Origin of the sequence: Geodermatophilus aquaeductus (genome assembly GCF_900182545.1) — a bacterium.
GTDB classification, from domain to species: Bacteria; Actinomycetota; Actinomycetes; order Mycobacteriales; family Geodermatophilaceae; genus Geodermatophilus; species Geodermatophilus aquaeductus.
Genome location: NZ_FXTJ01000009.1, coordinates 57,209 through 114,879 on the forward strand (window position 1 = coordinate 57,209; position 57,671 = coordinate 114,879).

Annotated in this window: 48 protein-coding genes (2 of these 48 running past the window's edge); 17 read left to right on the forward strand and 31 right to left on the reverse strand. The window is 74.9% G+C overall.

What is annotated here, in order from left to right; genetic code table 11:
• The 4 genes from FN207_RS19605 to FN207_RS19620 all read left to right on the forward strand — a co-directional run.
• Positions 1 to 674: the 3' portion of an IclR family transcriptional regulator domain-containing protein gene (locus tag FN207_RS19605; RefSeq protein WP_142460138.1), read on the forward strand. The gene continues 145 nt to the left of window position 1, outside the view; the window shows 674 of its 819 coding nt (coding positions 146-819); its start codon lies off the left edge, out of view; it ends in the stop codon at positions 672 to 674.
• Between the two features lie 31 nt (positions 675 to 705).
• Positions 706 to 1,275 (forward strand): hypothetical protein, encoded by a 570-nt coding sequence (locus FN207_RS19610; RefSeq protein WP_142460139.1) that lies wholly within the window; start codon positions 706 to 708, stop codon positions 1,273 to 1,275.
• 101 nt (positions 1,276 to 1,376) lie between these two features.
• Complete coding sequence (locus FN207_RS19615; RefSeq protein WP_221888294.1) at positions 1,377 to 1,979, forward strand: acyl-CoA-like ligand-binding transcription factor; 603 nt, start codon at positions 1,377 to 1,379, stop codon at positions 1,977 to 1,979.
• 82 nt (positions 1,980 to 2,061) lie between these two features.
• Positions 2,062 to 3,732, forward strand: coding sequence for an MDR family MFS transporter (locus tag FN207_RS19620; RefSeq protein ID WP_142460141.1), 1,671 nt, complete (start codon positions 2,062 to 2,064; stop codon positions 3,730 to 3,732).
• A gap of 54 nt (positions 3,733 to 3,786) precedes the next feature.
• Here the strand turns inward: FN207_RS19620 and FN207_RS19625 are convergent, their stop codons facing one another.
• On the reverse strand, positions 3,787 to 4,419 hold the full coding sequence (locus FN207_RS19625; protein WP_142460142.1) for a DUF1707 SHOCT-like domain-containing protein: 633 nt from the start codon (positions 4,417 to 4,419) through the stop codon (positions 3,787 to 3,789).
• 109 nt (positions 4,420 to 4,528) lie between these two features.
• On the opposite strand from FN207_RS19625, the gene FN207_RS19630 reads away from it, so the two are divergent.
• Together FN207_RS19630 and FN207_RS19635 are read left to right on the forward strand one after the other, a co-directional pair.
• Positions 4,529 to 4,759, forward strand: a complete 231-nt coding sequence (locus FN207_RS19630; protein ID WP_142460143.1) for a ribbon-helix-helix domain-containing protein — start codon at positions 4,529 to 4,531, stop codon at positions 4,757 to 4,759.
• Positions 4,746 to 5,093, forward strand: a complete 348-nt coding sequence (locus FN207_RS19635; protein ID WP_142460144.1) for a type II toxin-antitoxin system PemK/MazF family toxin — start codon at positions 4,746 to 4,748, stop codon at positions 5,091 to 5,093. The genes FN207_RS19630 and FN207_RS19635 overlap by 14 nt, the downstream gene beginning before the upstream one ends.
• A gap of 40 nt (positions 5,094 to 5,133) precedes the next feature.
• Here the strand turns inward: FN207_RS19635 and FN207_RS19640 are convergent, their stop codons facing one another.
• The 10 genes from FN207_RS19640 to FN207_RS19685 form a co-directional block, all read right to left on the reverse strand.
• Positions 5,134 to 7,371: a glycoside hydrolase family 3 C-terminal domain-containing protein gene (locus FN207_RS19640; RefSeq protein ID WP_246066193.1), complete on the reverse strand. Its 2,238-nt coding sequence runs from the start codon at positions 7,369 to 7,371 to the stop codon at positions 5,134 to 5,136.
• A gap of 79 nt (positions 7,372 to 7,450) precedes the next feature.
• The gene (locus FN207_RS19645; protein ID WP_142460146.1) at positions 7,451 to 8,044 is read right to left on the reverse strand and encodes a DUF1349 domain-containing protein; all 594 of its coding nucleotides are present in this window, start codon (positions 8,042 to 8,044) and stop codon (positions 7,451 to 7,453) included.
• 32 nt (positions 8,045 to 8,076) lie between these two features.
• Positions 8,077 to 9,537 (reverse strand): glycoside hydrolase family 43 protein, encoded by a 1,461-nt coding sequence (locus tag FN207_RS19650; RefSeq protein ID WP_142460147.1) that lies wholly within the window; start codon positions 9,535 to 9,537, stop codon positions 8,077 to 8,079.
• Complete coding sequence (locus tag FN207_RS19655) at positions 9,534 to 12,164, reverse strand: glycoside hydrolase family 78 protein (protein WP_142460148.1); 2,631 nt, start codon at positions 12,162 to 12,164, stop codon at positions 9,534 to 9,536. Before FN207_RS19655 ends, FN207_RS19650 begins: the two co-directional genes overlap by 4 nt.
• The gene (locus FN207_RS19660) at positions 12,161 to 13,093 is read right to left on the reverse strand and encodes an alpha/beta hydrolase (protein ID WP_142460149.1); all 933 of its coding nucleotides are present in this window, start codon (positions 13,091 to 13,093) and stop codon (positions 12,161 to 12,163) included. The genes FN207_RS19655 and FN207_RS19660 overlap by 4 nt, the downstream gene beginning before the upstream one ends.
• A complete protein-coding gene (locus tag FN207_RS19665; protein WP_142460150.1) occupies positions 13,090 to 15,735 on the reverse strand; it encodes a family 78 glycoside hydrolase catalytic domain in 2,646 nt (881 codons plus the stop codon). The genes FN207_RS19660 and FN207_RS19665 overlap by 4 nt, the downstream gene beginning before the upstream one ends.
• Before the next feature lie 90 nt (positions 15,736 to 15,825).
• A complete protein-coding gene (locus tag FN207_RS19670) occupies positions 15,826 to 16,842 on the reverse strand; it encodes an oligopeptide/dipeptide ABC transporter ATP-binding protein (RefSeq protein WP_142460151.1) in 1,017 nt (338 codons plus the stop codon).
• On the reverse strand, positions 16,839 to 18,860 hold the full coding sequence (locus FN207_RS19675) for a dipeptide/oligopeptide/nickel ABC transporter permease/ATP-binding protein (RefSeq protein WP_142460152.1): 2,022 nt from the start codon (positions 18,858 to 18,860) through the stop codon (positions 16,839 to 16,841). The genes FN207_RS19670 and FN207_RS19675 overlap by 4 nt, the downstream gene beginning before the upstream one ends.
• A complete protein-coding gene (locus tag FN207_RS19680) occupies positions 18,857 to 19,798 on the reverse strand; it encodes an ABC transporter permease (RefSeq protein ID WP_142460153.1) in 942 nt (313 codons plus the stop codon). Before FN207_RS19680 ends, FN207_RS19675 begins: the two co-directional genes overlap by 4 nt.
• Positions 19,799 to 19,881: 83 nt before the next feature.
• A complete protein-coding gene (locus FN207_RS19685; protein WP_142460154.1) occupies positions 19,882 to 21,480 on the reverse strand; it encodes an ABC transporter substrate-binding protein in 1,599 nt (532 codons plus the stop codon).
• 185 nt (positions 21,481 to 21,665) lie between these two features.
• Between FN207_RS19685 and FN207_RS19690 the strand changes: the two genes are divergently transcribed.
• A complete protein-coding gene (locus FN207_RS19690) occupies positions 21,666 to 22,469 on the forward strand; it encodes an IclR family transcriptional regulator (protein WP_142460155.1) in 804 nt (267 codons plus the stop codon).
• Between the two features lie 82 nt (positions 22,470 to 22,551).
• The gene (locus FN207_RS19695; protein WP_142460156.1) at positions 22,552 to 23,529 is read left to right on the forward strand and encodes an alpha/beta hydrolase; all 978 of its coding nucleotides are present in this window, start codon (positions 22,552 to 22,554) and stop codon (positions 23,527 to 23,529) included.
• Between the two features lie 10 nt (positions 23,530 to 23,539).
• Here FN207_RS19695 and FN207_RS19700 read toward each other — a convergent pair whose 3' ends face one another.
• Positions 23,540 to 24,568, reverse strand: a complete 1,029-nt coding sequence (locus FN207_RS19700; protein WP_142460157.1) for a zinc-dependent alcohol dehydrogenase — start codon at positions 24,566 to 24,568, stop codon at positions 23,540 to 23,542.
• A gap of 9 nt (positions 24,569 to 24,577) precedes the next feature.
• On the opposite strand from FN207_RS19700, the gene FN207_RS19705 reads away from it, so the two are divergent.
• Entirely contained in the window at positions 24,578 to 26,296 is a 1,719-nt protein-coding gene (locus tag FN207_RS19705) for a dihydroxy-acid dehydratase (RefSeq protein WP_221888295.1), read from the forward strand.
• Between the two features lie 6 nt (positions 26,297 to 26,302).
• On the opposite strand, the gene FN207_RS19710 is transcribed toward FN207_RS19705, so the two are convergent.
• Positions 26,303 to 27,064: a dihydrodipicolinate synthase family protein gene (locus tag FN207_RS19710; protein ID WP_185938441.1), complete on the reverse strand. Its 762-nt coding sequence runs from the start codon at positions 27,062 to 27,064 to the stop codon at positions 26,303 to 26,305.
• 125 nt (positions 27,065 to 27,189) lie between these two features.
• On the opposite strand from FN207_RS19710, the gene FN207_RS19715 reads away from it, so the two are divergent.
• From FN207_RS19715 to FN207_RS19740, 6 genes are all read left to right on the forward strand, one after another.
• Positions 27,190 to 27,747, forward strand: coding sequence for a quercetin 2,3-dioxygenase (locus FN207_RS19715; RefSeq protein ID WP_142460160.1), 558 nt, complete (start codon positions 27,190 to 27,192; stop codon positions 27,745 to 27,747).
• A gap of 71 nt (positions 27,748 to 27,818) precedes the next feature.
• The gene (locus FN207_RS19720) at positions 27,819 to 28,724 is read left to right on the forward strand and encodes an alpha/beta hydrolase (RefSeq protein ID WP_142460161.1); all 906 of its coding nucleotides are present in this window, start codon (positions 27,819 to 27,821) and stop codon (positions 28,722 to 28,724) included.
• A gap of 169 nt (positions 28,725 to 28,893) precedes the next feature.
• The gene (locus FN207_RS19725) at positions 28,894 to 30,528 is read left to right on the forward strand and encodes an FAD-dependent monooxygenase (protein ID WP_246066195.1); all 1,635 of its coding nucleotides are present in this window, start codon (positions 28,894 to 28,896) and stop codon (positions 30,526 to 30,528) included.
• A 23-nt stretch (positions 30,529 to 30,551) separates the two neighbouring features.
• Entirely contained in the window at positions 30,552 to 31,724 is a 1,173-nt protein-coding gene (locus FN207_RS19730; protein WP_142460163.1) for a glycoside hydrolase family 1 protein, read from the forward strand.
• Complete coding sequence (locus FN207_RS19735; RefSeq protein ID WP_142460164.1) at positions 31,724 to 32,587, forward strand: fumarylacetoacetate hydrolase family protein; 864 nt, start codon at positions 31,724 to 31,726, stop codon at positions 32,585 to 32,587. Before FN207_RS19730 ends, FN207_RS19735 begins: the two co-directional genes overlap by 1 nt.
• Entirely contained in the window at positions 32,577 to 33,833 is a 1,257-nt protein-coding gene (locus tag FN207_RS19740; RefSeq protein WP_142460165.1) for a DUF3500 domain-containing protein, read from the forward strand. Before FN207_RS19735 ends, FN207_RS19740 begins: the two co-directional genes overlap by 11 nt.
• 66 nt (positions 33,834 to 33,899) lie before the next feature.
• Here FN207_RS19740 and araA read toward each other — a convergent pair whose 3' ends face one another.
• From araA to FN207_RS19825, 18 genes are all read right to left on the reverse strand, one after another.
• A complete protein-coding gene (gene araA / locus FN207_RS19745; RefSeq protein ID WP_142460166.1) occupies positions 33,900 to 35,408 on the reverse strand; it encodes an L-arabinose isomerase in 1,509 nt (502 codons plus the stop codon).
• A 14-nt stretch (positions 35,409 to 35,422) separates the two neighbouring features.
• A complete protein-coding gene (locus tag FN207_RS19750) occupies positions 35,423 to 36,097 on the reverse strand; it encodes an L-ribulose-5-phosphate 4-epimerase (protein WP_142460167.1) in 675 nt (224 codons plus the stop codon).
• The gene (locus FN207_RS19755; RefSeq protein ID WP_142460168.1) at positions 36,094 to 37,731 is read right to left on the reverse strand and encodes a xylulokinase; all 1,638 of its coding nucleotides are present in this window, start codon (positions 37,729 to 37,731) and stop codon (positions 36,094 to 36,096) included. The genes FN207_RS19750 and FN207_RS19755 overlap by 4 nt, the downstream gene beginning before the upstream one ends.
• A 134-nt stretch (positions 37,732 to 37,865) precedes the next feature.
• On the reverse strand, positions 37,866 to 38,909 hold the full coding sequence (locus FN207_RS19760; RefSeq protein WP_221888296.1) for a LacI family DNA-binding transcriptional regulator: 1,044 nt from the start codon (positions 38,907 to 38,909) through the stop codon (positions 37,866 to 37,868).
• Between the two features lie 86 nt (positions 38,910 to 38,995).
• Positions 38,996 to 40,066, reverse strand: coding sequence for a galactofuranose ABC transporter, permease protein YjfF (gene yjfF / locus FN207_RS19765; RefSeq protein WP_110908000.1), 1,071 nt, complete (start codon positions 40,064 to 40,066; stop codon positions 38,996 to 38,998).
• Positions 40,063 to 41,277, reverse strand: coding sequence for an ABC transporter permease (locus FN207_RS19770; RefSeq protein ID WP_142460169.1), 1,215 nt, complete (start codon positions 41,275 to 41,277; stop codon positions 40,063 to 40,065). Before FN207_RS19770 ends, yjfF begins: the two co-directional genes overlap by 4 nt.
• Positions 41,270 to 42,838 (reverse strand): sugar ABC transporter ATP-binding protein, encoded by a 1,569-nt coding sequence (locus FN207_RS19775; RefSeq protein WP_221888297.1) that lies wholly within the window; start codon positions 42,836 to 42,838, stop codon positions 41,270 to 41,272. The genes FN207_RS19770 and FN207_RS19775 overlap by 8 nt, the downstream gene beginning before the upstream one ends.
• 99 nt (positions 42,839 to 42,937) lie before the next feature.
• The gene (locus FN207_RS19780) at positions 42,938 to 43,936 is read right to left on the reverse strand and encodes an ABC transporter substrate-binding protein (protein ID WP_221888298.1); all 999 of its coding nucleotides are present in this window, start codon (positions 43,934 to 43,936) and stop codon (positions 42,938 to 42,940) included.
• Positions 43,937 to 44,461: 525 nt separating this feature from the next.
• Entirely contained in the window at positions 44,462 to 45,781 is a 1,320-nt protein-coding gene (locus FN207_RS19785; protein WP_142460171.1) for a hypothetical protein, read from the reverse strand.
• Between the two features lie 56 nt (positions 45,782 to 45,837).
• Positions 45,838 to 46,008 (reverse strand): hypothetical protein, encoded by a 171-nt coding sequence (locus tag FN207_RS26440; protein WP_185938442.1) that lies wholly within the window; start codon positions 46,006 to 46,008, stop codon positions 45,838 to 45,840.
• A gap of 73 nt (positions 46,009 to 46,081) precedes the next feature.
• Positions 46,082 to 47,557, reverse strand: a complete 1,476-nt coding sequence (locus FN207_RS19790) for a rhamnulokinase (RefSeq protein ID WP_142460172.1) — start codon at positions 47,555 to 47,557, stop codon at positions 46,082 to 46,084.
• 13 nt (positions 47,558 to 47,570) lie between these two features.
• Entirely contained in the window at positions 47,571 to 49,607 is a 2,037-nt protein-coding gene (locus FN207_RS19795; protein WP_142460173.1) for a bifunctional aldolase/short-chain dehydrogenase, read from the reverse strand.
• A gap of 94 nt (positions 49,608 to 49,701) precedes the next feature.
• The gene (rhaI, locus tag FN207_RS19800; protein ID WP_142460174.1) at positions 49,702 to 50,871 is read right to left on the reverse strand and encodes an L-rhamnose isomerase; all 1,170 of its coding nucleotides are present in this window, start codon (positions 50,869 to 50,871) and stop codon (positions 49,702 to 49,704) included.
• Positions 50,868 to 51,242, reverse strand: coding sequence for an L-rhamnose mutarotase (locus FN207_RS19805; RefSeq protein ID WP_142460175.1), 375 nt, complete (start codon positions 51,240 to 51,242; stop codon positions 50,868 to 50,870). Before FN207_RS19805 ends, rhaI begins: the two co-directional genes overlap by 4 nt.
• 67 nt (positions 51,243 to 51,309) lie before the next feature.
• Positions 51,310 to 52,401 (reverse strand): rhamnose ABC transporter substrate-binding protein, encoded by a 1,092-nt coding sequence (gene rhaS / locus FN207_RS19810; RefSeq protein ID WP_142460176.1) that lies wholly within the window; start codon positions 52,399 to 52,401, stop codon positions 51,310 to 51,312.
• 65 nt (positions 52,402 to 52,466) lie between these two features.
• Complete coding sequence (locus tag FN207_RS19815; protein ID WP_221888299.1) at positions 52,467 to 53,489, reverse strand: ABC transporter permease; 1,023 nt, start codon at positions 53,487 to 53,489, stop codon at positions 52,467 to 52,469.
• Positions 53,479 to 54,558, reverse strand: coding sequence for an ABC transporter permease (locus FN207_RS19820; protein WP_221888300.1), 1,080 nt, complete (start codon positions 54,556 to 54,558; stop codon positions 53,479 to 53,481). The genes FN207_RS19815 and FN207_RS19820 overlap by 11 nt, the downstream gene beginning before the upstream one ends.
• Positions 54,555 to 56,099 carry a sugar ABC transporter ATP-binding protein gene (locus tag FN207_RS19825; protein ID WP_221888301.1) on the reverse strand — a complete coding sequence of 515 codons (1,545 nt, stop codon included), beginning with the start codon at positions 56,097 to 56,099 and terminating at the stop codon, positions 54,555 to 54,557. The genes FN207_RS19820 and FN207_RS19825 overlap by 4 nt, the downstream gene beginning before the upstream one ends.
• 187 nt (positions 56,100 to 56,286) lie before the next feature.
• Here FN207_RS19825 and FN207_RS19830 point away from each other — a divergent pair, with 187 nt between their 5' ends.
• Positions 56,287 to 57,318 (forward strand): LacI family DNA-binding transcriptional regulator, encoded by a 1,032-nt coding sequence (locus FN207_RS19830; protein ID WP_199505211.1) that lies wholly within the window; start codon positions 56,287 to 56,289, stop codon positions 57,316 to 57,318.
• Positions 57,315 to 57,671, forward strand: the start of a protein-coding gene (locus FN207_RS19835) for a (Fe-S)-binding protein (protein WP_142460178.1). 417 nt of this gene lie beyond the right edge of the window; 357 of the gene's 774 nt are visible here — the first part of the coding sequence; its start codon is at positions 57,315 to 57,317; the stop codon falls past the right edge of the window. The genes FN207_RS19830 and FN207_RS19835 overlap by 4 nt, the downstream gene beginning before the upstream one ends.

Genomic DNA, 57,671 nt, shown 5'->3' on the forward strand with positions numbered 1-57,671 from the left:
GGCTGCTGCTCACGCTCGAGGAGCTGGGCTACGTGCGCTCGGCCGGCGGGGCGTTCTCGCTGACGCCGCGCGTGCTCTCCCTCGGCATGGCCTACGTCGGCGCGCTCGGGCTCTGGGACGTCGCCCGGCCGCACCTGGAGGCGCTGGTGGCGCGGACGGGTGAGTCGTCGTCGATGGCCCAGCTGGACGGGTCGGACATCGTCTACGTCGCGCGCGTCTCGGTGCCCAAGCTGATCACCCTGCGGGTGGAGATCGGCACCCGCTTCCCCGCCGTGCAGACCTCGCAGGGCAAGGTGCTGCTCGCCGCGCTGTCCGCCGACGAGCTGGCGCGGACGCTCGCCGAGCCGAGCCGCTCGGGCCTGCCGCCCTACATCGGCCGCACCCCGGAGCAGTTGCGCGAGGAGCTGACGCAGGTGCGTGCCCGCGGCTGGGCGCTGGCCGACGAGGAGCTGGCGCCCGGCGTCCGCTCGGTCGCCGTCCCGGTGCGGGACGGGACCGGCGCCGTGCGCGCGGCCATGAACGTGACCGTGCACGCCGCCGAGACCTCGACCGAGCGGCTGCTGGGCGAGCACCTGCCGGCCCTGCTGCGCACCGCCGGCGAGGTGAGCGCGGACTGGACGCGCTGGCAGGCCCGGCCGCACGTGGAGGTGGACCGGTCGCGCTCTGCCGGATGAGGCGCGACCGGACGGGGTACCGGCGGCTGCCATGAGCGGGAAGTCGGCGGAGGACTACGCGGCGGACTACACGGACCCGGAGCTGCGGGCGCGGCTGAAGGAGGAGATCAAGGCCGGCGACAAGGGCGGGCGGCCCGGCCAGTGGAGCGCCCGCAAGAGCCAGCTGCTCACCCACGAGTACGAGGCGCAGGGCGGCGGCTACCGGCACGCGGGCGAGCGCACCGCGTCGCAGCGGCACCTGCAGGAGTGGACCGAGCAGGACTGGCACACCGCCGACGGCGGCGACCGGGCCCGCGGCTCCGACGGGACGCGGCGCTACCTGCCCGACGCCGCGTGGGAGCTGCTCTCCGACGAGGAGAAGGCGGTCACCGACACGCGCAAGCGCGGCTCCGACGAGCAGCACGTGGCCAACACCGACGCCGCGAAGGAGGCCCGCAAGGCCGCCGAGCTGGTGGACGTGAAGGCGACCGAGGCACGCGAGCGGGTGCGCGCGATGCACGGGGACTCCCAGCTCGACCGCGCCGATCAGGCCGAGCGGGACCTGGGGAAGGCCCGCAAGACGGTGCTCGAGGAGATCGAGAGGCAGCGCGCCCGCGACTGACCCGGCCCTCTGCGGCAGAAATGGCCATTTCTGCCGCCCCGACACGCCGTGCAGCGCACGCAACATTGCACGGACTGCACCTTTCGCGCGACCATGTCCGGGTGACCTCCGGCCTGCGCGAGCGCAAGAAGCTCGCCACCCGCCTGGCGCTGCACCAGGCGGCGCTGCAGCTGGTGGCCGAGCACGGGCTCGACGGTGTCTCGGTCGACGACATCGCCGCGCGCGCCGACGTCTCGCCGCGCACGTTCTTCAACTACTTCCCGACCAAGGACGACGCCGTCGTCGGGATCGACGCCTCCGCGGTCGGGCAGGCCGCCGAGCGGTTCGCTGCGCGGCCGGCGTCCGAGTCGCCGGTCGAGGCGCTGCGCGCGGTCCACGCCCTGCAGGCCGCCGAGATGGCGGACGAGCCCGAGACGCTGTGGCCGCTGCGGCTGCGGGTCATCGACGAGCACCCGGTGCTCCTCGCCCGGCTGCACGCGGTCTTCGCCTCCGCCGAGCGGGCCCTCGCCGAGGCGATCGCCGCCCGCACCGGCACCACGGTCGGCCCCGACGTCTACCCCACGCTGCTCGCCGCGGTGTCCGGGGCCGCGCTGCGCTGCGGCCTGCACGCCTGGCTGGCCAGTGACTTCACCGCGTCCCTGCCCGCCCTCGTCGACGAGGCGTGGGACGTCCTGGCCGCCGGGCTCCCCGCGCCGCGCCGCTGACCTCCCCGAGCGGCCGGCGTCGTCCGCTCCCCCTCGGTGCCGCGCGCCCGCGGCACCGTCGAACGACCGAAAGAGGACCTCCGTGCAGGCCCCGCCCGACCCCTCCGCGCCGCCGATCGTCCTGACCCGGCGGCGCATCAACGTCATCTTCGGCGCGCTCCTGGCCGGCATGCTCATGGCCGCCCTCGACCAGACGATCGTGTCGACGTCGATGCCCACGATCGTCGGCGAGCTCGGCGGCGTCTCGCACATGGCGTGGGTGACCACCGCCTACCTGCTGGCGACGACGCTGGTCATGCCGGTCTACGGCAAGTTCGGCGACCTCTGGGGCCGCCGCACGCTCTTCCTCGTCGCCATCGGCCTGTTCACCGTGGCGAGCATCGGTGCCGCGCTGGCGCCGGACTTCACCTGGTTCGTCGTCTGGCGCGGGGTGCAGGGCCTCGGCGGCGGCGGGCTGATGATCCTGTCGCAGGCGATCATCGCCGACATCGTCCCGGCGCGTGAGCGGGCCAGGTACATGGGCCCGATCGGCGCGCTGTTCGGCCTGTCCGCCGTCGCGGGTCCGCTGGTCGGCGGCTTCTTCACCGACTCGGCGGCGCTGGGCTGGGAGTGGTGCTTCTGGGTCAACGTGCCGGTGGGCCTGGGCGCCTTCCTCATCGGCTGGTTCGCGCTGTCCCTGCCGCGCAAGCGCAGCACGACGCCGCTCGACGTCGCGGGCATCGTCGCGCTGTCGGCCACGACGACGTCGCTGGTGCTGTTCACCGACCTCGGCGGCAGCGACGGGTGGACCGACCCGCTGACCCTCGCGCTGGCTGCGGCGTTCGTGATCTCGGCGGTCGCCTTCGTGCTCGTCGAGCGGCGCGCGGTCGAGCCGATCGTGCCGCTGAGCCTGTTCCGCAACCGCACGTTCGTCGTCGCCACCGGGATGGGGATGGCCGTGGGGCTGGGCATGTTCTCGGCCATCGCGTTCATGCCGACGTTCCTGCAGATGAGCTCCGGGCTGTCGGCCGCGAACTCCGGGCTGCTCATGCTGCCGATGACCGCCGGGATCATCGTCACGATCCAGAGCTCGGCGGCGTTCATCCTCAGGACCGGGCGGTACAAGCGGTTCACCATCGCCGGGATCGCGGTGATCCTCGGGGCCGTCGTCTGGATGACGACGCTGACCGGGACGACGTCGCTGTGGACGATCGGCGTGATGTTCTTCGCGCTCGGCTGCGGGCTCGGCCTGATCATGCAGAACGTCGTCCTGGCCGCGCAGAACGCCGTCCCGGCCACCCAGATCGGCACCGCCACCTCCACGAACAACTACTTCCGCGAGGTGGGCGCCACCCTCGGCGTCGCCGTCTTCGGGACGCTGTTCACCAGCCGGCTCGCCGAGAACCTGACCGGCGCGCTGACCGGCAACGCCGATCAGGCGGCCGCCGCGGGCATCACCTCGCCGGACACGCTCGTGCCGGCCGCGGTCGAGGCCGCCGGCGACCCGCTGCGGACGGCGATCGTGGACGCCTACGCCGACTCGCTGGCGCCGGTGTTCTGGTACCTCGTGCCGCTGCTGGTGCTCGCGCTGCTGCTGTCGTTCGCGCTCAAGGAGATCCCGCTGGCCGAGCACGCCGGCATGGTCGCCCGCGGCGAGGCGGTGGAGTCCGAGGAGGAGCTGCAGGCACTGCTGCGCTCCGGTGCGCACGCCGCCGTCCCGGCGCCCGAGCCCACCCTGCGCGAGGACCGCGACGACGACCAGCTCCGCGTCTGACCGCGCACGTCCGCGGATGTGCACGGCGCACATCCGCGGACGTGCACGCAGGGGTCAGGAGCCGGGCGGTCGGGGGCGCTGCGCGAGCCGGTCGAGCAGCGCCCGCCAGCCGCTGGCCGACTCGCCGGGGCCGAGGCTGCGCAGCCGCAGGTCGCCGATGAACGCGTGGGCCCGGACGACGACGCGCGGGGTGCCCGCCAGCCGCGGCACCGGCGCCAGGTCGACCCGGCGGTCGCCGATGACCGTCCAGCCGACCAGCTCGGCGTCCACGCCCTCGGCGACGACCACGTCGACGTCGCCGATGACCGTGCTGAGGTCCAGCTCGACGACGGCGGCGTCCGTCCGGAGGGCCCGCAGGTCGACCCGGATGTCGCCGATGCCGGCGCGGACCCGCTGCGGCAGCGGGGACCGGCCGTCGAGCCGGACGTCGCCCAGGACGGAGGACCGGGCCGAGGGCGGGCGGGTGCCCACGATCTCCACCTGCGCGTCGGCCCGGGTCGGCAGGTCGGCGAGGAGGGGGCCGAGCTGGTCGGTGGTCGTCGCCGCGTAGGCCGCCTGCGCCCGCTCCCCGAACTCGTCGACGGTGATCCGGCCCTCCGCCATGGCGGTCTGCAGCCGGGTCACCGTCGCCTCGCGTTCGGCGTCGGACGCCCGGACGGCGGGCCGCGGTGTCAGGTCCTCGCTCATCGGCCGGCCTCCCTCGTCCGCGCTGCCGCCCCCGTGGGGGCACCCCACCCTGGCACGCCCCCCGCTCCGGACGACAGCACCCGGAGTGCCACCGGAGTAGCATTCGGGTGTGAAGCTCAGCGTCAGCCTGACCGAGGAGGACGTCGCGGTCCTGGACGAGTACGCCAGGTCGGCCGGCCTGCGGTCGCGGTCGGCAGCTGTGCAGCACGCGATCCGCCTGCTCCGGCATCCGGGCCTCGAGGACGACTACGCAGCCGCCTGGGAGGAGTGGCGGGCCTCGGGTGAGGAGGCCGGCTGGCAGGCCACCGAGGCCGACGGGCTCGACGATGCTGCGCGGTGAGATCCGCCTCGTCGACCTCTTACCGATGCGCGGCAACGAGACCGGCAAGCGCCGACCCGCAGTCGTCGTCAGCAACGACCGCGCCAACGCGACGGCGGCCCGTCTGGGACGCGGCGTGGTGACCGTCGTCCCGATCACCAGCAACACCACCCGCGTCTTCCCCTTCCAGTCCCTGCTCCCGTCCGAGGCCACCGGTCTCCGGGTCGACAGCAAGGCGCAGGCCGAACAGGTGCGGGCCGTCGCGGTGGAGCGGATCGGTCCGGTGCTCGGGCGCCTCCCGGCCGCCACGATGGCCGCTCTCGACGACGCCCTCCGCCTCCACCTCCAGCTCTGACCGGCGGCAGAAATGGCCATTTCTGCCGCCTTCTCGAGCGTCAGCCGGCGCGGGCGTCCCGGGCGAGGGCGACGAGGCGGTCGAGCTCGGCAGGCGGGATGGCGGCACCGAAGTCGGCGGCGAACCGGCGCATCGGCATCGACCCGATCATCAGCAGCATCCCGGCGTGCATCTCCGCGGCGCCGTCGGGCATGGACGCGAGGAAGCCCTCGAGCAGCTGCGCCCCGACCACCGGGTGCTCGAACCACTCGGCCACCGACGAGCCCAGCGTGAGCTCCGGGACGATCCTGTCCCCGACCAGGGTCAGCGTCTCCTCCGCCAGCACCTCTGCGGCGCTGGCGCCGACCTGCACGGTGTACTCCCCCGGCGCCACGACCCAGCCGGCCTCGCGGACGTCCCAGTGGGCGAACGCGCGCCGGTCGAGCGCCAGCTCCACCGTCCGCGACTCCCCCGGCTCCAGCGGCACCGGGGTGAAGGCGCGCAGCTCCCGGGCGGGGCGGCGGACCGGGCCGGCCGTCGTCGCCACGTACACCTGCACCACGTGCCGGCCCGGCCGGTCGCCGGTGTTGGTGACGGTCACCGAGACCGTCGCCGCGTCGTCGCCGGTCGCCGTCACCTGCAGGCCGGAGGTGGCCACGGTCGTGTAGCCCAGCCCGTGGCCGAAGGGATAGCGCACCGGGCGGCCGACGGTCGTGTAGTGGCGGTAGCCGACCATCACGCCCTCGCCGTAGCGCACGTGCCCCTGCTCCCCGGGGAAGTTCAGGTGACTGGGGGTGTCCTCCAGCCGCAGCGGGATCGACTCGGCCAGCCGCCCGGACGGGCTCGCGGCACCGGTGAGCAGGTCGGCCAGCGCGCTGCCGCCGGCCTGGCCGAGCAGGAAGCCGGCCAGGACCGCGTCGACGTCGTCGTGCCAGCCCTCCAGCGACACGATGCCGCCCGACGACAGCACGACGACGGTGCGCCGGCCGGCCGCGGCCACCGCCCGGATCAGCTGCACCTGGACGGCGGGCAGGTCGATGGTGGTGCGGTCGAAGCCCTCGGACTCGTCGTCCTCGGCCAGCCCGGCGAACACCACGGTGACGTCGGCGTCGCGGGCCGCGGCGACCGCCTCCTCGCGCAGTGCGGCGTCGTCGCCGGAGCCGTCGAGGGAGAAGCCGGGCGCGAACGACACGGTCGGCAGCGCCTCCCGCAGAGCGGTGAGCGCGTCGTCGACCCGGGTGGCGTTGACGTGCGAGCTCCCGCCGCCCTGGTAGCGCGGCGTGCGGGCGAACTCGCCGACGACGGCGACCCGCGCGTCCGGCGCCAGCGGCAGGACGGCGCCGTCGTTCTTGAGCAGCACCGCGCACCGGGCCGCGAGCTCCCGGGCCAGCGCGTGGTGGGCCTCGGCGTCGAAGGGCCCGGCCGGCTCGTGCACCAGGTCGGCGAGCGCGGCCACCCGGCGGGCGCTGCGGTCCACCAGGGCCTCGTCGAGCTCCCCCGCGAGCACCGCCTCGACGACGCGCCGGTTGCCGGCGCCGCGGTCGCCGGGCATCTGCAGGTCCAGGCCGGCCTCCAGCGCGGCGATCCGGTCGTCGACGGCGCCCCAGTCGGAGACGACGACGCCCTCGAAGCCCCACTCCTCGCGCAGCACCTCGGTGAGCAGCCAGCGGTTCTGCGAGGCGTAGACGCCGTTGACCCGGTTGTAGGCGCACATGACGGTGGCCGGCGCCGCCTCGGTGACGATCCGCTCGAAAGCCGGCAGGTAGATCTCCCGCAGCGTGCGCTCGTCGACGTCGGCGCTGACCTGCATGCGCTGCGTCTCCTGGTTGTTCGCCGCGAAGTGCTTCACCGACGCGCCGACGCCCTCGCCCTGCTGGCCGCGCACGTGCGCGGCGCCGAGCACGCCGGCGAGCAGCGGGTCCTCGGAGTAGTACTCGAAGTTGCGCCCGCACAGCGGGGACCGCTTGATGTTGACGCCCGGGCCGAGGACGACGGGCACGCCGAGGGTGCGGGCCTCCCGGCCGACCGCGGCGCCGATGCGCTCGGCGACCTCGGGGTCCCAGCTCGACCCGACCGCCACCGCCGGCGGGAAGCAGGTGGCCGGGACGCTCTGCAGCAGCCCGATCCGGTCGAAGTCGCCCTCCTGGCGGCGCACGCCGTGCGGGCCGTCGGTGAGCACCACCGAGGGCAGCCCGGCCTCCTCGACCGGCGGGGTGGACCAGAAGTCCTGCCCGGACAGCAGCGCCGCCTTCGTCTCGAGCGGCAGCGCAGCGAGGTCAGGAGATGTGTTGGGGGTCACCGCCCGATCCTGCTGTGCCCGCGGACGGCACGTCCTCGCGGCTGCCATCCAGTGGCAGCGCCGCTCAGTGCAGCCCGGTTCAGTGCAGCGCGGCGTCCGCCGGGCCGACCGCCCACTGCCGGAAGCGGACGACGAGGCCGCTGCGGGTGGGCGCGCAGCAGTAGGGCCCGGCCCGCACCGCGGCCTCCGGCGGGAAGGCCGCGACCCGGACCAGCCGGAAGGGCTCCTCGTCGACCCGCGCACGGACGGTGACCGCGTCCCCGGCGCGGCTGGCCCGGACGGTGACCCGGCGGCCGGCCCACTCCGGCACCGGTGCCAGCGACCAGTCCGAGCGGCCGAGCGTGACGACGGCGCCGACGTGCGCGGCACCGTCGGTCATCTCCACCCCGGCCTTGAGCCAGGTCTGCTCGTCCGCCCGCAGCACCAGCCCGGCCTGGTCGAATCGGCCGTCCCAGTCGACGTCGAACGTCACCTCGACCGCGCCCGGGGACGCCATCGGGGCGAGGAGCGCGTGCGCGTCGTCGTGCACGAACCCGTAGGCGGTGTGCCGCCACGCGTCGCTGCCCTCGACGGCGGTCACCACCAGGTCCGGCCCGTCCTCGGTGGCGGCGGCGGGGGCGGTCGTCCACGTGCCGGCGCGCCACGGCTGCACCCGCACCTCACCGTCGGTCATGCCGGGACCGTAGAGGAGCCCGCCGCCCGTCCTCAGCCGGTGCCGGTGTAGGTCACCGACCGGGCGAGCAGGGTGCCGCGCGAGCACCACAGGCCGCCCAGCCGCCCGGTCATGCCGCCGGCGACCTCGGTGGAGACGTAGCGCCCGTCGAGCCGGCCCAGCTCGGCGAACCCGCCCGCGCCGACGAGCCCCGCCACGAGGACGTCGGGCGCCAGCGCGGTCGAGGAGAAGTGCCCCTCGCCGGGCAGGGTGCGCATCTCCAGGACGACGTCCTCGCCGGGCACGACCTCCGCCTCGCCGAGCACCGAGCGCAGCGCGCCGACCTGGGCGACGGCACGGACCCGGTCGCCGTCGACCTCGAGGTCGAGGTGGTGGCGGGCGTCGATGCGCAGGGTCAGACCCCCGACCCCGGAGGAGGCCCGCACCACGGCGCGGAAGCCTGCCTGGAGGTGCTCCTGGCGGCGGCCCACGAACGCGAGGTCCTCCGACGCCGGGTCGGGATCGGCCGCGGACAGCAGCCAGCCGCCCTCGGCCCGCGTCAGCAGCTCGGCCGGGAAGCGCCGGGGCGCCACCCACGCGGGCCCGGAGAGGTCGTCGGCGACCACGACGGCGCCCTCCGGCGGGGTCAGCCACTCCCCCAGCCGCGGCCAGCCGTCCTCCCAGACCACCTCGGCGGCGAAGGTCTCCCGGCCCAGCACGTGGAACTGCGGGCTGGTGCCGCGGGGGCGCACGCCGTGGAAGACGACCGCCCAGCTGCCGTCGGGCCGCTGCACCAGGTCGGCGTGCCCGGTGTTCTGCACCGGGGACTCGACGCCGCGGTGGGTGAGCAGCGGGTTGGACGGGCAGGGCTCCCACGGCCCGGCCGGCGAGGGTCCGCGCGCCATGGTCACCGCGTGACCGCGCTCGGTGCCGCCCTCGGCGATGAGCAGGTACCAGAGGTCGCCCACCCGGTAGAGGTGCGGACCCTCGGGGAAGCGGCCGCCGGTGCCCTGCCAGAGCGGCCGCCGCTCGGTGAGCGCCGCGCCGGTGACCGGGTCGACGGCCTGCTGCACCAGCCCCGCGGGCCCGCCCGCGCCGAAGCCGGCGTAGCTCACCAGCAGCGTGCCGTCGTCATTCCAGGCGAGGTCGGGGTCGATGCCTCGGACGCCGGTCATGCGGACCGGGTCCGACCACTCGCCCAGCGGGTCCTCCGCGGAGGTGAACACCTGCCAGCCGCCGTCGGCGAGGTTGGTGGTGACCATCCAGAACCGGCCGTCGTGGTGGCGGAGCGTCGGCGCGGTGATCCCGCCCGAGCCGGGCGCGGCCGAGACGTCGAGCTGTGAGGGGCGGGCCAGCACGTGCCCGGCCTGCTCCCACGTCACCAGGTCGGCCGAGCGGTACAGCGGGACGCCGGGGGCGTACTCGAAGCTCGAGTGCACCATCCAGTAGGTGTCGCCGACCCGGACCACGCTCGGGTCGGGGTGGAAGCCGGGGACGACCGGTCGCGGCGTCACGCGTGCGCGTCCGGGTCGAAGAACAGCGCCGGCCTCTCGACCGGCCGCGGCTCCTCGATCCCGCAGGTGAACGCGTGGCGGCCGGAGCCGACCTCCACCGGCGCGCCGCCGTCGGGCAGCGCGACCTCCGCCGTCGTGTTGGGCGGGACGACGACATCGAGGGCGAACGCCGTCCCTCCGGTCAGCGCCCACGACACCGACGCCGTCCCGTACGGCGTCTCGTGGGTGGCCGCCGCCGAGGTGAGCCCCGGCCCGGGGCGCGGGGCGAACCGGATCCGCCGGTAGCCCGGCGCGGCCGGCGCGAGCCCGGCGACCGTGCGGTGCAGCCAGTCGGCCACGGCGCCGAACGCGTAGTGGTTGAACGACGTCATGTCGCCGGGGTTCACGGTCCCGTCGGGGAGCAGCGAGTCCCACCGCTCCCAGATGGTCGTGGCGCCCATCGTCACCGGGTACAGCCACGACGGGTTCTCCCGCTGCAGCAGCAGCTCGTATGCCGTGGCCAGCTCCCCGGCGTCGGTCAGCGCGTCACACACCAGCGGCGTGCCGAGGAAGCCGCTGGCGATGTGGAAGCCGTCCTGCAGCACCTGCTGTGCCAGCAGGCGGCCGGCGTGCGCGCGCTGCGACGGCTCGAGCAGGTCGAACTCCAGCGCCAGCGCGTACGCCGTCTGCGAGGGGAAGGCGACCCGGCCGTTCGGGCTGACGTACTCCGCGCGGAACCGCGCGGCGGCCCGCTCCCCCAGCTCGGCGAACCGGGCGCCGTCGCGGCCGAGCACCTCCGCCGCCTGCGCGACCGTGCGCGCCGAGCGGGAGAGGTAGGCGGTGGCCACGCACTGCCACGGGGTCCGCGCGGCGGCCGGGTTGTCCGGCGGGGCGGCGGTGTCCAGCCAGTCGCCGAAGGAGAAGCCGCCGCCGGGGAAGTCGAGGTCCTCGCCCGCCCGCGCGGCGAACGCGTCGATCCAGGCGGTCATCGAGGCCCACTGGTCGGCGAGCAGCCCGGCGTCGCCGGTGCGCTGGTACAGCACCCACGGGACGACGACGGCGGCGTCGCCCCAGCCCACCTCCGGCTGCTGCGGGAAGGGCAGCAGCGGCAGGAACGGCACGTACATCGGCACGGTGCCGTCGAACTCCCGCTGCTCGGCGGCGAGGTCGGCCAGCCAGGACCGCAGCATGCCGGTGGTGTCGTGGAGGAAGGCCGCCGTGGGCGCGAACACCTGCAGGTCGCCGGTCCAGCCCAGCCGCTCGTCGCGCTGCGGGCAGTCGGTGGGGACGTCGAGGAAGTTGCCCCGCATCCCCCAGACGACGTTCTCGTGCAGCCGCTCGACGTCGGGGTCGGAGCAGGCGAACGTGCCGGTGCGCCGCAGGTCGGTGTGCAGGACGACGGCCTCGACGTCCCCGGCGGTCAGCTCGCCGGGCCAGCCGCTCACCTCGGCGTACCGGAAGCCGTGGAAGGTGAACCGCGGCTCCCAGGTGCGCGCCCCGCGCCCGTCGAGGACGACCACGTCGGTGGCCCGCGCCGAGCGCAGCGGCCGGGTGCCGAGCTCGCCGTGCTCGAGGACCTCGGCGTGCCGGACGGTGACCTCCGTGCCGGCCGGGGCGTCGGGCAGCCGCAGCCGCAGCCGGCCCACGAGGTTCTGCCCGAGGTCGACCAGCACCCGCCCCGACGGCGAGGTGGACACCGACACCGCGGGCACGACCTCGGTGCGCCGCACCGGCGGGCCGGTCGGGGCGACCAGTGTCGAGACGTCCAGCTCGCCCGGCTCGACGGGCGTCCAGGCCGCGTCGTCGAAGCCCGGCGACGACCAGCCGGGCAGCGCGGCGCGCAGGTCGGCGGTCTCGCCGGAGTAGAGGCCGGCGCGGGTCAGCCAGCTCGGCGCCGAGCGCCACGACCCGTCGGTGGTCACGACCGTGCGGGAGCCGTCGGGGTGCTCGACCTCCAGCTGCGCGAACGCGCCGGTGCGGTCGCCGTACCAGTGCCGCTTCCCGGTGAAGCCGAGGTGGCCGCGGAACCAGCCGTCGGCCAGGTGCACGCCGAGCGCGTTGGCGCCCTCGCCGAGCAGCGCGGTGACGTCGTACGTGCGGTAGCGGAGGCGGTGCCGGTAGCTGGTCCAGCCCGGCGAGAGCACGTCGTCGCCGACGACGGCGCCGTTGAGCTCGGCCTCGAACACGCCCTGCGCGGTGGCGTGCAGGCGGGCGCGGACCACGGGCCGGTCGAGCGCGAACTCCCGCCGCAGCAGGACCGCCGGCTCCTCGCCCTCGGGCGGCACCGGCCGCACGAGGGTCGCCGTCCAGTCGGCGGGCTCGAGCAGGCCGGCCTCGACGACGACGTCCTGGCTCCAGGCGGACGGCTCGGCGTCGCCCTCGCCCCACACGCGGACGCGCACGCTGCGCCGCTCCCGGCTGGTCAGCGGCGGCGCGCCCCACGGCACGAGCACCGAGGCGTCGGTGCCGACGCGCCCGGAGGTCCAGGCCGGCCCGTCGTGCGGCTCGACCTCCACCTCGTACGCGGCCTGCCGCCAGCCGGGCAGCTCGGTCTGCGTGACCCAGGACAGCCGCGGCGTCGTCTCGCCGATGCCGAGCGGCTCGCGGGAGTGCTCGACGGTGACGGCGCCGACGGTCAGGTCGCTCACGCCCGGGCTCCGATCAGTGCGTCGGCGAGGTAGCGGACCGAGAGGTCCACCAGGCCGTCGACGTCCCGGGACCCCGCGAAGATGTGCTCCGCCCCGTCGACGGGCACGAGGCGGACCGGTACCCCGGCCCCCTGCAGCGCGTCGCGCAGCCGCTCGCTCTGCGCGTAGGGCACCAGCCAGTCGGCGGTGCCGTGCACGAGCAGGAACGGCGGCGCGTGCTCCGTGACGTGGGTGACCGGGCTGGCGTCGGCGAGCGCCTGCCCCTCCAGCCCGCGGACCAGCACGTCCTCCGGCGGGGTGCGCATCGCCTCGGGGAGCTTCGCCTGGACGTGCGGCGGCGGGGTCGCCCGCGGCATGGTCTCGAGGTCGGAGACGCCGTACCAGTCGACGGCGACGTCGACCGCGCTGGACGGCCCGACGACGCCGAGGTCGCCCTCCAGGTCGGCGCGGTGCCCGGTGAGCGCGACCAGCGCGGCCAGGTGGCCGCCGGCCGACTCGCCCGCGACCCCGATCCGCGTGACGTCGACGCCGAGCTCGCCGGCGTGCGCGCGCAGGTAGCGGACCGCGGCCTTCGCGTCGTGCAGTTGCGCGGGGAACGGCGCCTCGAGCGCGAACCGGTAGTCGATGGTGGCCACCGCCAGCCCGGCGGCGACGAACGCCTCGAAGAGCTGGTCGGGCCGCAGCGTCTCGGGCAGGTACCGGCGGTCGCCCGTCATCCAGCCGCCGCCGTGCACCCAGACCACCAGCGGAGCGGGCGCCGCGGTGTCGGGCACCCAGACGTCGAGCTGCAGCGGCCGGTAGCCGGCCGGGCAGGCGTAGGTGACGCCGGAGAAGACGCGGACGCCGTCGTCGCGGCGGGTGGGCGCCGGCGGCAGCAGGTACCGGGCGGGGCCGGCCCACTCGAAGGGCTGCTCGTCGGTGGTGCTCATCGCGTCTCCTCGGGGGTGCTCGTGAACTCGTGCCGGCCGGGGCCGGCGGTCGCGGTGGTGCCGTCGGGCAGGACGACCTCGGCCTCGGTGCCGGCCGGGACCTCGACGGTCAGGGACAGGACGCCGTCGTCGATCCGCCAGGCCGATCCGATCCGGCCGTACGGCGACTCGTGCGCGGCCTCGGCGGAGGTGAGCCCGCCGCCGGGCCGCGGGCGCACGCGGAAACGGCGGTACGCGGGCTCGAGCGGCTCGATCCCGGCGGTGGAGCGGTGCAGGAAGGAGATGACCGCGCCCTTGGAGTAGTGGTTGAGCGACTCGTGCGGCACCCCGTCGGCGTCCACGCCGTTCCAGTGCTCCCACACGGTGGTGGAGCCGCGGTCGACCATGACCAGCCAGCCGGGCTCGCCGTCCTGCATCAGCAGCTCGTAGGCGACGTCGAGGTGGCCGGTGTCGGCGAGGACGGGCAGCAGGGACGGCGTGGCGAGGAAGCCGGTGCCGAGGCGGGTGCCGGCCTTGCGGACCAGCTCGACCAGCCGCTCGGCCACGGCCGGGCGCAGCTCCTCGGGCACCAGGTCGAAGGCGAGCGCACGCACGTGGTTCGCCTGCGTGTCCGGCGTCAGCCGTCCGTCGGCGTCGAGGTACTCGGCCTGCCAGGCGGCCCGCGCGTTCCCGGCGAGCTCGGCGTAGCGTGCCGCGTCGTCGTCCCTGCCGAGCACCGCGGCGATCCGCGCCATGAGCGAGGCGCTGTGCGCGTAGTACGCGGTGGCGACGTCGCCCTCGTCGGAGGCGACGAACGCCCCGAAGTCGCCGACCTCCTCGCCCGGCACGAGCCACTCGCCCCAGTGGAAGCCGGTGTCCCACAGCCACCGCTCGTGCGGCGCCGGCTCGGGGCGGCGGGCGGCGCGGGCGGGGTGGCGCTGCTCGCGGGCCGTCCGCCCGGTGCGGTCCAGCCAGCGGACCATCGCCGGCCAGGTCTCCTCGAGCACGCCGGTGTCCCCGTAGGCCCGGTACAGCTCCCACGGGACGATGACCACCGCGTCGCCCCAGCCGGCCGACCCGTTGAGGAAGGACACCGGGCTGTCCCGGCCCTCCCCGCGCGGGCACGGGCTGACGTTCGCGACCGTCCCGTCGGGCCACTGGTCGGCCACGACGTCGCGCAGCCACTTGGTGGAGAAGCCGGCGACGTCGTACAGGAAGGCGGCGGTCGGGACGTAGAGCTGCCAGTCGCCGGTCCAGCCGTGCCGCTCGCGGTGCGGGCAGTCGGTGGGGACGTCGCAGGCGTTGCCGCGGAAGCTCCACACCGCCGCCTCGTGGAAGCGGTCGAGGCGCGCGTCGCTGCTGCGGAACCAGCCGGTGCGGCGCAGGTCGGTGTGCACGACCACCCCGCGGACGTCGTCGGGGGTGAGGTCGTGCGGATGGCCCTCGACGCGCACGTAGCGGAAGCCGTGCGTGGTGCGCCGCGGCTCGAAGAGCTCGCCGGGCACCCCGGCGGAGACGACGGCGTCGACCTGGCCGGCCGGCAGCGGGTGCGGGAGGAACGGCAGGTCCGGCCGCAGGTGCTCCACCGTGACGTCGCCGTCGGGCGCGAGCCACTCGCCGTGGGTGAGCGTGAGCTCGGTGCCGGCCGGGCCGAGGTCGGTCAGGCGGAGCCAGCCGTTGACGTTCTGGCCGAGGTCGACCACCTGCGCCCCGCCCGGCAGCCGGGTGACCGAGACGGGGACGAGCTCCGCCACCCGGCGCACCGGCGGAGCCGGCGAGTCGACCAGCCCGGCGAACCCGTGCTCGACCACCTGCACCGGCTCCCAGCCGGCGTCGTCGGAGCCGGGGGCGTCCCAGCCGCGCGGCAGCGCGAGCAGGTCCCAGCGCTCGCCCGCGATGAGGTCGGCGGCGACGATGTGGCCGACCGCGCTGCGCCAGCCCGGGCCGGTGCCGAGCACGGTGACGGTGCCGTCGTCGTGGGCGAGGTGCAGCTGGGCGAGGACGGCGACCCGGTCGCCCCACTGGTCGGCCGAGCGGGTGACGCCGGTCTGGCCGCGGAACCAGCCGTCGGCGAGGACCACGGCCAGGACGTGCCGGCCCGCGGACACCGGGCCGACGTCGTGAGTCTGCACCTGCAGCCGCTGGTCGTACTGCGTGTAGCCGGGGGTCAGCTCGGCGTCGCCGATCCGCGTCCCGTCGAGGAACACCTCGTAGAGCCCCTGTGCGGTGGCGTGCAGCCGGGCGAAGACGGCCGGCCGGTCGACGTCGAACTCCCGGCGCAGCAGCGCGCCCGGCCGCTCCCCCGCCGGTCCGCCGGGCATCGAGCCCGGCTCGATCCAATCGGCGGACCAGTCCCCGGCCGACAGCAGGCCGGTCTCGAACCAGGCCGGCTCCGACGCCGGGCTCTCGCCGAGGTCGGTGCGCACCTGCACCCGCCAGTGCACCCGCTGCGACGACTCCGGCGCCGGGCCGGCGTAGGGCACGAGCAGGTGGCCGGAGTCCTCGACCCAGCCGGTGTCCCAGCCGTCGTCGGAGGTCAGGCGGTACGCGCGCTGCTCGCGGGCGCCGTCGGGCAGCCGCCACGACAGCCGCGGCGCGGTCGTGCGGATGCCGAGCGGCTCGTCGAGGTGCTCGACCCGCAGGCCGTCCGGGGCTTCGGGCATGAGTCTCCCGTCAGGAGTCCGCGGCACTGTGGCCTCGGTGCAGGGGCCCGCCGCGAGCGTGCGAGCGGTGGGGGGCACCGAGGTCCTTCATCACAGGGCGGGGACGCGCTCGGCGTGGTGGCAGGCGGCCTCGGTGCCCTCGACGAGCCGCAGCGGCGGCCGCTCGGTGACGCACACCTCGGTGGCCAGCGGGCAGCGCGGCACGAACGGGCAACCGGTGGCCGAGGGCAGCGCCGCGCCGGCGGTGCCGAAGCCGGCCGCCTCGCGGGCGGTGCGCCGGGCCCGCTGCTCGGCCGGGCGGGGCACGGGCGCCGCCGCGGTGAGCGCCACGGTGTAAGGGTGCCGCGGCGCCTGGCTGACCGCCTCGACCGGGCCGGTCTCCATGACCTGCCCGCGGTAGAGCACCACAGTGCGCTGCGACAGGAACCGGACGACGCCGAGGTCGTGGGCGATGAACAGGAACGCCAGGCCGCGCTGGTCGCGCAGGTCGGCGAGCAGGTTGAGCACCTGCGCCTGCGTGGACAGGTCCAGCGCGCTGACCGGCTCGTCGAGGACGACGACCTCCGGGTCGCACACCAGCGCCCGGGCGATCGCGATCCGCTGGCGCTGGCCGCCGGAGAACTGCGACGGGTAGCGGTCCACGGCGTCGCCGGGCAGGCCGACCGACTCCAGCCCGGCGCGCGCCTTGTGCAGCGCCTCGGGTCCCCGGGTCCCCATGAGGCGCAGCGGCTCGACCAGCGTCTGCCCGATGGTGCGGGCCGGGTTGAGCGAGGAGTACGGGTCCTGGAAGACGACGCGCAGGTCGGCCACCTGGCGGCTGCGCTGCTTGAGCGACATCGAGGTGATGTCCTGCCCGTGCAGCCGCACCGTGCCCGACGTCGGCGGCTGCAGGCCGAGGACCGCCTTGCCGATCGTCGACTTCCCCGAGCCGGACTCCCCGACCAGCCCGACGGTCTCGCCGGGGGCGATGGAGAAGCTGACCCGGTCGATGGCCGGGGGCGCCTGCCGCGCCTTCCGGCCCGAGCCGTAGCGCACGACGAGGTCGCGGATCTCCAGCGCGGGTGTGGTGGTGGCCGCGACGGGCGCGGTGCCGGCGGGGGCGGTCATCGGGACACTCCAGCGACGGGGGCGGGCGGTGCGAGAGGGGTGGCGATCTCGTCACCCGCGTGCTCGGGCTCCCAGACGGCGTGGTCGCGGGAGAGCTCGTCGACGCGGATGCAGAGCACCGATCCCGCACCGTGGGCGGGCAGCTCCGGGAACGGCACGGTGCACCTCTCCTGCGCGAACCGGCAGCGGGAGGCGAACCGGCAGCCGGTCGGCCAGGAGCCCGGCGGCGGGACGGTGCCGGCGATGGAGGCCAGGCGCTCGGGCACCGGCTCGCCCTCGGGCACGTGCGGGTTCGCCCCGAGCAGGGCCATCGTGTACGGGTGCGCCGGGGCGTCGAGGACGGCCTCGGCGGTGCCGGACTCGACGACCTGGCCGGCGTACATGACCGCGACGTCGTCGCAGATGTCGGCGACCACGCCGAGGTCGTGGCTGACCACGACGACCGACAGACCGGTGTCGCGCACCAGCGCCCGCAGCAGCGACAGGATCTCCGCCTGCACGGTGACGTCGAGGGCGGTGGTCGGCTCGTCGGCGACGAGCAGGTCCGGCTCGCCGGTGAGCGCCAGGGCGATGCACACCCGCTGCGCCATGCCGCCGGAGAGCTGGTGCGGATGGCTCTTCAGCACCCGCTCGGCGTCGACGATCCCGACGTTGCGCAGCAGCTCGGCGGCGATCTTCCTCGCCTCCGAGCGCCCCACCCCCCGGAAGCGGCGGATCGGGCCGGTCAGCTGGGACGAGATGGAGAACATCGGGTCCAGGGCCACCATCGGCTCCTGCGAGATCATCGCGATCTCCCGGCCGCGCAGCGCCGACATCTCGCGCTCCGACAGGCCGACGAGCTCCCGGCCCCGCCAGAGGATCGAGCCGCCGGACACCGAGACGCCGTCGGGGAGCAGGCCGAGCAGCGAGCGGGCGGTCATCGTCTTGCCGCACCCGGACTCGCCGACCAGGCCGAGCACGCGGCCCGGCTGCAGCGCGAAGGACACCCCGGTGACGAGGTCGGGGCCGTCGTCCACCGACACCGACAGGTCGCGGACCTGCAGGACGGCGGCCGGGTCCGGGGCCTCGGCGGTCCCGGCGGCGGCCGCGGCGACGGCCCGGCGGAGCGGGCCCCGGCGACGGCGGCGACCGGCGCGCCCGGCCACCGCGACCTTGCCGGCGATCGCGTCGGCGAGCTCGTTGGCCGCCACGACGGTCAGGGCGAGGACCAGGCCGGTGGGCACCATCAGCCAGGGCGCGGTGTAGATGTAGCCCGAGGCGTCCTGGATCATGAAGCCCCAGCTGGGCTCGGGCTCACCGGGACCGAAGCCGAGGAAGGCCAGGCCCGCCACGATGAGCAGGCCGATGCCGAACAGCTGCGCGGCCTGGACCGCCACGACGGTGGCCATCGAGGGCAGGACGTGCACCAGGTTCACCCGCAGCGAGCCCAGCCCGTTGACCCGGGCGGCGTCGATGTAGAGCCGCTGCCGGACCGACTGGGCGACGCCCAGCAGGACGCGGTACACCGAGGCGGAGATCATCACGCCGAGGATCGCCATGACCGGGTACAGCCGGTTGCCGATCACGCCGATGACGGCGAGCAGCAGGATCGTCGCCGGCAGCGCGATGAGCACCTCGGTGAGCCGGCTGATCACCTGCTCCACCCGGCGGCCGCGCTCGGCGGCGATCAGCGCGAGCGGCAGGCCGATGCCGAAGGCGACGACGAGCATCAGCGCCGAGGACAGCAGCGGCAGCGAGCCGGCGGTGAAGATCCGGCTGAGCAGGTCGCGGCCCAGCGGGTCGGTGCCCAGCCAGTGCTCCGCCGAGGGCAGGGCGAGGGCGTTGGCCGTGTCCTGCTCCGCGGGCTCGTAGGGCCGCCACAGCGGCGCGGTGAGCGACGCGACGATGACGAAGGTCAGCCACGTGGCGCCGAAGATCCCGCCCGGACGGCGGAGGAAGGCCGGCAGGCCGCGGCGGCGGGCCGGCGGGACGGGCTCGGTGGCGACCTCGTCGGCCGCATCGAGGGGCAGGACGCTCATGCGGTGCGCACCTTCGGGTCCAGCGCCGCGACCAGCAGGTCGAGCAGCAGGTTGGTGATGACCACGACGACGGTGGCCACGACCACGACGCCGATCAGGGCGGGGAAGTCGCTCGACACGGCGGCGACCTGGCTGGCCTGGCCGAGGCCGGGCAGCGCGAAGAGGTTCTCGATGATCACCGAGCCGCCGAACAGCACGATGAACTGGATGCCGAGCACCGAGACGACCGGCACGCTGGCGTAGCGCAGCGCGTGCACGTAGCGGATCCGCCACTGCGGCGTCCCCATGGCCCGCAGGGTGCGGACGTGCTCCTGGGCGAGGGCCTCCCGCATCCCCGCGGCCGCGGTGCGGGTGACGATCGCCGCCCCGCCCACCGCCAGGGTGAGCACCGGGATGGCCAGGCTGGTGGCCCAGCCCACCGGGTCGGTGGAGAACTCGGTGTAGCCGGTCGCCGGCAGCCAGCCGAGCTGCAGCGACAGCAGGTAGACCAGGAGGATCCCGACCCAGAACGACGGGAGGGAGAGCGCGACGCCGCTGCCGGTGGTGATCCCCTGGGCGGTGCGGCCGCCGCGGACCGCGGCGGCGACGCCGAGGAGGATCCCGACGACGCCCGAGAGCAGCGTGGCGAACAGCGCGATCGAGGCGGTGACCGGCAGCCGGTCGGTGAGGTCGGCGGCGATGTCGCGGCCGTCGATGAGCGACGTCCCCAGGTTCCCCTGGAGGAGCTGGCCGACGTAGTCGGTGAACTGCGTGAACAGGGGCCGGTTCCAGCCCAGCGCCTCGTTCTCGGCGGCGATCCGGTCGGCGGTGGCGCCCGGTCCCAGGCGGACCGCGCCGGGCGTGGTGTTCCCGGCGTGCACCAGCAGGAAGGTGATCACGATCGCGGCGAGCACCGTGCCGACCGCCAGGGCGAGCCGCCGTGCGATGTAGGCGAGCATCTCTCGGTCCCTCGTCTGGGTGGGTGGGGCCGGGAGGCCGGTGGCCGCGGGGGTCCCGCGGCCACCGGCCGCTCCGGCAGGGGTCAGCTCGCCGGCTGGATGTCGGCCAGGACGAGGTAGTTGTTGGTCCCGGCGAAAGCCGGCTCGGCCACGGACTCGGCGTTGTAGCCGGCATAGGTGAAGTCCTCGTAGACCGGGATGAACCAGCCGTTGGCGGTGATCGCCCGGTTGAGGTCGGTCAGCGCCTGGGTCTGGGCGTCACCGGTGGCACCGAGGGCCGCGCCGAGCGGCTGCTCGATCTCCGGCTCGGTGGCGCCCTGGGTGTTCATGAAGCCGCCGTAGAGGACACCGGCGACGAAGCCGGCCGGGTTGGCCCCGACCGAGAAGGGCCCGAAGATCACCGGGTCGGTCTGGACCGCGGCGAACAGCTGGTCGGTGGAGGTGGCGGTGACGAAGTTCAGTCGGATGCCGACCTCGGCCCACTGGCTCTGGATGACGACGGCGTCCTGGTCGGGCTGGCCGAGCACGGTCATGTTCACGTCGAAGCCGTCCTGCAGCCCCGCCTCGGCGAGCAGCTCACGGGCCCGGTCGGGGTCGTAGGCGTACTCCTCGTCGATCGCCGGGTCGAAGCCGGCCGCCGCCTCGGGGAACAGCTGCGACGTCGGGCGGGAGCCGTCGTGCAGGTCGTTCACCAGCGCCTCGCGGTCGGTGGCGTAGATCATCGCGAGCCGGGCGGCCTCGTTGGCGAAGGCCGGGTTGGTCGCTCCGGTCTTGTCGGTGACCGGGAAGCCGACGATGGTGCCGCCGACGCTGACCGTGCTCTGCCGCTCCTCGACCAGGTCGATCACGGTGGGGTCCAGGATCGTCGCGACGTCGGCCTGACCGGAGACGACGGCGTTGGCCAGCGCCTGCGGGTCGGTGATGACGTCGAAGACGATCGAGTCGTAGGTCCACTCGTCGGCGGCCCACGCGTCGTCGTTCTTGACGAGCGTGTAGGTGCTCGCCCGGGTGGTCTCGTCGGCGTCGAGCGTGTAGGCGCCGGAGCCGTCCGGCGTGGTCTCCAGCGTCGTCGGGTCGGCGACGCCCTGCGGGCCGACGATGACGCCGGCGGTGTCGACGAGGTTGCTCTCCGGCCGGGCCTGCGGCTGGCCCCAGGTGATGACGACGGTCTGCGGGTCCTGCACCGTCACGTCGGTGATCTCGGCGGCCTGCCCGGGGGCGATCGACCCGTAGCCCTCGAGGTCGGGGTCGCTGCGCCGGTCGAGGTTGGCCTTGACCACCTCGGCGTCCAGCGGCGAGCCGTCGGTGAAGGTGACGCCCTCGCGCAGGGTCAGCGTCGTCTGGGTGTTCTCCGGGTTGTTGGAGAACTCGGTGACCAGGCTGGGCTCGATCTCGCCCTGGGCGTTGGTCACGAACAGCGCGTCGTACATCGCGCTGAAGAAGGTGAACTGGCCCTGCGAGTACAGCAGCGGGTCGTAGCCGTTGGGCGCCGCGTCGGAGTCGTAGGCGAAGGTCAGCGTGCCCTCCGCGCTGGCGCTCCCGGCGCCGCCGCCACCGCCGCCGTTGCCGCCGCAGGCGGCGAGCGTGGCGGCGGTCGCGAGGGCGATGGTCGCCGCCCCGATGCGGACGGACATCGGCCGCGTGGCCGAGCTGCGCGGACGCAGTCGAGAGATCGTGATCATGTGTCCTGGCTCCTCATCCTCGGCGGACGCGAGGGGTCTGGACGGCCGACCGGCGGCCGCGCGGGCGACTCCGCCCGACTGACGTAGACGATGAGGACGACCGGTCTGTGGCGTCAGGCACAATGCCGTTGAATGGAACGCGAGTGTGGTGCGCGCCTCATCGGTGGCCGGGAGGGAGCCGGGAGATGACCGACGTCCCCTCCCCCGCGGCGCGGGTCCGCGGGCGCCGGCCACCGCAGGGCGACCCGGTGGTCGACCGGGCCCTGGCGCTGCTGGCCGCCTTCGACGCCACGCACCCCGCGCTGACCCTCGGCGAGCTGTCCCGCCGCAGCGGCATCCCGACCAGCTCCACGCTGCGTCTCGCCGGGCGGCTGCAGGCCTGGGGCGCGCTCGAGCGCGGCGCCGACGGCCGGTTCACCGTGGGACTGCGGCTGTGGGAGGTCGCCTCGCTGGCGCCGCGCGCCCGCGGGCTGCGCCAGGTGGCGATGCCCTACCTGGGCGACCTCGAGGAGGTCACCCGCCAGCACGTGCTGCTCGCCGTCCGGGAGGGCGGGGACGCCGTCCTGGTGGAGCGGCTGTCGGCGCACGCGGCGATCCCGGTGCTCTACCAGGTGGGCGGCCGGCTGCCCCTGCACTCGACGGGGGTCGGGTTGGTGCTGCTCGCCTTCGCCGATCCCGACGTGCAGGAGGAGTACCTGGGCCGGCCCCTGCTGCACGAGCCCGAGCGCATCCCGGTGTCGGAGGCCGCGCTGCGCCGCACCCTGGCCGACGTCCGCCGGGACGGGCTGTCGGTGTTCCGGCGGAAGGTCCCGCAGCCGCTGGTGTCGGTGGCCGCGCCGGTGTTCGACGCGCAGGACCGGCTGGCGGCGTCGGTCTCCGTCGTCGTCCCGGAGGAGCGCGCCGACGCGCGGCTGCTCGGCCCGGCGGTGCGGACGGCTGCGCGCGCGATCTCCCGCGAGCTCGGGGCCCGGCGGCCGCTCGGCCGCTGACGTGCCGCTCAATGGCACGGGCATGGCCGGACGGCGGCCCGCTGACGAGGGTGACGCGCACCACCCCACCTCCGGAGGACCCGTGCCGATCCACCCCGCCATCGCCGCGAACCTGCACCTGATCGAGGGCATCGAGTCCTTCGAGCAGGGACTCGCCGACCCGGAGCAGCGCGCCCGGCTGGACGCCTTCATGTCGATCGCCGGTGCGCCGGAGCCGCCGGCCGTCGCCACGCGGTCGGCGTCCGCCCCCGGCCCGCACGGCGACGTGCCCGCCCGCGTGTACGAGCCCGCGGGCGGCGGCGCCGGGCGGCCGTGCTTCGTCTGGCTGCACGGCGGGGCCTTCCGCATGGGCGACCTCGACATGCCCGAGGCCGACTGGACGGCGCGGCAGGTGTGCGAGCGGGCCGGCGCGGTCGTCGTCAGCGTCGACTACCGGCTCTGCGTCGGCGGGGTAACCTACCCGGTCCCGCACGACGACGCCGTGGCCGCCGTCCGCTGGGTCCGCGACTCCGCCGCCGAACTCGGGATCGACCCCGAGCGGATCTCGGTCGGCGGTGCCAGCGCCGGCGGCAACCTCGCCACCGGCACCGTGCTCCGCCTGCGCGACGACGACGGCTGGCAGCCCGCGGCGCTGGTGCTGGCCTACACGACGCTGCACGCCGTCGTCCCCGCCCCGTCCGCGGCGCTCGCGGCGCTGATGACCGAGGTCCCGCGGCTGCTGCGCTTCCTGCCCGAGGACCGCGCGGCGATCACGTCCAACTACCTCGGCGGGCCGGAGAGCCGGGCCGACGGCTACGCGATGCCGGCGAACGCCGTGCTCGAGGGCCTGTGCCCGGTGCTGCTGCTCAACTCCGAGTACGACGACCTGCGCGCCTCGTCCGAGGCGTTCACCGCGGCGCTGGCGCTGGCCGGCGTCGACGTCCGCCAGGTGCTGGTGCCCGGGATGCTGCACGGGTTCCTCACCATGCCCGCCGCCGACGTCGAGCCGGTCGAGCGGGCACTGGCACTGATGGCCGACGTGGTCCTCGGCACCGGGCAGCGGCAGATGGCTGCCGCCTGACCACGTCCCCTCAGGGGAGCCGTGGATCGACGTGCACCTTGGGCCCGGCGCCGCTGCCCTCCGGGCGAATGCCGGCGAGCACCGCGCCGACCTGCGCGAGCCCGACGGTGGCGGCGACCAGCGGCCGGGGGTCGACCTCCCCGCTCCGGTAGGCGGCGATCGTGGGGGCCAGCCCCGGGGACGCCGACAGGATCCCGACCGCCGTGACGTCCCGGAGCAGCAGCGTCCGGGTGTCGATCGTGCTCGGCGTACCGGCGATGCCGATGCAGACGACGCGGCCACCGGGCTCGACGAGGTCCAGGGCGAGCGCCGGGGACCCGGGGGCGGTCGAGGCGTCGACGACGGCGTCGAACGGCAGGTCCGGGAGGGTGTCGCGGGTCCAGGCGTCGGCGAAGCCGAGACCGCGGGCGAACCCGAGCGAGGCGCCGGTGACGCCGAGCAGGTGCACCTCGGCCCCTGCCGCGCGGAGGAACATCGCCGTCAGCAGGCCGATCGTGCCGGGCCCGACGACCAGCGCGCGGTCGCCGGAGGCCACGCCGGCCGCCCGCGCCGCCCGCCAGGCGTTGCCGCCCGGCTCGACGAGGGCGCCCAGGGTCGCGTCGACGGGGTCGGGCAGCTCGTGCAGCGACCAGGCCGGGACGGCGAGCTGCTCGGCCAGCGCACCGGGCCGGTCGCCCCGGATGCCCACCTCCTGCCGGTCCTCGCACACGTGCTGCCTCCCCCGGCGGCAGCGGCGGCAGGTGCGGTCGCCGAGCATCGTGTCGCCGGTGACCCGGAGGCCGAGCCACGCCGGGTCGACCGCGTCGCCCACCGCGGTGACCCGGCCGGACCACTCGTGGCCCGGCCGCAGCGGGTACGTGGAGTGCCCCGTCTCGAAGTAGGACAGCTCGCCGGTGAACAGCTCGACGTCGGTGCCGCAGACGCCGACCCGCTCGACGTCGACGACCACCTCGCCCGGGGCGGCGATCGGCGCGGGCACCTCCTCGACCGCGCAGACGCCCGGACCGGAGAGCACGACCGCACGCATGGACCTCGACACGGCGCCAGGATGGCGGGCGTGACCCTGCGCAGCGCGGCCTGGTACTCGGGCGACGTCAAGAACGCCTACATCCACCGGGCCTGGATGCGCCGCGGCGTCCCGGACGACGCGTTCGGCCGCCCGCAGATCGCCATCGCCAACACCGCCTCCGACCTCGTGCCCTGCAACCGGCACCTCTCCGAGGTCGCCGCCGCCGTGCGCGACGGCGTCCACGCCGCCGGCGGCACCCCGCTGGAGCTGCCCGTGTTCGGGCTGGGCGAGACCCAGGTCCGGCCCACCGCGATGCTCTGGCGCAACCTGGCCGCGATGCAGATGGAGGAGGCGTTCCGGGCCAACCCGGTCGACGGGCTGGTGCTGCTCGGCGGGTGCGACAAGACGATCCCGTCGCTGCTCATGGCCGCCGCGTCGGTCGACCTGCCCGCCGTCGTCGTGCCGGGCGGGCCGATGCTGACCGGCACCTTCCGCGGGGTGCCGCTGGGCTGCGGCACCGACGTGTTCCGGCTCTCCGAGGAGGTCCGCGCGGGCACGCTGCCGGCGGAGGAGTTCGCGCGGTCGGAGTCGGCGATGATCCGCAGCCGCGGGCACTGCAACACCATGGGCACCGCCTCGACGATGGCGCTCGTGGCCGAGGCGCTGGGCACCGTCGTCCCGGGGGTCGCCGGCACCCCCGCCGCGGACAGCCGCCTGCTCGAGGCCGCGCACGGCACCGGCCGGCTGGTGGTGGAGATGGTCGCCGCCGACCGCCGGCCCTCGACGTTCCTCACCGCGGGGTCCTTCGCCAACGCCATCGTGGCGCTGGCCGCCATCGGCGGGTCGACGAACGCCGTCGTCCACCTGCTGGCCATCGCGGGCCGGCTCGGGATCGACCTCACGCTCGACGACTTCGACCGCATCGGCTCGGGCGTGCCGGTGCTCGTCGACCTGCTCCCGGCGGGGCGGTTCCTCATGGAGGACCTCCACCGCGCCGGCGGCCTGCGCGCCGTGCTGGGCCAGGTCCGAGACCTGCTCGACCCGACGGCGCTCACCGTCACCGGCGAGCCGCTCGTCGACACCCTCGGCGACGCCCCGATCTGGGACCCGCAGGTGATCCGGTCACGCGCGGAGCCGCTGGTCGAACACGGGGGCATCGCCGTCCTGCGGGGCAACCTCGCGCCGTCCGGTGCGGTGATCAAGCCGGCCGCGGCCTCGCCGCACCTCATGCGGCACCGCGGCCGGGCGGTGGTCTTCGACTCCATCGAGGACCTGCACGCCCGCATCGACGACCCCGACCTCGACGTCGACGCCGACTCCGTGCTCGTCCTCCGCGGCTGCGGCCCGAGGGGCTACCCCGGCATGCCCGAGGTCTCCAACACGCCGCTGCCCCGGAAGCTGCTCGAGCAGGGGGTGCGCGACATGGTGCGGGTGTGCGACGGCCGGATGAGCGGCACGGCCTACGGCACCGTCGTCCTGCACGTGGCGCCGGAGGCGGCCGCCGGCGGCCCGCTGGGGCTGGTGCGCACCGGCGACGTGGTCACGCTCGACGTCGCGGCCCGGCGGATCGACGTCGAGGTCCCCGACGACGAACTGGCCCGGCGCCGGCCGAGCGAGGCGACCGTGGCCGGCTTCGCCGCCCCGCGGCGCGGCTGGGAGCGGCTCTACGTCGACCACGTGCTGCAGGCCGACACCGGGGCGGACCTCGACTTCCTCGTCGGCTCGAGCGGGTCGTCGGTGAGCCGCGAGTCGCACTGAGCGCGGTCAGCCGCCGACCCGGGTGACCCCGGACGTGCCGAAGCGCTCCGCGGTCGCGCGCTTGTAGCCGGCCGGGAAGTCGGCCGACGCGCCGCGGTCGACGGCGGCGAGCCGCACCTGGGCCTCGGCGTCGCCACCCCAGGCCGCGACGCACAGTTCGGGGGCGACGTTGGCGGCCGCCACCAGCGCGCCCGCGGCCCCGATCGCGCCGCACAGGCCGACCAGGCCGGTCGCGCCGGTGTAGAGGTCGCCGGTGAAGACGTCGCGCTCGTGCAGCAGCCGGCCGGCGTCGCCCGAGGAGTCCTTGAGCCCGGACACCGGCAGGTCGGGCAGCAGGCCGACGGGGATCCCGGGCGCGGAGGCACCCGGGAAGTGGTAGGCCAGCAGCGGCCCGGTCGCCGCCTTCGCGACCGCCTCGTAGTACGGCCGCGGGTCGGGGACGCCGGGCGGGGAGAGCACCAGGACGGCGTCCGCGCCGGCGGCGCAGGCGCGCTCGGTCAGCTCCGCTGCCTGCCGGCCGGTGGGCGCGCCGGTCCCGGCGAGCACGGGCACCTCCGCCGGCAGCGCCGCCCGCACCGCGCCGACGAGCGCGTCCCGCTCGTCGGCGGTCAGGGTGGCCGCCTCCCCCGTCGTCCCGGCGACGAGCACGCAGCGCACGCCGAGATCGACCAGTTGCGCCGCGAGGTCGGCGGTGGCCGGCGCGTCCAGCGCGCCGTCCTCGCGGAAGAGGGTGACCAGGGCGACGCCGACGCCGGTGAACAGGGGCATGCGCCTCATCCTGCTCCTGCGGACGCCCGCCGAGGATCGTTGCCGCTCAATGGCAGGGCGGTCGGACCGGTGACGCCGGTCACCCATGCTCGGACCGTCACCGCCGACGCGACCCGGGAGTGCAGATGAGCTTCGAGTACCTGATCGACCCGGAGAAGGGCCCGCAGTGGCAGGGCGTGCTGCCCGGCAAGCCGGTCCCCTACGTGCTCCGGCGCGGCGAGGGCGAGCACGCGATGCTCTTCGGCGACCTGTTCACCGTGCTGCTCTCCGGCGACGAGACGCAGAACCAGTTCGGGATCATCGTCAGCGACTCCCCCGCCGGCGACGTCATCCCGACGCACTCGCACAACGAGACGCACGAGACGTTCTTCGTCCTCGACGGGAAGGTGCGGCTCTTCTTCGAGGACGCCGAGGGCGGGAAGCAGTCGCAGCTGCTCACCCCGGGCGACTTCGGCTACGTGCCGGCCGGCTTCGCCCACGCGTACCAGATCGTCGAGGACGCCCGGATGATGGGCACCCTCTCCGGCGGCTTCGAGCGGTTCTTCCAGCACATGGGCCAGCCGACCGACCACCCGACGAAGGAGCAGCCGCCCTTCATCCCGGACTTCCCGCGCATGCAGGCGGCCGCGCAGCAGCACAACATGCAGTTCCTGCGCGACGTCGAGTGGCCCGAGCACGCCTGAGTCCCGCACTCCCCGACCGGGCGCGGCTCCTCGTGGAGCCGCGCCCGGCGCGCGTCCCGAGGAGGTCCCGCGTGCCCACCCCCGCCCTGCCGCTGCCGCCGCCGGCCCACGCCGCTCCCCTGCCGCCGGCCTCCCCCGGTCCGGACGGCACCCGGTTCCTCGGCGGCGTCCCGTACGCCGCGCTCCCGGGCGCCCGCCCGCTGGAGCTCGACCTGTACCTACCGGCCGGCGACGGCCCGCACCCGGTCGCGCTGTTCCTGCACGGCGGCGGCTGGCGGCTGGGCAGCCGGCGCTCGGGCGGCCCGGCGTTCCCGGGCCGCGGCCTCTTCGAGCGGGTCGCGGCCGCCGGGATCGCCGTCGCCAGCGCCGACTACCGGCTCTCCGGCGAGGCGGTCTGGCCGGCGCAGCTCTCGGACGCGAAGGCCGCCGTCCGCTGGCTGCGTGCCCGGGCCGGCGAGCTCGGCGTCGACGGCGACCGGATCGCCGCGTGGGGCGAGTCGGCCGGCGGGCACCTCGCCGAGCTGCTCGGGCTGGTCGCCGACGAGGGCCTGGAGGGCGACGTCGGCGTGACCGGCCCGTCGAGCGCCGTCGTCGCGGTGGCCGCCTGGTACGCGCCCACCGACGTCGCCGCCGTCGCTCCCGACACCGGCGCCGACCCGGCCGACGCCACCACCCGCGAGGCCCAGCTGCTCGGCGCGGCACCGTCGGCCGTGCCCGAGGTCGCCGCCCAGGCCAGCCCGGTGACGTACGCGCGCGCCGGCGCCCCGCCGTTCCTGCTGCTGCACGGGCGGGCCGACCGGTTCGTCCCGTGCGTGCAGAGCGAGCGGCTGGCCGCGGCCCTGGCCGGCGCCGGGGCCGACGTCGCGCTGCACACCTACGACGGCGCCGACCACATGTGGCTGGGCGCTCCGGAGGCGGCCGCCGACGCCCTCGACCGCACGGTCGCCTTCCTCCGCGCCCGCCTGCTCGCGGGCTGATCCGGCACCGCCCGGGGCCATCTGCCGGTCAATGGCAACGGGGTGGGGCGGGGTGACCTGCGCCACCGATGCTCGACGTGTCCGGAAGCGGCCTCCGAAGCCCACCGGCCCCTACCGCCTCCATCCCGATGGAGGCGCCTCCGGCACCGCAGTCCGACAGGAGTTCCCCGTGACCGAAGCGCACGTCCCTCCCCGGGTGCCGGTCCTCGTCGCCGGCGGCGGCCCCAGCGGGCTCGCCGCCGCTCTCGAGCTCGGCCGGCGGGGCGTCGAGGTGCTCGTCGTCGAGCCCCGCACGGTCCTCGACCCGCTGCGCCCCCGCGCCAAGACCACCAGCGTCCGCACCATGGAGCACCTGCGCCGCTGGGGCCTGGCCGACCGGCTGCGCGCCGCGGCGCCGCTGCCGGTGTCGCACGCCCAGGATGTCGTCTTCTGCACCGGCCTGTTCGGCCACGAGATCACCCGCTTCCCCGAGGCCTTCGGGCTGTGGACGCAGCCGCGCCAGATCGCCGCGGAGGCCGGCCAGCAGGCGCCCCAGCCCGACGTCGAGGTCCTGCTGCGGGCGGCCGCCGCCGAGCTCGCGTCGGTCACCGTGCTGGTGGGCTCGCGCGTCACCGCGGTCGTCGACGGCCCCGACGAGGTGCGCGCGACGATCGAGGGCCCGGACGGCACCACCACCGAGGTCGCCGCGGAGTACCTGCTCGGCTGCGACGGCAGCGGCGGGATCTCCCGCCGCGCGATCGGCGCCCGCTACGAGGGCTCCTCGGGCGCGCTGCCGAACCTCAGCGTCACCTTCCGCTCCCGGGCGCTGGAGGAGCGGCCGCTGTGCGCGCTCGGCGTCCACTACTGGGTCATCGGCACCGAGCGCGGCGGGCTCATGGGCCGCCTCGACCTCGACGGCACGTGGTGGGCGATCGTCCAGGGCGTCGACACCGTCGCCGGGGACGCCGACCCCGTGGCGCTGGTGCGCGCCATGGTCGGGGACGACATCGACGTCGAGGTGCTGGCCACCGACCCGTGGCAGGCGCGGATGCTGCTGGCTGACCGCTACCGCGGCGAGCGGGTGTTCCTCGTCGGCGACGCCGCGCACCTCAACCCGCCGTGGGGCGGGCACGGGTTCAACACCTGCGTCGGCGACGCGGTGAACGTGGGCTGGAAGCTCGCCGCCGTCCTGCGCGGCTGGGCACCGGCCGGCCTGCTCGACAGCTACGAGCCCGAGCGGCGTCCGGTGGCCCGGCGGACGATCGAGGCGGCCGGCGGCCAGGAGGCCTTCCTCGCCCCCGCCTTCTCCGGCCGCGACGTCGACGACGACGGCCCGACCGGCTGGGAGCTGCGCGCGGCCCTGGCCGAGGCGCTGCAGGTCAAGGACCCCGAGTTCCACAGCCTCGGCCTGGTCCTCGGCTACGACTACCCCGACTCCCCCGTCGTCGTCCCCGACGGCCGCCCGGTGCCCGAGCCCACGCTGGCCACCTTCACGCCCTCGGGCCACCCCGGCGCGCGGCTGCCGCACGCGTGGCTGGCCGACGGCGACTCGCTGTTCGACCGGCTCGGCCCCGAGCTGAGCCTGCTGCGCCTGGACGCCGCGGCCGACCCCGCGCCGCTGGCCGCCGAGGCACAGCGGCGCGGGGTCCCGCTGACCGTCGTCGACCTGCCCGGCGTCCCGGGGCTGCGCGAGCTGCTGGGCGAGGACCTGGTGCTCGTGCGGCCCGACCAGCACGTGGCCTGGCGCGGCCCGGCCGTCGCCGACCCCGCCGCGCTGTTCGACCGCGTGCTGGGCGTCCCCGTCCCGGCTCCCGCCGCCCGCTGACCCACTCTCCGAGGAGACGACCGATGACCGCACGCTTCCCCGAGGGCTTCCTCTGGGGCTCCGCGACCGCCGCCCACCAGGTCGAGGGCGGCAACGTGAACAACGACCACTGGGAGATGGAGCACGCCGAGCACTCGCCGTTCAGCGAGCCCAGCGGCGACGCCTGCGACTCCTTCCACCGCTGGCCCGAGGACCTCGACCTCGTCGCCGGCGCGGGCCTCAACACCTACCGGTTCAGCCTCGAGTGGAGCCGCATCGAGCCCGAGGAGGGCGAGGTCTCCCGGGCCGCGCTGGACCACTACCGCCGGATCGTCGACGGCTGCCGTGACCGCGGGCTGACGCCGGTGGTCACGCTCGTGCACTTCACCCAGCCCCGCTGGCTGTTCCACGACGGCGGCTGGACCGGCCCGAAGACCGGGGACCGCATCGCCCGCTACACCGAGACCGTGCTGCCGGTGCTCGCCGACGCGGAATACGTGGCCACGCTCAACGAGCCCAACCTGATGGCCGCCCAGCCGGTGATGGGTGCGATGGCCCGGCGCGGCGAGAAGATCAGGGGCCTCCCGCGGCCCGACCAGGAGGTCGCCGACGCGCTGCTCGGCCTGCACGCCCGATCGACGGAGGTGCTGCGCGGGAACGTCCGCAACGCCGGCCTGACGCTCGTCGGGCGGGAGCACCTCGCCGAGCCCGGCGGCGAGCAGCGGATGCAGGAGGAGCGGGCCGCCTTCGAGGACCAGTTCCTCGAGGCCGCCCGCGGCGACGACTTCGTCGGCCTGCAGGTCTACACCTGCGCCCGCTTCGGCCCCGACGGGCTGGTCGCCCCCGCTCGTGAGCTGCAGACCCTCGCCCACGGCATGGAGCGCCGCCCGCAGGCGCTCGGCGCCGCGGTCACCCGCGCCGCCGAGGTGCTGCCCGGGATGCCGCTGTTCGTCACCGAGAACGGCATCGCCACCGCCGACGACGCCGACCGCATCGCCTTCACCACCGACGCGCTGACCTCGCTGGCCGCCGCGATCGAGGCCGGCGCGGACGTCCGCGGCTACCTGCACTGGTCGCTGCTGGACAACTTCGAGTGGATGCTCGGCTACCGGCCCACGTTCGGCCTGGTCGCCGTCGACCGGCAGACCTTCGCCCGCACGCCCAAGCCGAGCCTGGCGTGGCTCGGCGAGGTGGCCCGCCGGAACGGCCTGGCCTGATGCGCGTCGTGGGGATCCGCCGCGCCGGCGGACCGGTGGAGGTGGCCGCGCTGTCCGGCGACGGCGCCGCGGTGACCGTGCTGGCACGGCTGGAGGAGTTCTGGGCCGACGCGGCCGGCTTCCTGGCCGCCGACCCGGCCGGGGATCCCGTGCCGGCCGCCGACGTGGAGTTCGTGCCGCCGGTGCTGCCCGGCGCCCGGGTGGTGTGCATCGGGCTGAACTACCTGAAGCACGTGGCGGAAGGCTCCTATGCCGGCGAGGGGGTGCCGCCGTACCCGACGCTGTTCGCCCGCTGGACCGCCTCGCTCACCGTCGACGGCGCGGAGATCCCGGTGCCCGCCGACGAGGACGGTCTGGACTGGGAGGGCGAGGTGGTGGCCTACGTCGGCTCGACACTGGTCGACGCGACGCCGGAGGAGGCGCTGGCCGCCGTCGTCGGCTACTCGACGTTCAACGACGTCACCTCCCGGCGGGCGCAGAAGCTCACCAGCCAGTGGATCCTCGGCAAGAACGGCGACCGCTCCGGCCCGCTCGGGCCGCTCGTGCCGGCCGCGGAGGTCGGCGACCTGCGCGACGGCCTGCGGGTGACCACCCGGGTGAACGGCGAGACGGTCCAGGACGGCCGGACCGACGAGATGGTCTACACGGTCGGGGACACGCTCTCGCTGGTCAGCCGCACACTCACGCTCCGACCCGGTGACCTGCTGGCCACCGGCACGCCGTCGGGCGTCGGCTACGCCCGCACGCCCCCGTGGCTCATGCAGCCGGGCGACGTCGTGGAGGTCGAGGTCGAGCGCCTCGGTGTCCTCACCAACCGGATCGTGGGGACCAGCGCCCGGGAGGTGGCGCGCCGTGGCCGGTGAGTTCCGGCGGTACCTGTTCCCGCACGACCACCCGCGGTTGGCGGAGGTCCGCGGGATGGACCCCCACGCCTACCGCGAGCACGCCCGCACGCCCGGGACGTTCACCGGCGGGCTGGTCGAGGGCTGGACGCCGCTGTACCTCGCGCCGTTCCGCGGGGTCACCGAGGACGGCGTCCTGCGCGACGGCCTGTACCCGCTGACGCCGGCCGGGCCCGGCGAGGAGGCGCCGGTGGCCGCGATGGTGGCCGCCGCCGAGACGCTCCTCGGCCTGCTGACGCCCGAGGACCGCGCGCGGGTCTGCCTCCCCGTGGACGCGCCCGAGTGGCAGACCTGGGCCAACCCCGAGTTCATGCAGTTCGACACCGGGCTGCGGCTGGAGTTCCAGCCGCCGGAGGTGCGCGAGGCCGCGCTGGCGCTGGTCCGCGCCTCGCTGTCGCCCGAGGGCGCCGCCCTCGTGCACGCGGCGATGCTGGTCAACGGCTTCCTCGGCGACGTCGTCGACCTGCCCACCGTGCTCGGCGACTGGAGCTACAACGTCGCGCTCTACGGCACCCCCGACCTGCGCGCGCCGTGGGGCTGGCAGCTCTACGGCCACCACTGCGCGGTCAACGTGCTCGTGGTCGAGGGCCGGATGGCCGTCTCACCGGTGTTCGTGGGCGCCGAGCCCGACGAGATCGACGACGGCCCGCACGCCGGCGTCTCCGGCCTCTTCGCCGACCGGATCGAGACGGGTCTGGGCGTGATGGCGGCGCTGACGCCGGAGCAGCGGGCGCAGGCCACCGTCTACGAGCAGATGGTCGACCCGGCGATGCCGCCCGGCCGCGTGCACCCCGGCGACGAGCGGCACCTGGCCGGGGCGTTCCAGGACAACCGCGTCATCCCGGTCGAGGGCGTGCGGTGCTCGGAGGTGTCGGAGGAGGCTCGGGCCCGCGTGCTCGACGTCGTCGCGACGTTCGTGCGGCTGCTGCCGGAGGGTCCGCGCACGGCGCGGCTGCGCGAGGTCGAGGCGCACCTGGACGAGACGTGGTTCTCCTGGATCGGCGGGCACGCGCCCGGCGACGTCTTCTACTACCGGGTGCAGTCGCCGGTGGTGATCGCCGAGCTCGACCACCACTGCGGGGTGTTCCTCGACTACGACACCCCCAAGCCCTTCCACGTGCACACCGTGCTGCGCACCCCGCACGGCAACGACTACGGCCGCGCCTGGGTCCGGGAGTGGCAGTCGCAGCACGATCAGGTGGGCTGATCGTGCCGCGTCCTGGCTCACCGTCGGCGGTGAGCCAGGACGCGCGGTGAGAAGCCAGGACGAGGGTCAGAGGCCCTGCGCCAGCCGGTGGTAGGCCGCGCTCCAGCGCAGCTCCCGGGCCAGCGACCGGCGGGTGGTGTCGGCGTCGATGAGCACCAGTTCGGTGCCGAACACCTCGGCGAGGTCGGTGAGCTCGTCGGCGCCGAGCTGGGTGGACAGCACCGTGTGGTGCGGCCCGCCGGCGGTCAGCCAGCCCTCGGTCGCCGTCGGGAAGTCCGGTCGCGGCTGCCACACCGCCCGGGCCACCGGCAGGTTGGGCAGCGCCTCGCCGGGCTCGACGAGGTCGATCTCGTTGGCCACCCAGCGGAACCGGTCGCCGAGGTCGCACCACCCGACGACGACGCCCTCGCCGGGCGCCGCGGTGAACACCAGGCGCGCGGGGTCCTCGCGGCCGCCGATCGACAGCGGGTGCACCTCCACGCGCGGCCGCGCGCCGGCGATGGTCGGGCACACCTCGAGCATGTGCGCGCCGAGCACGCGCGGGGTCCCGGTGAGGTCGTAGGTGTAGTCCTCCATGAACGACGTCCCGCCCGGCAGCCCGGCACCGGCGACCTTGAGCGTGCGCAGCAGGACCGACGTCTTCCAGTCCCCCTCGCCGCCGAAGCCGTAGCCGTCGGCCATCAGCCGCTGGACGGCCAGGCCCGGGAGCTGGCGCAGCCCGCCGAGGTCCTCGAAGTTGGTGGTGAACGCGCCGAAGCCGCCGTCCTCGAGGAAGGTCCGCAGCCCGGCCTCCAGCCGCGCCTGGTAGCGGACCGCCTCGTGCCGCGCCCCGCCCGGCCCGGCGTCCGCGTCGAACTCGTAGAGGTCGCCGTACTCCTCCACGAGCGCGTCGACGGCCTTGTCCTCGACCGCCTCGACGACGGCGACGAGGTCGTTGACGCCCCACGTGTTCACCGAGACGCCGAAGCGGATCTCGGCCTCGACCTTGTCGCCCTCGGTGACGGCGACGTCGCGCATGTTGTCGCCGAAGCGGGCCAGCTTCAGCGACCGCACCGCGGTGGCCGCGGCCGCCGCCCGCGCCCACGAGCCGACGCGGGCGCGCACCCGCGGGTCGGCCACGTGCCCGGCGACCGTCGTCCGCGGCATCCGCAGCCGGGTGAGCACGAACCCGTACTCGCGGTCGCCGTGCGCAGCCTGGTTGAGGTTCATGAAGTCCATGTCGATCGTCGCCCAGGGCAGGGCGGCGTCGGCCTGAGTGTGCAGGTGCAGCAGCGGCTTGCGCAGCGCGTCGAGGCCGGCGATCCACATCTTCGCCGGGCTGAAGGTGTGCATCCAGGTGACGACGCCGACGCAGGACGGGTCCTCGTTGGCCGCGCCCATCGTCCGGCGGATGGCGCCGGCGTCGGTGAGCACCGGCTTCCACACCACCCGGACCGGGACCTCGCCGGCCGCGTCGAGGGCCCCGGCCACCCGCTGCGACTGCTCGGCGACCTGCAGCAGGGTGTCCTCGCCGTACAGCCCCTGGCTGCCGGTCAGGAACCACACCTCGTGCTGGGCGTACGGGTCTGCGACCACGGGGCTGCCCCTCCTCACTGTCCGTAGACGTTCTGGTAGCGCGCGTACAGCGCGTCGACGTGCTCCTGGGCGATGGGGACGGGCTCCCCGAGCTGGCGGGACAGGTGCACCGTCCGCGCCACGTCCTCGGCCATGACGGCGGCCTTGACCGCGGCGCGGGCCGAGGCGCCGATGGTGAAGACGCCGTGGTTGCGCATGAGCACCGCCGGCGAGCGGGAGCCGCGCAGCGTGGCGACGATCCCCTGCCCGATCGAGTCGTCGCCGATGAGCGCGAACGGCCCCACCGGGATCGGCCCGCCGAACTCGTCGGCCATCGCGGTCAGCACGCACGGGATCTCCTCCGCGCGGGCCGCCCACGCCGTCGCGTACGGGCTGTGCGTGTGCACCTGCCCGCCGACCTCGGGCATGGACCGGTAGACGAAGGCGTGCGCGTCGGTGTCGCTCGAGGGCTTGCGCACGCCGTCGACGACGCCGCCGTCGAGGTCGCAGACGGTGACGCCCTCCCACGACAGCTCGTCGTAGGAGACGCCGCTGCCCTTGATGACGAACAGGTCCTCGCCGGGCACCCGCTCGGAGACGTTGCCCGACGTCCAGGTCACCAGGCCGTAGCGGGTGAGCTCGGCGTGCAGCGCCGCGACGTGCGCGCGCCGCTCGCGGTGCGTGCCGCGCTCGGTCAGGGTGGCCGTCATCGGAGCTCTCCTCGCTGGGTGGGGCTGACGTGGTCGACGGCAGCCCGCTCGACGGGGAGCGCGGCGACGTAGCGCTGCATGAACGCGTCGAACCCGGCGACGTCGACCGGGTCCGGCTCGACGGTCCGCACGTCCGCGCCGGGAAAGACGGTGGTCTCCAGGTAGTCCGCCAGGCTCCGTTCCGGAGAGCGACTGCCAGCGAAGGCAGCCAGGACGGCGATGCCCCAGGCGCCTCCCTCGCCGGCGACGTTCCCGACGGAGACCGGGGTGTCGATGGCGGCGGCCAGGAAGCGCTGCCCGACGCCCTCGGTCTTGAACAGGCCGCCGTGGGCGAACACCCGGTCGAGCCGCACGCCCTCGGCCTGCTGCAGGACGTCCATGCCGATCCGGAGCGTGGCCAGGGACGAGTACAGGTGGGTCCGGACGAAGGTGCCGAGGTCGAGCCGGCTGTGCGGGGCCCGCAGGAAGAGGGGCCGGCCCTCCTCGAGCCCGGTGATCGGCTCCCCGGAGAGGTAGTTGTAGGCCAGCATCCCGCCGCCGTCACTGGCACCACCGAGAGCCTCGGTGAACAGGATCTCGAAGATCGCCGACGGGTCCGCCGGGGACCCCAGAGCCCGGGCGAACTCGGTGAACAGCCCGGCCCAGGCGTCCAGCTCGCTGGCCCCGTTGTTGCAGTGCACCATGGCCACCGGGTCGCCGGCCGGTGTGGTGACCAGGTCCAGTTCGCGGTGCGCCCCGGCGAGCTCGTGCTCCAGCACGACCATGGCGAAGATGCTGGTACCGGCGGAGACGTTGCCGGTGCGCGGAGCGACCGAGTTGGTGGCGACCATCCCGGTGCCCGCGTCACCCTCCGGCGGGCAGAGCGGGATGCCGGGGCGCAACCGCCCGGTCGGGTCGAGCAGCCTCGCGCCGGCCTCGGTGAGCTCACCGCCCGGGTGGCCGGCGGACCCGATCCTGGGGAGCAGGTCGGCGAGGGTCAGGTCCACCCCCGCCTCGGCGGCCAGCTGGTCGAACCGGGCCAGCATCCCGGCGTCGTACCCGCGGGTGGCCCTGTCGCCGGTCGAGGTGTCGATGGGGAACATGCCGCTGGCATCACCGATGCCGAGGACCTTCTCGCCGGTGAGCTTCCAGTGCACGTAGCCGGCCAGGGTCGTCAGGTGGTCCAGGCGTCCGACGTGCTCCTCGCCGTCCAGGATCGCCTGGTAGAGGTGCGCGACGCTCCACCGGTGCGGGACGTTGACGCCGAACTCCGCGCTGAGCCGCTCTGCCGACCGACCCGTGCTCGTGTTGCGCCACGTGCGGAACGGCGTGAGCAGCTTCCCGTCGGCGTCGAACGCGAGGTAACCGTGCATCATCGCCGACACGCCCAGGGCCCCGACCGTGGACAGGTCGACCCCGTGACGGCGCTGCACGTCCTCGGCCAGAGCCGCGAAGCTCTGCTGCACCCCGGTCCAGACGTCGTCCAGCGCATACGTCCAGAGCCGGTCCACGAGCTGGTTCTCCCAGTCGGAGCTGCCGACCCCGAGCGGAGCGTGGTCCGGCCCGATCAGCACCGCCTTGATCCGTGTCGACCCGAGCTCGATCCCCAGGGCCGTGCGACCGCCGGTGATCGCTGCGCCGGCGTGCTCCGACATCGGTCCTCCTGCTCTGCGGCGGCCGGTCGGGCCGCCGCCGTGGTGGGTCGCGGGGTGCGGGTCGGGCCGCCGCGGGGACGCGGCGGGAGGGACACCTGGCCGCTGTGGCCAGATGGCGGGGAGGGGCTCGGGGACTAGCTGCCGGGCGGGGCGGCGGTGGAGGCGCGGACCACCAGGGCGGCGGGGACGACGACGGCGTCGTCGCCCGAGGTGCCCTCGGGGTCCTCGATGCGGCGCAGCAGCAGGTCCACGCAGCGCCGGCCGACCTCGGCGAAGTCCTGCCGGACGGTGGTGAGCGGCGGGCGCAGGTACTCCGCCTCGGCGATGTCGTCGAAGCCGACCACGCTGACGTCCTCGGGGATCCGGACCCCGCCCTCGGCCAGCGCCCGGATCATGCCGAGCGCCATGTGGTCGTTGGCCACGAAGACGCCGGTCACCGGCACGCCCGCGGCCAGCAGCGCCAGGCCGGCCTCGTAACCGGAGCGGGCGCTCCAGTCACCGGGCAGGACGGTGTCCGCGGGCAGCCCGGCGGCCGCCAGGGTCTGCTGCCAGCCCTGCAGCCGGGCGGCGGCCTCGATCCAGTCCTCGCGGCCGGACACGTGGCCGATGCGGCGGTGGCCGAGGTCGACGAGGTGACGGGTGGCCTGCACCGCTCCCCCCACCTGGTCGATGACCACCGAGGTGATGCCCGGCGCGGCACCGCCCTCGACGGCGACCGCGGGCAGGTCGGAGGGCAGGCCGGCCATGACCCGCACGGCCGAGCGCTGCGGCGCCAGGACGACGACGCCGGACACGGAGTGCTCCCGGAGCCGCTCGACGGCGTCGCTGAACCCGCGCTCCGACAGGTCGGGGACGGTGGCCACGTGCACGTGGTAGCCGCGCTCCCGGGCCGCCTGCTCGAGGCTGAACAGGGTGCTGGCCGGCCCGTAGAGGCCGGTGTCGAAGGCGACGACGCCGATCGTGTCGGTCCGGCGGGTGACCAGCGCGCGGGCGGTGAGGTTGCGCCGGTAGCCCAGCTTCTCCATGGCCGCGTGCACGCGGGTGCGGGTCTCCTCGGCCACGTGCGGGTGGTCGTTGAGGACCCGGGAGACGGTCTGCGCGGACACCCCGGCCAGCCGGGCGACGTCGGCCATGACGGCCGGCCGGCTGCCCGCCGAGCTCCTCGGCCGCCCGCTCACGACTCCCGATCCTGGCAGGCCGCGGTGCGTCCCGCGGCCCCCGCCGTCGAGGGCGCTGCCGTCCAGCGGCGGGGACCCCAGCGCCGTCACGACGCCGTCCCGCTGTTGCGGCCGGTGACCCGCTGCAGGACGACGAAGACCAGCAGCAGCACGCCGACGGTGATCTTCGTCCACCAGGAGTTCAGCCCGCCGTCGAAGTCGATGAGCGCCTTGATCGTGCCGAGGACCAGGACCCCCAGCAGCGAGCCGACCACCAGCCCGCGCCCGCCCACGAGCACCGTGCCGCCGATGACGACCGCGGCGATGGCGTCGAGCTCCAGGCCGATGCCGTGCAGGCTCCAGCCGGACAGGATGTAGACGCTGAACAGCAGCCCGCCCAGCGCCGAGCAGAAGCCGCTGATCACGTAGACGCCGACCTTCGTCCGGCCGACCGCCAGGCCCATCAGCGCGGCGGAGGACTCGCTGCCCCCGATCGCGTAGACCGTGCGCCCGAACCGGGTCCGGTGCAGGACGAACGCGGCGATCGCCACCACGACGAGGGCGAGCACCGCGCCGTAGGACAGGAACGTCCCGCCCGGCAGCTCCACCACGTTGATGGCGACGGTGGTGAACAGGTCGTCCTGGATGGGGATCGACGGCCCGCTGATGGCGAAGCAGATCCCGCGGGCGAGGAACATGCCGGCGAGGGTGACGATGAACGGCTGCAGCTGGAGCCCGTGGATCGCCAGGCCCATGAGCCACCCGAGCAGCGCCCCGGTCGCCAGGACGACCGCGATGACCAGCGGTGCCGGCCAGCCGGCCTGCAGCAGGCTCGCCGCCATCACCGTGCCGAGGGCGACCACCGCGCCCGAGGACAGGTCGATCCCGCCGGTGAGGATCACGAACGTCATCCCGACCGCCAGCACGATCAGGTAGGCGTTGTCGACCAGCAGGTTCAGCGCCACCTGCGGGTAGCCGAAGTTCTCGTAGCGGATGCTGCCGGCGCCGAAGAGGACCACGAGCAGGACGGCGGTCACGAGCACGGAGAAGGTGCTCGACCCCGTGCTGGTGCTGCGCAGCCAGCGGTGGACGGCGCCCTGCCACCCCGGGCGGGACGTCGCGGGCCGCGGCGGGGCGGGCACCTGCTCCTCGGGCGGCCGGGTGTCGGAGACGGTCATCGGAGGACCTCCTGCTCGGCCGTCCGGCCGGGGACGGTGCCGGTGCCGGGGGCCGGGACCGGGGAGGCGGGCCGGACCGGGTCCGGCGGGACGGACCCGGAGGCGGCTGCGGCGTCGCCGTCCGGGGCGGTGGACGAGCCCGGACCCGGGCGGCGCCTGCGGCGCAGGGCGGCGCGCACCCGCGGCGCCTGCAGCAGGAACACCATGATGATCACCACGGCCTTGAACAGCCGGATGTACTCGTCGGGCAGGCCCATGGTGAGCACCGTCGTCGTCAGCGTCTGCAGGATCAGCGCGCCGACGACCGTGCCGGTCAGCGAGTAGCGCCCGCCGGCCAGCGAGGTGCCGCCGATGACGACGGCGAGGATCGCGTCGAGCTCGATGAACAGGCCGGCCCGGTTCGCGTCGGCGGCGCTGACGTTGGCGGTCACCATGAGACCCGCGACGGCCGCGGTGAACGCGACGAAGACGTACACGGTGAAGGTGATGCTGCGCGCCCGGACGCCGGCCAGCCGGGCCGCGGCCGGGTTGACGCCGACGGCCTCGATGAGCACGCCGAGGGCGGTGCGCCGGGTGAGCACCCCGACCACCAGCAGGACCAGCCCGGTGATGACGATCTGCACCGGGATCCCGGCCACGTAGCCACCGCCGAGCCAGTCGAACACCGGGTTCTCGGCGGTGACGATGTTGCCGTCGGTGATGAGCATGGCGATGCCGCGGCCGGCGGTCATCAGCACCAGCGTCGCGATGATCGGCTGGATCCCGACCACCGAGACGAGGAAGCCGTTCCAGGCGCCCAGCACCAGCCCCGCGGCGAGGGCGACGCCGATCGCCAGCGCGGCCGTGCTGCCCGAGGACGGGTCGTCGGCGCCCTCGACGATCGTGAAGGCGACCGATCCGGAGATCGCGAGGACCGCGCCGACCGAGAGGTCGATGCCGCGGGTGGCGATCACCAGCGTCATGCCGACCGCGATGAGCAGCACCGGCGCGACGTTCTTGACGACGTTCACCAGGTTGCCGAACAGGTGGCCGTCCTGGAAGCGCAGGGCGAAGAAGCCGGGGTTGGCCACCAGGTTGAACAGCAGCAGGACCGCGAGGGCGGCGACCGCCCACAGGACCGGTGAGCGGCGGGCGCGGGCGAGCAGGCCGTCGGCCGGGCGCGCCGCCGTGTCCGTGGCGGTGGCGGGAGCGGGGGCGGGTGCGTCAGTCACGGGTGTTCCCCCGGGCGATGAGGTCGACGACGCCGTCGAGGGTGGCGTCGGAGGCGTCGAGGTCGGCGACCTTGGAGTGGTCGCGCAGCACCACGACGGAGTCGCAGATGCGCAGGACCTCCTCGAGCTCCGCGGACACGAACACCACCGACATCCCCTCGCCCGCGAGCTGGGCGACGAGCTCCTGGATCTGGGCCTTGGCGCCGATGTCGATGCCGCGGGTCGGCTCGTCGAGCAGCAGCAGCCGCGGCTCGGTGAGCAGCCAGCGGGCGAGCAGCACCTTCTGCTGGTTGCCGCCGGAGAGGTTGCGCAGCAGCGCGCCGGGGTCGGCCGGGCGGACGTCGAGCGCCTTGATGTACCGGGCGACCATCTCGTCGCCGGCCCGCCGCGGGATCGGCCGCAGCCAGCCGCGCCGTGCCTGCAGCGCGAGCAGCACGTTGTCGCGGACGGTGAGGTCGCCGACCACGCCCTCGCCCTTGCGGTCCTCGGAGAGGAAGGCGATGCCGCGGGCGATGGCGGTGCGCGGGGTGCGCAGCCGCACCGGCTTCCCGTCCACCTCGACGTGCCCGCTGGTGGCCCGGTCGGCGCCGAACATCAGGCGGGTCAGCTCGGTGCGGCCCGAGCCGAGCAGGCCGGCCAGCCCGACCACCCGCCCGGCGTGCACCTCGACGTCGGCCGGCTCGATGGCGCCCTTCCGGCCCAGGCCCGACGCCGCCAGCCGCGGCACCGCACCGGCCTCGACGGGCCGGGGCGCGGCGCGCTCGAGGTCCTCCAGCGTCGCCAGCTCGCGGCCGATCATGGCCCGCACCAGCGAGGTGCGCGGCAGCTCGGCGGTGCGGTACTCCCCCACCAGCCGGCCGTTGCGCAGGACGGTCATGCGGTCGCTGATCTCGTAGACCTGCTCGAGGAAGTGCGAGACGAACAGGATCGCCACGCCGCGGTCGCGCAGGGACCGCACGACGCGGAACAGCTCGGCCACCTCCCCGGCGTCGAGGCTCGACGTCGGCTCGTCGAGGACCAGCACCCGGGCGTCGATGTCGACGGCGCGGGCGATGGCGACCAGCTGCTGGACGGCGATCGGGTGCGACCCGAGGACCGACCGCGGGTCGATGTCGAGGTGCAGCTCCGACAGGACCCGCCGTGCCCGGCGCCGGGAGGCGCGCTTGTCGATCTGCCCGGCGCGCCGGGGCTCACGGCCGAGGACGATGTTCTCGGTGACCGTGAGGTTCGGGCAGAGGTTGACCTCCTGGTACACGGTGCTGATGCCGGCCGCCTGGGCGTCGGCGGGGGTCGTGAACCGCTGCTCGGCGCCACCGAGCGTCACCGTGCCGGCGTCGTAGGGGTAGACCCCGGTCAGCGCCTTGATCAGCGTCGACTTGCCGGCCCCGTTCTCGCCCATGAGGGCGTGCACCTCACCGGGGAACAGGCGCAGGGAGACGTCGTCGAGCGCCTTCACGCCCGGGAACTGGATCGTGATGCCGGTCATCGCGACGACCGGGTCCGACGGGGGCGGGACGGCGGCCGGGTCGGCCGGCACCGCGGTGCTGGGGGCTGGGGACACGGGAGGCCTCTCGGGAGGAGGGCCCACCGCCCGTCCCGGGGAGGGAGCACCCGGGACGGGCGGAGGGGACGGGAGCCGCGGCGGGCTCCCGCGGGCGGATCAGTACTGCCGGTCCGGGAGGGCCTCGATGGCCTGCTCCTGCGTGAAGGTGGTCTCCTCGGTGACCACCCGCTCGGGGACCTCCTCGCCGTCGAGGACCTGCTGGGCGAGCTCCATCAGCTGGTCACCGAGCAGCGGGTTGCACTCGACGATGAAGTTGATCTTGCCGTCGGCGAGCGCCTGCATCCCATCGCGCACGGCGTCGACGGTGATGATCTGGATGTCCTGCCCGGGCACCTTGCCGGCCGCCTCGATCGCCTCGATGGCGCCGAGTCCCATGTCGTCGTTGTGCGCGTAGACGGCGTTGATCTCGGGGTTGGAGTTGAGCATCGCCTCCATGACCTCGCGCCCGCCGGTGCGGGTGAAGTCACCCGACTGCGAGGCGACGACGGTCAGATTCGGGCTGCCGGCGATCGCCTCGGCGAAGCCCTCCTGGCGGTCGATGGCCGGCGCGGCGCCGGTCGTGCCCTGCAGCTCGGCGATGTTCCACTGCGCGCCGGTCGAGGCCCAGTTCTCCACGGCCCACTCGCCGGCCTTCCTGCCCTCCTCGATGAAGTCCGACCCGAGGAAGGTGACGAAGAGGTCCTCCTGCTCGGTCTCCACCGAGCGGTCGGTGAGGATCACCGGGATGTCAGCCCGCTTGGCCTCGAGCAGCACGGCGTCCCAGCCGGTCTCGACCACGGGGCTGAAGGCGATGATGTCGACCCGCTGCTGGATGAACGAGCGGATCGCCGAGATCTGGTTCTCCTGCTCGCCCTGGGCGTCGGAGAACTGCAGGTCGATCCCCGCGGCCTCGGCCGAGCTCTGGATGGACTCGGTGTTGGCGGTGCGCCAGCCGCTCTCCGCGCCGACCTGGGCGAAGCCCATGGTGATCGTGTCGTCCCCGCCGCCACCGCCACCGCCGCCGCCGCCGCCGCCGTCGCCCGAGGAGCCGCAGGCCGCCAGGCCCAGGGCCGCGACCGACGCCGTGACGGCGGCGAGGAGCTTGTTCCTGATCAACGTCTGCCTCCTGTGAGTTCCTGCCGGCCCGTCCTGGCCGGTGTCGTGGTGCTCCCAGGGCGACCACCGCTGACTGGTCCCCGGGACGCGCTCTCAGGCGGCTCGTCCTGCGGGCCCGGCGACGCTGCTGGGCGTGATGCGGGACACTGTGAACGCAAACATACGGCCACGTCAAGGGGCTCCTCGGCGAACCGCTCCATGCGTGTCCACCCGCACGGGCAGGCCCCGGTGCGGCCTGGGTCACAGTCTGTTAACGTTCCCAGTCGGGCGGCGTGGCTGCCTGGTGCTCGAGGCTGCGCCGAGGGTCAGCCGGCGCCAGGACGAGGCCGCGCGGCAGCCCCAACTGGGTCCGTCGCCTGCGGTGCCGGTGTTCCCCGGGCGTTGCCGGGCCTGCAGCACGGTCAGTGCGCGCGGACCCCCGTCGATGCCGGCTCCTGCGGTGTCCGCTCCGCTCGGACGGCGTCGCAGCACCGCGGGAGCACGCGGGACACCGCGAGAGCCCGGACCGCCGGATGGGACCGGTGGTCAGACGCCGGGCGTGGTGTTCTCCGTGTGCTGCCGGACGCCGGTGTCCCGGCGGGGCTCGTCGTCGGGCGGCCGGGGGTCCTCGACCTGCGGGTGCGGGTCGTCGCCGCGGTCGCGGGCGCGCCCGGCCCCGGGCAGTCCCGACACCACCTGGTGCAGGTCGTCCATCAACTCGAGCAGCGCGTGCAGGTCCGTGGGCACCCGCCCCAGGTCGGCGGTGTTCGGGAGGTTGCCGGACTCCAGCCCGCGCAGCAGCCGCGGGACCTGGTCGGTGAGCGCCGTCAGCGCGTCGGCCCGCTCCTCGGTGAGCAGCGCGGGCAGCCGGCCGAGCAGGGTGCCCAGCCCGCGGGCCGCGTCGTCGGTCAGCTCGCGCTCGAGCCGGGTGAGCAGTCCGAGGACGGCGGCCGCCTGGCCCTCGCCGAGCAGCTCCTCGAGCCGGTCGAGGCGCTCGTCGGACAGCAGGCCGTCGAGCCGGGCGCCGACCCGGGCGAGGCGCTCGTCGTCCAGCAGCCCGCCGGCGCGGTCCACCAGCCGCGGGACGCGCTCGTCGGAGAGCAGGGCGTCGAGCCGGCCGAGCAGGCGCAGCACGCGCTCGTCGGCCGCGAGGTCCAGCAGCGTGCGCACCCGCTCGTCGGCGGCCAGGTCGAGGGCCTGCTGCACCCGGTCGCCGGTGAGGAGGTCCAGGGTCCGGTCGACGCGGGCGTCGGTCAGGACGTCGAGGGTGCGGTCGACCCGGTCGCCGGTGACGAGCTCGAGGGCCCGCACGACCCGGTCGTCGCCCGCGAGGTCGAGGGCGCGCTCGACGCGCTCGTCGGCCAGGTGGTCGAGCACCCGCTCGATGCGGCTCAGCAGCTCGGTCGACAGCAGCCGGTCGAGCCCGTCGGCGATCCCGTCGAGCCGGCCCGGGGACAGCAGGCCCGAGGACAGCAGGTCGTCGAGCGCGTCGAGGGCCCGCGGCACGACGTCGGCCCGCGAACGCAGGGTGTCCACGGTGCGGGTGACCGCCTCGACCCGCTCCGGCGCCAGCGCGGCGCCGAGCCGGTCGACGAGCGTGCCGAGGGCGGCGATCCGCTCCGGCGTCATGACGGCGGTGAAGCGCCGCACGACGTCGGCCGCCGCCTCGACGGCCTCCGGGCCCACGGCGACCGCGCGGGCGACCGCCGGACCGGCGCCGTCGAGCAGGGCACGCGTCCGGCGCAGGACGTCGTCGGCCAGCGGCAGGAGTCCCTCGGCGCGGGGCAGCGCCGCGCTGAGGCTGCGGACGGAGTCGGCGAGCGTCCAGGGCAGGTCGAGGAGGTCCGAGGGACCGGGCAGGCGCACGGTGCGGTGACTACCCGGGCGGCCGTCCCCGACTCACCCGGTCGCGGGCGACGGCGTCAGGAGGTGTGCACCTCGTCGTAGCCGTAGTCGCCGCCCGGGTCGTCGTCGGCGCGGGCGGGCGGCTCCGCGGGAGCCGGGGGTGCCGGCCGCGCCGCCGCCCCCGCGGTCGCCTCGTGGGCGAGGTCGTAGCCGAAGTCGCCGTCGGAACGCTCTGCCGGTCCGGTCATGGCCCCTCCTCGGACTCCCCGCGGGACGATGCTGCGCGCCCGGCCGGGACGGCGGCAAGACCCGGGGCGCCGGTCAGCGGGCGATGCGCGCCTCGGCCGCGTCCCAGGCGGCGGCGGACCCGGCGGGCCGGTACTCGACGAGCTGCTGGGTGGTGCGCAGCAGGCGCCGCATCTCCCCCAGCCCGCCCTCGAGCGCGCCGAGCGCCCGCGCCTGCACCAGCGCGTTGCCCAGCGCCGCGGCCTCCACCGGGCCGGCCAGCACCGGCCGCCCGCAGGCGTCGGCGGTGAGCTGGCACAGCAGCGCGTTGCGCGCTCCCCCGCCGACCAGGTGGACGACGTCGACCTCACGGCCGGACAGCTCCTCCGCGCTCCGGACCGTGCGCCGGTAGGCCAGGGCGAGGCTGTCGACGATGCAGCGCACCGTCTCCGCCTGGCTCTGCGGCGGCGTCTGGCCGGTCTCGGCGCACACCTGCGCGATGCGGGCCGGCACGTCGCCGGGCGGCAGGAAGCGCGGGTCGTCGACGTCGACCACGGCGGTGAACGCCGGCACCCGCGCGGCCGCGGCGAGCAGGTCGGCGAGGTCGGCCGGCAGCCCGTGCGCGGCCCAGGTGCGCAGCGACTCCTGCAGCAGCCACAGGCCCATGACGTTGTGCAGGTAGCGCACCGTGCCGTCGACGCCGAGCTCGTTGGTGAACCCCGCGGCGCGGCCGGCCTCGGAGAGCACCGGCTTCTCCAGCTCCACGCCGACCAGCGACCACGTGCCGCAGGAGACGTAGGCGAACCGGTCACCGCGCGCCGGCACCCCGACGACCGCCGACGCCGTGTCGTGCGACCCGACCGCGACCACCGGCACGTCGCCCAGGCCGGTCTCGGCGCGGACGTCGGCGGTGAGCCGGCCGATCTCCTCGCCGGGCTGCACCAGCGCCGGGAGCAGGTGGCGCGGCAGGTCGAGCCGGTCGAGCAGGCCGGGAGCCCACTGCCGCGTCGTCGCGTCGAGCAGCCCGGTGGTGGAGGCGTTGGTGACCTCCGCGACCCGCGCCCCGGTCAGCCAGTACGCCAGCAGGTCGGGCACGAGCAGCGCCTGCCGTGCCGCGGCGAAGCGCGCCGTCCCCCGCATGGCGGCGAGCTGGAACAGCGTGTTGAACGGCAGGTGCTGCAGGCCGTTGACGCGGTACAGCTCGTCGGGCGGGACCACCGCGTGCACGTCGGCGACCGCCGTCTCGTGCCGGGCGTCGCGGTAGTGGACGGGGTTGCCGAGCAGCGCGCCGTCGGCGTCGAGCAGGCCGACGTCGACCGCCCAGCTGTCGATGCCGATGCCGTCGACGTCGCCCTCGCGACCGGCGGCCCGCAGGCCGTCGAGCACCCCGGCGTAGAGGCCGAGGACGTCCCACTGCAGCGTCCCCGCCGTCCGCACCGGGCGGTTGGGGAAGCGGTGGACCTCGGTGAGGTCCAGCCGCCCGGGGCCGACCCTCGCGAGCATCACCCGGCCGCTGGAGGCGCCCAGGTCGACCGCCGCGAGGGTCAGCTCCCCGGCGGCAGAGATGGCCATTCCTGCCGCCCGATCAGCGGAGGAACGCGGCCGCGACGCCGGAGTCGACCGGGACGTGCAGGCCGGTGGTGCGCGACAGCTCCCCGCCGGTGAGGGCGAACACGGCGTCGGCGACGTGCTCGGGCAGCACCTCGCGCTTGAGCAGCGTCCGCTGCGCGTAGAACTGGCCGAGCTCCTCCTCCGGCACCCCGTAGACCGCGGCGCGCTTGGCGCCCCACCCGCCGGCGAAGATGCCCGACCCGCGGACGACGCCGTCGGGGTTGATGCCGTTGACCCGGATCTGGTGCTCGCCGAGCTCGGCGGCCAGCAGCCGGACCTGGTGGGCCTGGTCGGCCTTGGTCGAGGAGTAGGCGATGTTGCTCGGGCCGGCGAAGACGGCGTTCTTCGAGGAGATGTAGACGACGTCGCCGCCCATCCCCTGCGCGATCATCAGCCGGGCCGCCTCGCGGGAGACGAGGAAGCTGCCCTTGGCCATGACGTCGTGCTGCAGGTCCCAGTCCTGCTCGGTGGTCTCCAGCAGCGGCTTGGAGATCGACAGGCCGGCGTTGTTGACCACCAGGTCGACGCCGCCGAAGGCCAGCACGGCACTGCGGAACGCCTCGGCCACCGCCTCGGCGTCGGACACGTCGGCGGCCACGCCGATCGCGACGTCGGCGGTCCCGATGCCGGCCGCGGCGTCGGTCGCCTTCTGCAGGTCGAGGTCGGCGACGACGACGCAGGCGCCCTCGGCGGCCAGCCGTTCCGCGATGGCCTTGCCGATGCCGCTCGCCGCGCCGGTCACCAGCGCGACCCGCGACGCCAGCGGCTTGGGCTTCGGCATCCGCTGGAGCTTGGCCTCCTCCAGCGCCCAGTACTCGATGCGGAACTTCTCGCTCTCGTCGATCGGCGCGTAGGTGCTCACCGACTCGGCGCCGCGCATGACGTTGATGGCGTTGACGTAGAACTCGCCGGCCACGCGGGCGGTCTGCTTGTTGGCGCCGAAGCTGAACATGCCCACGCCCGGCACGAGCACGATCGCCGGGTCCGCGCCGCGCATGGCGGGCGAGTCCGGGGTGGCGTGGCGGGAGTAGTAGGCCGCGTACTCGGCGCGGTACTCCTCGTGCAGCTCCCGCAGTCGCGCGACGACGTCCTCGACCGGCGCGCTCGCCGGCAGGTCGACGACCAGCGGCCGGACCTTGGTGCGCAGGAAGTGGTCGGGGCAGGAGGTGCCGAGCGCCGCCAGGGCGCCGAGCTTCTCCCGCGACAGGAACTCCAGGACGACGTCGGAGTCGGTGAAGTGCCCGACCTGCGGCCGGTCGGTGGAGGCCAGCCCGCGGACGACCGGCGCGAGGGCGGCGGCCTTGATCCGGCGCTCCGCCTCGGGCAGCGCCTCGTAGCCGGGGACGACGGCGCCGAACGGCTCGGCCTTCCCGCGGTCGGCGAGGAAGGCCTCGGCGGTGCGGATGATGTCCAGCGAGTGGGCCTCGGCCTCCTCGCTGGTCGCGCCCCAGGCGGTGATGCCGTGGCCGCCGAGGATGCAGCCGATGGCCTGCGGGTTCTTCTCCTTGATGGCGGCGATGTCGAGGCCGAGCTGGAAGCCCGGACGGCGCCACGGCACCCAGACGACGCGGTCGCCGAAGCACTCGCGGGTCAGCGCCTCGCCGTCGGCCGCCGTCGCCAGCGCGATGCCGGAGTCGGGGTGCAGGTGGTCGACGTGGGCGGCGTCGACCAGGCCGTGCATCGCGGTGTCGATCGACGGCGCGGCGCCGCCGCGGCCGTGCAGGCAGAAGTCGAACGCCGCGACCATCTCGTCCTCGCGCTCGACGCCCGGGTAGACGTCGACCAGCGAGCGCAGCCGGTCCAGCCGCAGCACGGCCAGGCCGCTCTCCGTCAGCGTGCCGAGGTCGCCGCCGGAGCCCTTGACCCACAGCAGCTCGACGGGCCGGCCGGTGACCGGGTCGGTCTCGGTGCCCTTGGCGGAGGTGTTGCCGCCGGCGTAGTTGGTGTTGCGCGGGTCGGCGCCCAGCCGGTTGCTCCGGCCCAGCAGCTCACTGACCACGGGGTTGGTCACGGGTGGTTCCTTCCATCGGTGACGTACTGGAACGGCCTGGCCGCAGGGACCCGCGACGCGCGGAGCGTGTCGCGGGGGGCGGCCAGGTCCTTCGTCAGGCGCCCCAGGACGCCTGGGTGCCGCCGATGCGCTCGCGGGAGATGCGCTCCTGGTGGCCCGAGCGGGCGTAGGCGGCGTAGGGGTCGGCGTCGAGGCCCTTGCTCTCGCGCAGCTCGGCGAGCAGAGGCCGGACGTCGGTGGCGAAGGCGTCGGTCAGCGCACCGTGCGCCGCGAGCACGTCACCGGCGGCCTGCGCGGCGGCCAGCGCCTCGCGGTCGACCAGCAGCGCCTTCGCCGTCGCCTCCTGGACGTTCTGCACCGAGCGGATCTGACCGGGGATCTTCGGCTCGATGTTGTGGCACTGGTCGAGCATGAAGTTGACGCCGGAGTCCGGCCGCAGCGCGTCGGCGGCCACGATCTCGTTCATGATCCGGAACAGCTGGAACGGGTCGGCCGAGCCGACGATCAGGTCGTCGTCGCCGTAGTAGCGGGAGTTGAAGTCGAACGCGCCGAGGCGGCCCACCCGCAGCAGCTGCATGACGATGAACTCGATGTTGGTGCCCGGCGCGTGGTGGCCGGTGTCGAGGACGACGGTCGCCTGGTCGCCGAGGGCCAGGCAGTGCAGCAGCGAGGTGCCCCAGTCGGGGATGTCCATCGCGTAGAAGTAGGGCTCGTAGAACTTGTACTCGAGCAGCAGCCGCATGCCCGGGTCGAGCATCGCGTAGACCTGCTGCAGCGAGTCGGCGAGCCGGTCCTGGCGGGCGCGCAGGTCGTCCTGGCCGGCGTAGTTGGTGCCGTCGGGCAGCCACAGCTTCAGGTCGGTCGAGCCCGTGGCGCGCATGACGTCGACGCACTGCGCGTGGTGGGCGATCGCCTTGTCCCGGACCGCCTTGTCCGGGTGGGTCAGCGACCCGAGCCGGTAGTCGTCGTCCTGGAAGAGGTTGGAGTTGATCGCGCCGATGGCGACGCCGAGGTCGGCGGCGTGCGCGGCGAGCTTGGAGAAGTCGTCGACGAGGTCCCACGGGATGTGCAGCGACACCCGCGGCGCGGCGCCGGTGTAGCGGTGCACCTGGGCGGCGTCCTCGATCTTCTCGAACGGGTCGCGGGCGACGCCGGGCTGGCCGAAGACCTTGAAGCGGGTGCCGGAGTTGCCGAACGCCCACGAGGGCAGCTCGATGGTCTGCTCGGCCAGCGCGGCGAGCGCGGCGGCCCGGAGGTCGGTCACGAGGGGTCTCCAGTCGGTGCGGTGGTGGGTTCCCCGAGCGCCGTGAGCTGGGCGTCGAGGTCGAAGACGAGCGGCAGTTCCGCCTTGCCGGAGCCAGAGCCGGAGCCGTCGCCGGTGACGAAGAAGGGCGCCATCGAGGCCTCCCAGCGGGCGCTCACCTCGGTGGCGTCCACGGCGGCCTGCGCGGCAGAGAGGTCGTCGGTCTCCACGACGCCGACCAGCAGGCCGTCGTCGCGGAGGTAGAGCTCGTAGTCCCGCCAGCCGGCGTCGCGCAGGGCGCGCAGCATCTCCGGCCAGACGGCGGCGTGCCGCTCGCGGTACTCGGCCAGGCGGTCGGGACGGACCTGGAGGGTGAAGACGGAGCGGGGCACGGGGTCTCCTGGGGAGGGGTCCCGGTCCCGCCGCCGCCCGACGGGGGCGGCGGGACCGGGGGACGACTCAGAAGTCGAAGTCGTCGATGTTGTCGGCGTTGAAGACCGTCGGCTCGCCGAGCACGATCTCGCCGTCGGCGCCGATCGTGTACTCGCCGAGGTCACCGGCGGTGAAGGTCTCGCCCTCGGCGCCGGTGATCTGGCCGGCGGCCAGCGCGGCACCGGTGTAGGCGGCGAGGTAGCCGAGGTCCTCGGGGTTCCACAGCGCGAACGCGGTGACGGTGCCGTCCTGGACGTACTCGCGCATCTGGTTCGGCGTGCCCAGGCCGGTCAGCGCGACCTGGCCCTTGTACTCCGAGCCCGACAGGTAGCGCGCCGCGGCCGAGATGCCCACGGTGGTCGGCGAGATGATGCCCTTGAGGTCCGGGTAGGTCTGCAGCAGACCCTGGGTCTCCTGGAAGGACTTCTCGTCCTCGTCGTCGCCGTAGACCGTCGCCACGATCTCCATGTCCGGGTACTCCGAGGCGGCGTACGCGGTCATGAGCTCGATCCAGGCGTTCTGGTTCGTGGCGTTGGCCGTCGCCGAGAGGATCGCGACCTGGCCGGCGCCGCCGATCTGCTCGGCCATGAGGTCGATCTGCGCCTCGGCGATGCCCTCGGGGGTCGCCTGGTTGATGAAGGCGTCACGGCACTCCGGCGAGGTGTCGGAGTCGAAGGTGACGACGCTGGCGCCGCCGCTGCGGGCCTGGTCCAGGGCGCTGCAGATGGCGTTGGGGTCGTTGGCCGAGGTGAGGATGACGTCGGCGCCCTGCTGGGTCAGCGTGTTGATGTAGCTGACCTGCGAGGAGGCGCTGGCCTCCGACGGGCCGACCTGGCTGAACTCGCCCTCGATCTCGCCGGCGGCCCGCTCGGAGCCGGCGGCCGCGACGTCGAAGTACGGGTTGTTGAGCTGCTTGGGCAGGAAGGCGATCGCGAGGTCCGCGGGGATCTCGGCGTCCGGGTCGGCCGAGGCGCCCGCGGCGTCGCCGCCGCCGGAGCTGCTGCCCTCGTCCTCGCCACGGGTGGTGCCACCGCAGGCGGCGGTGGTGAGCACGACGGCGGCCACCGCCACGCCGGTCAGGCCGCCACGCAGGCGACGACTGGTCAGGAACAGCGACATCGGGGTCCCTCTCTTCGGGGTGGAGTGGAGTGGTGCAGGTCGAACGGGGTGGTGCGGTGGTGCGGTCAGGAGGCCGGTCTGCGGCGGGCCAGGCGGCGCTTGACCCGCGCGGTCACCTGCGGGGCGACGACGGCGGTGATCAGCAGGACGCCGGTGACGATGTTGAGGACGTCGGAGGGGACGTTGACCAGCTGCAGGGCGTTGCGGACCGAGGCCAGCAGCAGCGCGCCGGCCATGACGCCGAGCAGGCCGCCGCTGCCGCCGAAGATCGACACCCCGCCGAGCAGGATCGCCGCGACCACCTGCAGCTCCAGGCCGGTGGCGTTGTCGGCGCGGGCGCTGCCGTAGCGGAGCGTCCAGTAGACGCCGCCGAGCGCGGCGACCACGCCCGTGGCGACGAACAGCCACAGCTTGGTGCGGGCGACGTCGATGCCGCTGAACCGGGCGGCGTCCTCGCTGTTGCCCATGGCGTACAGCGACCGGCCGATCGGGGTGGCGTGCAGGACGACCGCGGTGATCGCGATCAGCACCAGCAGCGGGACGACGACGGTCGGGATGCCGGTGGAGCCGATCGAGCTGATCGCCCACGTCGTCCAGGCGCGCGGGAAGTCGGCCACCGCCTGGTCGCCGAGGACGACGAAGGCCAGCCCGCGGTAGAGCGCGAGCGTGCCGATCGTGACCGCCAGCGAGGGCAGCCCGAGCGTGGTGACGAGGAAGCCGTTGACCGCGCCGAGCACCGCGCCGAGGACGAGCACCAGCGGGACGATCGCCTCCAGCGGCAGGCCGGCGATCCACAGCTGCCCCATCACCGCGCTCGAGAGCCCGACGGTGCTGGCCACCGACAGGTCGATCTCGCCGGTGACCACCACGAGCGTCAGCGGCAGCGCGATGAGCGCGATGACGACGACGTCGAGCAGCAGGAAGCCGGCGTTGCGGGTGGAGGCGAAGCCCGGGACGGTCACCGCGGCGACGAGGAGGAACAGCACGAGGAACGTGGTGATGACGCTGCCCGAGGGCAGGGTCAGGCCGCGGCGGGCGGGCGCGGCCGGCGCCGGGGCGGCCGGCGCGGGGGCGGTCTCAACGGTCACTGCGGGCGTTCCTCCCCCGGAGGCGGGCGGCCAGGCGCAGCTGCAGCGCCCGGTCCAGTGCGATGGCGGCGAGGATCAGCGCGCCGACGGCGGCGTCCCGCCAGAACGGGTCCAGGCCCAGTTGGGGCAGCGCGGTGCCGATCGTGGTGAGCAGCAGCGCGCCGAGGGCGGCGCCGTAGACCGAGCCGCTGCCGCCGAAGATGGCGACCCCGCCGACGACGCAGGCGGCCACGACGAACAGCTCCTGGCCGGTGCCGGCGGTGGTGTCCAGCGTCTGGAAGCGGGCGGCGTAGAGGACGCCGGCCAGCCCGGCGAGGGCCCCGTTGACGACGAAGGCGGTGAGCACCCGCTTGCCGACCGGGATGCCCGACAGCCGCGCGGCCTCCGGCGCCGAGCCGATGCCGTAGAGCTCGCGGCCGCTGCGGAAGGTCCGCAGGTAGTAGCCGACGACCACCACGACCACGACGGCGACGAGGAACAGCACCGGGACGCCGAGCAGCCGCGCGGTGCCGAGGGACTTGAACCCGCTCGGCAGGTCGGCGGCGTTGATCTGCAGCCGGTCGGCGCTGGAGGCCCACAGCGAGTCCAGCCCGCGGAAGGCGTACAGCGTGCCGAGGGTGACCACCAGCGATGGCACCCCGGCGGTGGCGACGATCGCGCCGTTGATGAGGCCGCACGCCGCGCCGACGGCCATCCCGGCGAGCACGGCCACCACCAGCGGCAGGTCCGGTGCGACCACCAGCAGCGTGCCGGTGGCGTAGGCCGACAGGCCGAGCACCGACCCGACGGACAGGTCGACGTTGCGGGTGATGATCACCATCGTCTGGCCGGCGGCCAGCACGGTGAGGATCGCCGCCGACAGCAGCAGGTCGCGGACGTTCTGCCCCGACAGGAACCGCGGGTTGGCGATGACGGTGACGACGACCAGCAGCACCAGCGCGGCCAGGATGCCGAGCTCGCGGGCGACGACCAGGCGCTGCACCAGCGCGGCGCCGCGGCGACCGGTGCGCTCGGGCGCAGCCAGCTCCTCGGGCAGCGGCGCGGGCGTCTTGGTGAGGGGCGCGCTCACCGGGACACCCCCGCGGCGGCCTGGCCGGTCGCGGCCAGCATCACGCTGTCCTCGTCGGCACGGGCGCGGGGGATGTCGTCGACGAGGCGGCCCTCGGAGACGACGAGGACGCGGTCGGCCATGCCGAGGACCTCCGGCAGCTCGCTGGACACCATGACGACGGCGAGGCCCTCGGCCGCCAGCTGCGACATCAGCCGGTGCACCTCGGACTTGGTGCCGACGTCGATGCCGCGGGTGGGCTCGTCGACGATCAGCACCGTCGGCTCGGTCGACAGCCACTTGGCCAGGACGACCTTCTGCTGGTTGCCGCCCGAGAGCGTGGACACCGGGTCGCTGAGCCGCCCGGCCTTGACCTGCAGCCGCTTCGACCACTCGGCGGCCGACGCCCGCTCGGCGCGCGAGCTGAGCAGCCCACCCCTCGCCAGCTTCCAGCGGCGGGTGAGCGTGGCGTTCCGCTCGACCGACAGCTCCATGACCAGCCCCTGCTGGCGGCGGTCCTCGGGGACGAGCGCGATGCCGGCGGCCATGGCCGCGGCGGGGTCGCCCTTCCGCAGCGCCTTCCCGGAGACGCGGACCGAGCCGGCGTCGTAGGGGTCGATCCCGAAGACGGCGCGGACGATCTCGCTGCGCCCGGCGCCGACCAGCCCGGCCAGCGCGACGATCTCGCCGGCCCGCACGTCGAAGGAGACGTCGGAGAAGACGCCGCGGCGGGTCAGGCCGCGCACCTCGAGCACGACCTCGCCGGGCTCGACGTCGGTCTTGGGGAACAGCGAGGAGACCTCGCGGCCGACCATCCGGCGGACCACCTGGTCGACGGTCAGGTCGCGGGCGAGGTCGGTGGAGACCCACTGCCCGTCGCGCATGACGGTGATCCGGTCGCAGAGGTCGAACACCTCGTCGAAGCGGTGGGAGATGAACAGCACCGCGGCACCGGAGGCGCGCAGCGACCGGGCGACGGCGAACAGCCGCTCCACCTCGACGCCGGACAGCGCCGCGGTGGGCTCGTCCATGACCAGCACCCGGGCGTCGAACGACAGCGCCTTGGCGATCTCGACCATCTGCTGGTCGGCGATCGACAGGCCGCGCGCCGGGCGGTCGGGGTCCAGCGCCACGCCGAGCCGCTCGAACAGCGCCCGGCAGCGCTCGGCGAGGCCGCGGCGGTCGATGCGGCGCCCCGAGAGCAGCGGCTGGCGGCCCATGAAGATGTTCTCCGCGACCGACAGGTCGGGGAACAGCGTGGGCTCCTGGTAGATGACCGCGATGCCGGCGGCCCGCGCGGCGGCCGGGTCGGCCAGCGTCACCGGCTGCCCGTCGAGCAGCACGCGGCCGGTGTCGGGGCCGTGCACGCCGGCGAGGATCTTCACCAGGGTCGACTTGCCGGCGCCGTTCTCGCCGACCAGCGCGTGGGCCTCCCCCGCGCGCAGCTCGAGCTGCGCGCCGCGCAGCGCGGCGACCGCGCCGAAGCTCTTGCCGACGTCCTCGAGGGCGAGCACGACCTGCCCTGTCGCCGGCGGCGCCGCTGGCGCCGGGGCGTGGTCCACGACGACCACCTCCGTTGTGAAACGATTCAGACGAGCTGTGGCGCAGACCATAGGGTCAGGTTTCGAGACGTGTCAACCGCCGGTTTCTGGCTCGCCACCGGGGTTTGACACGTTTCAGTCCACGGGCGACCATCGGTCTGCGACGGTGTCCCCCGTCACCACCTGCGCACCTGACGAGGAGGACGCCGTGCCCGCGAGCATCCGCGACGTCGCCGAGCACGCCGGCGTCTCGGTCGGGACGGTGAGCAACGTCCTCAACCGCCCCGAGGTGGTCAGCGGGCCGACCCGCGAGCGGGTCCTCGACGCCATCGCCGCCCTCGGCTTCGTCCGCAACGAGTCCGCCCGCCACCTGCGCGCCGGGCACAGCCGCACGATCGGGCTGGTCGTCCTCGACATCGCCAACCCGTTCTTCACCGACGTCGCCCGCGGCGTGGACGACGTCGTCGACCCGGCCGGCCTCGCGGTGATCCTGTGCAACTCCGACGACCGCCCGGAGAAGGAGTCCGCCCACCTCGACGTGCTGGCCGAGCAGCGGGTGCAGGGCGTGCTCATCACCCCCACCGCGGAGCTCTCGCCGCACCTGGACTCGCTGCGCCGTCGCGGGATCCCGGTCGTGCTGGTCGACCGGCGCGCGCCCGGGCCCGACCAGTGCGCCGTCGCCGTCGACGACGTCCTCGGGGGCCGGCTGGCCGCCGAGCACCTGCTCGAGCGCGGGCACCGGCGGATCGCGTTCATCGGCGGCGCCTCGGGGCTGCCGCAGGTGCAGGAGCGGCACGCCGGCGTCGCCGCCGCCGTCCGGGAGGCCACCGGGGACGACGACGCGCTGCTGGTCCTCTCCCCCGAGCACCTCACCGTCGCCGGCGGACGCGAGGCCGCGGCGCGCATCGTCGGCCTGCCCGCCGCCCGCCGGCCCACCGCCGCGGTGTGCGCCAACGACCTGCTGGCCCTCGGCGTGCTGCAGGAGATGGTCCGCCAGGGCGTGCGGGTGCCCGACGACTTCGCGATCGTCGGCTACGACGACATCGACTTCGCCGCGGCCGCCGCGGTGCCGCTGACCTCGGTGCGCAAGCCGCGCGCGGCGCTGGGGTCACGCGCCGCCGAGCTGCTCCTCGACGAGGCGCGCGGCGAGGGGCACGTGCACGTGCAGGAGGTCTTCGAGCCCACCCTGGTCGTGCGGGAGTCGAGCATGGTGTTCCGCGACAGGGAGGGGGCCCGATGAGGGTCGCGCTGTTCGCCACCTGCCTGGTGGACACGATGGTGCCGCAGGTCGCCCGGGCGACGGCGACGCTGCTGGAACGGCTGGGCCACGAGGTGGTCGTGCCGCCGACGCAGGCCTGCTGCGGGCAGATGCACGTCAACACCGGCTACCGGCGCGAGGCGGTGCCGATCGTCGCCAACCACGTGCGCGCCTTCACCGGCGCCGAGGCGGTCGTGGCCCCGTCGGGCTCGTGCGTCGCCTCGATCCACCACCAGCAGGCGATGGTCGCCCGCCGCGCCGGGGAGCACGCGCTCGCCGACGAGGCCGAGGCGCTGGCCGCCCGCACCTACGAGCTGTCGCAGTTCCTCGTCGAC

Coding starts and splice junctions, on each gene's coding strand:
- FN207_RS19610 (WP_142460139.1), top strand. CDS start 706: ATGAGCGGGAAGTCGGCGGAGGACTACGCGGCGGACTACACGGACCCG.
- FN207_RS19625 (WP_142460142.1), bottom strand. CDS start 4,419: ATGAGCGAGGACCTGACACCGCGGCCCGCCGTCCGGGCGTCCGACGCC.
- FN207_RS19635 (WP_142460144.1), top strand. CDS start 4,746: ATGCTGCGCGGTGAGATCCGCCTCGTCGACCTCTTACCGATGCGCGGC.
- FN207_RS19645 (WP_142460146.1), bottom strand. CDS start 8,044: ATGACCGACGGTGAGGTGCGGGTGCAGCCGTGGCGCGCCGGCACGTGG.
- FN207_RS19660 (WP_142460149.1), bottom strand. CDS start 13,093: ATGAGCACCACCGACGAGCAGCCCTTCGAGTGGGCCGGCCCCGCCCGG.
- FN207_RS19665 (WP_142460150.1), bottom strand. CDS start 15,735: ATGCCCGAAGCCCCGGACGGCCTGCGGGTCGAGCACCTCGACGAGCCG.
- FN207_RS19670 (WP_142460151.1), bottom strand. CDS start 16,842: ATGACCGCCCCCGCCGGCACCGCGCCCGTCGCGGCCACCACCACACCC.
- FN207_RS19675 (WP_142460152.1), bottom strand. CDS start 18,860: ATGAGCGTCCTGCCCCTCGATGCGGCCGACGAGGTCGCCACCGAGCCC.
- FN207_RS19680 (WP_142460153.1), bottom strand. CDS start 19,798: ATGCTCGCCTACATCGCACGGCGGCTCGCCCTGGCGGTCGGCACGGTG.
- FN207_RS19685 (WP_142460154.1), bottom strand. CDS start 21,480: ATGATCACGATCTCTCGACTGCGTCCGCGCAGCTCGGCCACGCGGCCG.
- FN207_RS19690 (WP_142460155.1), top strand. CDS start 21,666: ATGACCGACGTCCCCTCCCCCGCGGCGCGGGTCCGCGGGCGCCGGCCA.
- FN207_RS19705 (WP_221888295.1), top strand. CDS start 24,578: ATGGCGGGCGTGACCCTGCGCAGCGCGGCCTGGTACTCGGGCGACGTC.
- FN207_RS19710 (WP_185938441.1), bottom strand. CDS start 27,064: ATGCCCCTGTTCACCGGCGTCGGCGTCGCCCTGGTCACCCTCTTCCGC.
- FN207_RS19715 (WP_142460160.1), top strand. CDS start 27,190: ATGAGCTTCGAGTACCTGATCGACCCGGAGAAGGGCCCGCAGTGGCAG.
- FN207_RS19730 (WP_142460163.1), top strand. CDS start 30,552: ATGACCGCACGCTTCCCCGAGGGCTTCCTCTGGGGCTCCGCGACCGCC.
- FN207_RS19735 (WP_142460164.1), top strand. CDS start 31,724: ATGCGCGTCGTGGGGATCCGCCGCGCCGGCGGACCGGTGGAGGTGGCC.
- FN207_RS19750 (WP_142460167.1), bottom strand. CDS start 36,097: ATGACGGCCACCCTGACCGAGCGCGGCACGCACCGCGAGCGGCGCGCG.
- FN207_RS19755 (WP_142460168.1), bottom strand. CDS start 37,731: ATGTCGGAGCACGCCGGCGCAGCGATCACCGGCGGTCGCACGGCCCTG.
- yjfF (WP_110908000.1), bottom strand. CDS start 40,066: ATGACCGTCTCCGACACCCGGCCGCCCGAGGAGCAGGTGCCCGCCCCG.
- FN207_RS26440 (WP_185938442.1), bottom strand. CDS start 46,008: ATGACCGGACCGGCAGAGCGTTCCGACGGCGACTTCGGCTACGACCTC.
- FN207_RS19790 (WP_142460172.1), bottom strand. CDS start 47,557: ATGGCCATCTCTGCCGCCGGGGAGCTGACCCTCGCGGCGGTCGACCTG.
- rhaS (WP_142460176.1), bottom strand. CDS start 52,401: ATGTCGCTGTTCCTGACCAGTCGTCGCCTGCGTGGCGGCCTGACCGGC.